Annotated in this window: 51 protein-coding genes and 1 tRNA gene (1 of these 52 cut by a window edge); 23 read left to right on the forward strand and 29 right to left on the reverse strand. The window is 64.7% G+C overall.

The window, feature by feature from the left end; all coding sequences use genetic code 11:
* The 3 genes from cysE to HNS03_RS18230 all read left to right on the forward strand — a co-directional run.
* A protein-coding gene (cysE, locus tag HNS03_RS18220) for a serine O-acetyltransferase (RefSeq protein ID WP_367197381.1) crosses the window boundary here: on the forward strand, positions 1 to 551 show its 3' portion. It extends 283 nt beyond the left edge of the window; the window shows 551 of its 834 coding nt (coding positions 284–834); its start codon lies off the left edge, out of view; it ends in the stop codon at positions 549 to 551.
* An 82-nt stretch (positions 552 to 633) separates the two neighbouring features.
* Positions 634 to 846 (forward strand): DUF3126 family protein, encoded by a 213-nt coding sequence (locus HNS03_RS18225; RefSeq protein WP_367197383.1) that lies wholly within the window; start codon positions 634 to 636, stop codon positions 844 to 846.
* 6 nt (positions 847 to 852) lie between these two features.
* A complete protein-coding gene (locus tag HNS03_RS18230) occupies positions 853 to 1,389 on the forward strand; it encodes a gamma carbonic anhydrase family protein (protein WP_367197385.1) in 537 nt (178 codons plus the stop codon).
* A gap of 116 nt (positions 1,390 to 1,505) precedes the next feature.
* On the opposite strand, the gene HNS03_RS18235 is transcribed toward HNS03_RS18230, so the two are convergent.
* Positions 1,506 to 2,171, reverse strand: a complete 666-nt coding sequence (locus tag HNS03_RS18235) for a transglutaminase-like cysteine peptidase (RefSeq protein WP_367197386.1) — start codon at positions 2,169 to 2,171, stop codon at positions 1,506 to 1,508.
* Positions 2,172 to 2,537: 366 nt separating this feature from the next.
* Between HNS03_RS18235 and HNS03_RS18240 the strand changes: the two genes are divergently transcribed.
* The gene (locus HNS03_RS18240) at positions 2,538 to 3,344 is read left to right on the forward strand and encodes a rhomboid family intramembrane serine protease (protein ID WP_367197388.1); all 807 of its coding nucleotides are present in this window, start codon (positions 2,538 to 2,540) and stop codon (positions 3,342 to 3,344) included.
* Positions 3,345 to 3,636: 292 nt separating this feature from the next.
* A complete protein-coding gene (locus tag HNS03_RS18245; RefSeq protein ID WP_367197389.1) occupies positions 3,637 to 4,068 on the forward strand; it encodes a CBS domain-containing protein in 432 nt (143 codons plus the stop codon).
* A 26-nt stretch (positions 4,069 to 4,094) separates the two neighbouring features.
* Here the strand turns inward: HNS03_RS18245 and hisI are convergent, their stop codons facing one another.
* Positions 4,095 to 4,532: a phosphoribosyl-AMP cyclohydrolase gene (hisI, locus tag HNS03_RS18250; protein ID WP_367197390.1), complete on the reverse strand. Its 438-nt coding sequence runs from the start codon at positions 4,530 to 4,532 to the stop codon at positions 4,095 to 4,097.
* A gap of 1 nt (position 4,533) precedes the next feature.
* Positions 4,534 to 5,142 carry a GTP cyclohydrolase I FolE gene (gene folE, locus HNS03_RS18255; protein ID WP_367197462.1) on the reverse strand — a complete coding sequence of 203 codons (609 nt, stop codon included), beginning with the start codon at positions 5,140 to 5,142 and terminating at the stop codon, positions 4,534 to 4,536.
* Between the two features lie 243 nt (positions 5,143 to 5,385).
* Between folE and HNS03_RS18260 the strand changes: the two genes are divergently transcribed.
* From HNS03_RS18260 to HNS03_RS18275, 4 genes are all read left to right on the forward strand, one after another.
* The gene (locus HNS03_RS18260; protein ID WP_367197391.1) at positions 5,386 to 5,838 is read left to right on the forward strand and encodes an iron-sulfur cluster assembly scaffold protein; all 453 of its coding nucleotides are present in this window, start codon (positions 5,386 to 5,388) and stop codon (positions 5,836 to 5,838) included.
* A 5-nt stretch (positions 5,839 to 5,843) separates the two neighbouring features.
* The gene (gene yidD, locus HNS03_RS18265) at positions 5,844 to 6,245 is read left to right on the forward strand and encodes a membrane protein insertion efficiency factor YidD (RefSeq protein WP_367197393.1); all 402 of its coding nucleotides are present in this window, start codon (positions 5,844 to 5,846) and stop codon (positions 6,243 to 6,245) included.
* 141 nt (positions 6,246 to 6,386) lie between these two features.
* Positions 6,387 to 8,381, forward strand: coding sequence for a threonine--tRNA ligase (gene thrS / locus HNS03_RS18270; protein ID WP_367197395.1), 1,995 nt, complete (start codon positions 6,387 to 6,389; stop codon positions 8,379 to 8,381).
* A gap of 97 nt (positions 8,382 to 8,478) precedes the next feature.
* Positions 8,479 to 9,300: a GNAT family N-acetyltransferase gene (locus HNS03_RS18275; protein WP_367197397.1), complete on the forward strand. Its 822-nt coding sequence runs from the start codon at positions 8,479 to 8,481 to the stop codon at positions 9,298 to 9,300.
* 10 nt (positions 9,301 to 9,310) lie between these two features.
* Here the strand turns inward: HNS03_RS18275 and HNS03_RS18280 are convergent, their stop codons facing one another.
* The gene (locus HNS03_RS18280) at positions 9,311 to 10,399 is read right to left on the reverse strand and encodes a hypothetical protein (RefSeq protein ID WP_367197398.1); all 1,089 of its coding nucleotides are present in this window, start codon (positions 10,397 to 10,399) and stop codon (positions 9,311 to 9,313) included.
* A gap of 177 nt (positions 10,400 to 10,576) precedes the next feature.
* On the opposite strand from HNS03_RS18280, the gene HNS03_RS18285 reads away from it, so the two are divergent.
* Positions 10,577 to 11,152, forward strand: a complete 576-nt coding sequence (locus HNS03_RS18285) for a nitroreductase (protein WP_367197399.1) — start codon at positions 10,577 to 10,579, stop codon at positions 11,150 to 11,152.
* A gap of 31 nt (positions 11,153 to 11,183) precedes the next feature.
* On the opposite strand, the gene HNS03_RS18290 is transcribed toward HNS03_RS18285, so the two are convergent.
* The 3 genes from HNS03_RS18290 to HNS03_RS18300 form a co-directional block, all read right to left on the reverse strand.
* Positions 11,184 to 12,062: a CoA ester lyase gene (locus tag HNS03_RS18290; protein WP_367197400.1), complete on the reverse strand. Its 879-nt coding sequence runs from the start codon at positions 12,060 to 12,062 to the stop codon at positions 11,184 to 11,186.
* A 13-nt stretch (positions 12,063 to 12,075) separates the two neighbouring features.
* Complete coding sequence (locus HNS03_RS18295; protein ID WP_367197402.1) at positions 12,076 to 12,543, reverse strand: MaoC family dehydratase; 468 nt, start codon at positions 12,541 to 12,543, stop codon at positions 12,076 to 12,078.
* Between the two features lie 103 nt (positions 12,544 to 12,646).
* The gene (locus HNS03_RS18300) at positions 12,647 to 13,426 is read right to left on the reverse strand and encodes an NAD kinase (protein WP_367197404.1); all 780 of its coding nucleotides are present in this window, start codon (positions 13,424 to 13,426) and stop codon (positions 12,647 to 12,649) included.
* A gap of 96 nt (positions 13,427 to 13,522) precedes the next feature.
* Here HNS03_RS18300 and cutA point away from each other — a divergent pair, with 96 nt between their 5' ends.
* Positions 13,523 to 13,852, forward strand: a complete 330-nt coding sequence (cutA, locus tag HNS03_RS18305; RefSeq protein ID WP_367197406.1) for a divalent-cation tolerance protein CutA — start codon at positions 13,523 to 13,525, stop codon at positions 13,850 to 13,852.
* Positions 13,853 to 13,861: 9 nt separating this feature from the next.
* On the opposite strand, the gene mobA is transcribed toward cutA, so the two are convergent.
* Entirely contained in the window at positions 13,862 to 14,494 is a 633-nt protein-coding gene (gene mobA / locus HNS03_RS18310) for a molybdenum cofactor guanylyltransferase MobA (RefSeq protein WP_367197408.1), read from the reverse strand.
* 123 nt (positions 14,495 to 14,617) lie between these two features.
* On the opposite strand from mobA, the gene apbC reads away from it, so the two are divergent.
* The gene (apbC, locus tag HNS03_RS18315; protein ID WP_367197410.1) at positions 14,618 to 15,781 is read left to right on the forward strand and encodes an iron-sulfur cluster carrier protein ApbC; all 1,164 of its coding nucleotides are present in this window, start codon (positions 14,618 to 14,620) and stop codon (positions 15,779 to 15,781) included.
* A gap of 47 nt (positions 15,782 to 15,828) precedes the next feature.
* Here apbC and HNS03_RS18320 read toward each other — a convergent pair whose 3' ends face one another.
* Positions 15,829 to 17,046, reverse strand: a complete 1,218-nt coding sequence (locus HNS03_RS18320) for a multidrug effflux MFS transporter (RefSeq protein WP_367197412.1) — start codon at positions 17,044 to 17,046, stop codon at positions 15,829 to 15,831.
* Between the two features lie 179 nt (positions 17,047 to 17,225).
* Between HNS03_RS18320 and HNS03_RS18325 the strand changes: the two genes are divergently transcribed.
* Positions 17,226 to 18,566, forward strand: coding sequence for an aspartate aminotransferase family protein (locus HNS03_RS18325; RefSeq protein WP_367197414.1), 1,341 nt, complete (start codon positions 17,226 to 17,228; stop codon positions 18,564 to 18,566).
* A 164-nt stretch (positions 18,567 to 18,730) separates the two neighbouring features.
* Here HNS03_RS18325 and moaA read toward each other — a convergent pair whose 3' ends face one another.
* Positions 18,731 to 19,762, reverse strand: a complete 1,032-nt coding sequence (gene moaA, locus HNS03_RS18330; RefSeq protein WP_367197416.1) for a GTP 3',8-cyclase MoaA — start codon at positions 19,760 to 19,762, stop codon at positions 18,731 to 18,733.
* A 167-nt stretch (positions 19,763 to 19,929) separates the two neighbouring features.
* Between moaA and HNS03_RS18335 the strand changes: the two genes are divergently transcribed.
* The 3 genes from HNS03_RS18335 to HNS03_RS18345 all read left to right on the forward strand — a co-directional run bounded on the left by HNS03_RS18335 (position 19,930) and on the right by HNS03_RS18345 (position 21,808).
* Complete coding sequence (locus HNS03_RS18335; protein WP_367197417.1) at positions 19,930 to 20,310, forward strand: gamma-butyrobetaine hydroxylase-like domain-containing protein; 381 nt, start codon at positions 19,930 to 19,932, stop codon at positions 20,308 to 20,310.
* A gap of 214 nt (positions 20,311 to 20,524) precedes the next feature.
* Positions 20,525 to 20,598 (forward strand) — tRNA-Gln (locus HNS03_RS18340).
* Positions 20,599 to 20,944: 346 nt separating this feature from the next.
* Complete coding sequence (locus HNS03_RS18345; protein ID WP_367197419.1) at positions 20,945 to 21,808, forward strand: aldo/keto reductase; 864 nt, start codon at positions 20,945 to 20,947, stop codon at positions 21,806 to 21,808.
* Positions 21,809 to 21,926: 118 nt separating this feature from the next.
* On the opposite strand, the gene HNS03_RS18350 is transcribed toward HNS03_RS18345, so the two are convergent.
* The 8 genes from HNS03_RS18350 to HNS03_RS18385 form a co-directional block, all read right to left on the reverse strand.
* Entirely contained in the window at positions 21,927 to 23,465 is a 1,539-nt protein-coding gene (locus HNS03_RS18350) for a putative bifunctional diguanylate cyclase/phosphodiesterase (protein ID WP_367197421.1), read from the reverse strand.
* Positions 23,466 to 23,712: 247 nt separating this feature from the next.
* The gene (locus HNS03_RS18355) at positions 23,713 to 24,528 is read right to left on the reverse strand and encodes a hypothetical protein (RefSeq protein WP_367197422.1); all 816 of its coding nucleotides are present in this window, start codon (positions 24,526 to 24,528) and stop codon (positions 23,713 to 23,715) included.
* A complete protein-coding gene (locus tag HNS03_RS18360; RefSeq protein ID WP_367197424.1) occupies positions 24,525 to 25,187 on the reverse strand; it encodes a CatB-related O-acetyltransferase in 663 nt (220 codons plus the stop codon). The genes HNS03_RS18355 and HNS03_RS18360 overlap by 4 nt, the downstream gene beginning before the upstream one ends.
* Complete coding sequence (locus HNS03_RS18365; protein ID WP_367197426.1) at positions 25,184 to 25,957, reverse strand: phytanoyl-CoA dioxygenase family protein; 774 nt, start codon at positions 25,955 to 25,957, stop codon at positions 25,184 to 25,186. The genes HNS03_RS18360 and HNS03_RS18365 overlap by 4 nt, the downstream gene beginning before the upstream one ends.
* Positions 25,954 to 26,622 (reverse strand): hypothetical protein, encoded by a 669-nt coding sequence (locus HNS03_RS18370; RefSeq protein ID WP_367197427.1) that lies wholly within the window; start codon positions 26,620 to 26,622, stop codon positions 25,954 to 25,956. The genes HNS03_RS18365 and HNS03_RS18370 overlap by 4 nt, the downstream gene beginning before the upstream one ends.
* The gene (lanM, locus tag HNS03_RS18375) at positions 26,609 to 29,608 is read right to left on the reverse strand and encodes a type 2 lanthipeptide synthetase LanM (protein WP_367197428.1); all 3,000 of its coding nucleotides are present in this window, start codon (positions 29,606 to 29,608) and stop codon (positions 26,609 to 26,611) included. The genes HNS03_RS18370 and lanM overlap by 14 nt, the downstream gene beginning before the upstream one ends.
* Positions 29,595 to 31,322, reverse strand: coding sequence for an ATP-binding cassette domain-containing protein (locus HNS03_RS18380; protein ID WP_367197429.1), 1,728 nt, complete (start codon positions 31,320 to 31,322; stop codon positions 29,595 to 29,597). The genes lanM and HNS03_RS18380 overlap by 14 nt, the downstream gene beginning before the upstream one ends.
* A 52-nt stretch (positions 31,323 to 31,374) precedes the next feature.
* A complete protein-coding gene (locus HNS03_RS18385) occupies positions 31,375 to 31,542 on the reverse strand; it encodes a hypothetical protein (protein ID WP_367197431.1) in 168 nt (55 codons plus the stop codon).
* Between the two features lie 559 nt (positions 31,543 to 32,101).
* Here HNS03_RS18385 and HNS03_RS18390 point away from each other — a divergent pair.
* A complete protein-coding gene (locus HNS03_RS18390) occupies positions 32,102 to 32,860 on the forward strand; it encodes a putative bifunctional diguanylate cyclase/phosphodiesterase (RefSeq protein WP_367197432.1) in 759 nt (252 codons plus the stop codon).
* 91 nt (positions 32,861 to 32,951) lie between these two features.
* Here the strand turns inward: HNS03_RS18390 and HNS03_RS18395 are convergent, their stop codons facing one another.
* Positions 32,952 to 33,782 (reverse strand): ATP-binding protein, encoded by an 831-nt coding sequence (locus tag HNS03_RS18395; RefSeq protein ID WP_367197463.1) that lies wholly within the window; start codon positions 33,780 to 33,782, stop codon positions 32,952 to 32,954.
* Positions 33,783 to 34,163: 381 nt separating this feature from the next.
* Here HNS03_RS18395 and yajC point away from each other — a divergent pair, with 381 nt between their 5' ends.
* The 4 genes from yajC (at position 34,164) to HNS03_RS18415 (ending at position 37,586) form a co-directional block, all read left to right on the forward strand.
* Positions 34,164 to 34,499, forward strand: a complete 336-nt coding sequence (gene yajC, locus HNS03_RS18400) for a preprotein translocase subunit YajC (RefSeq protein WP_367197434.1) — start codon at positions 34,164 to 34,166, stop codon at positions 34,497 to 34,499.
* Between the two features lie 98 nt (positions 34,500 to 34,597).
* Positions 34,598 to 36,208: a protein translocase subunit SecD gene (secD, locus tag HNS03_RS18405; protein ID WP_367197436.1), complete on the forward strand. Its 1,611-nt coding sequence runs from the start codon at positions 34,598 to 34,600 to the stop codon at positions 36,206 to 36,208.
* A 24-nt stretch (positions 36,209 to 36,232) separates the two neighbouring features.
* A complete protein-coding gene (secF, locus tag HNS03_RS18410) occupies positions 36,233 to 37,168 on the forward strand; it encodes a protein translocase subunit SecF (protein WP_367197437.1) in 936 nt (311 codons plus the stop codon).
* A 1-nt stretch (position 37,169) separates the two neighbouring features.
* Positions 37,170 to 37,586: an Mth938-like domain-containing protein gene (locus HNS03_RS18415; protein WP_367197439.1), complete on the forward strand. Its 417-nt coding sequence runs from the start codon at positions 37,170 to 37,172 to the stop codon at positions 37,584 to 37,586.
* Positions 37,587 to 37,603: 17 nt separating this feature from the next.
* Here HNS03_RS18415 and HNS03_RS18420 read toward each other — a convergent pair whose 3' ends face one another.
* From HNS03_RS18420 to HNS03_RS18435, 4 genes are all read right to left on the reverse strand, one after another.
* The gene (locus HNS03_RS18420; RefSeq protein ID WP_367197440.1) at positions 37,604 to 38,200 is read right to left on the reverse strand and encodes a hypothetical protein; all 597 of its coding nucleotides are present in this window, start codon (positions 38,198 to 38,200) and stop codon (positions 37,604 to 37,606) included.
* Positions 38,201 to 38,271: 71 nt separating this feature from the next.
* Positions 38,272 to 39,138, reverse strand: a complete 867-nt coding sequence (gene sseA, locus HNS03_RS18425) for a 3-mercaptopyruvate sulfurtransferase (RefSeq protein ID WP_367197441.1) — start codon at positions 39,136 to 39,138, stop codon at positions 38,272 to 38,274.
* 306 nt (positions 39,139 to 39,444) lie between these two features.
* On the reverse strand, positions 39,445 to 40,170 hold the full coding sequence (locus tag HNS03_RS18430) for an alanyl-tRNA editing protein (RefSeq protein WP_367197443.1): 726 nt from the start codon (positions 40,168 to 40,170) through the stop codon (positions 39,445 to 39,447).
* A gap of 18 nt (positions 40,171 to 40,188) precedes the next feature.
* A complete protein-coding gene (locus tag HNS03_RS18435; RefSeq protein ID WP_367197445.1) occupies positions 40,189 to 41,229 on the reverse strand; it encodes a cysteine synthase A in 1,041 nt (346 codons plus the stop codon).
* A 194-nt stretch (positions 41,230 to 41,423) separates the two neighbouring features.
* On the opposite strand from HNS03_RS18435, the gene HNS03_RS18440 reads away from it, so the two are divergent.
* Both HNS03_RS18440 and HNS03_RS18445 read left to right on the forward strand, forming a co-directional pair.
* Entirely contained in the window at positions 41,424 to 42,104 is a 681-nt protein-coding gene (locus HNS03_RS18440; RefSeq protein ID WP_367197446.1) for a ChrR family anti-sigma-E factor, read from the forward strand.
* Positions 42,105 to 42,163: 59 nt separating this feature from the next.
* Positions 42,164 to 42,976, forward strand: coding sequence for an SDR family NAD(P)-dependent oxidoreductase (locus tag HNS03_RS18445; protein ID WP_367197448.1), 813 nt, complete (start codon positions 42,164 to 42,166; stop codon positions 42,974 to 42,976).
* 3 nt (positions 42,977 to 42,979) lie between these two features.
* On the opposite strand, the gene HNS03_RS18450 is transcribed toward HNS03_RS18445, so the two are convergent.
* From HNS03_RS18450 to HNS03_RS18475, 6 genes are all read right to left on the reverse strand, one after another.
* Entirely contained in the window at positions 42,980 to 44,308 is a 1,329-nt protein-coding gene (locus HNS03_RS18450; RefSeq protein ID WP_367197450.1) for an MFS transporter, read from the reverse strand.
* Positions 44,309 to 44,311: 3 nt separating this feature from the next.
* Complete coding sequence (locus tag HNS03_RS18455; RefSeq protein WP_367197452.1) at positions 44,312 to 45,550, reverse strand: class I SAM-dependent methyltransferase; 1,239 nt, start codon at positions 45,548 to 45,550, stop codon at positions 44,312 to 44,314.
* 74 nt (positions 45,551 to 45,624) lie between these two features.
* A complete protein-coding gene (locus tag HNS03_RS18460) occupies positions 45,625 to 46,494 on the reverse strand; it encodes a DUF1365 domain-containing protein (RefSeq protein ID WP_367197453.1) in 870 nt (289 codons plus the stop codon).
* Positions 46,491 to 47,825, reverse strand: a complete 1,335-nt coding sequence (locus tag HNS03_RS18465; RefSeq protein ID WP_367197455.1) for an NAD(P)/FAD-dependent oxidoreductase — start codon at positions 47,823 to 47,825, stop codon at positions 46,491 to 46,493. The genes HNS03_RS18460 and HNS03_RS18465 overlap by 4 nt, the downstream gene beginning before the upstream one ends.
* On the reverse strand, positions 47,822 to 49,261 hold the full coding sequence (locus tag HNS03_RS18470; RefSeq protein ID WP_367197456.1) for a deoxyribodipyrimidine photo-lyase: 1,440 nt from the start codon (positions 49,259 to 49,261) through the stop codon (positions 47,822 to 47,824). The genes HNS03_RS18465 and HNS03_RS18470 overlap by 4 nt, the downstream gene beginning before the upstream one ends.
* A 298-nt stretch (positions 49,262 to 49,559) precedes the next feature.
* Positions 49,560 to 50,087: a hypothetical protein gene (locus tag HNS03_RS18475; protein ID WP_367197458.1), complete on the reverse strand. Its 528-nt coding sequence runs from the start codon at positions 50,085 to 50,087 to the stop codon at positions 49,560 to 49,562.
* Between the last annotated feature and the right edge of the window lie 490 nt (positions 50,088 to 50,577).

The following is a 50,577-nucleotide window of genomic DNA, read 5'->3' on the forward strand; positions in this document are numbered from 1 at the left end:
TCGTCACCGTCTACGATCGCGATCCCGCCTGCCATCGGCTCATCGACCCCGTGCTCTACTTCAAGGGCTTTCACGCCATTCAGACGCACCGGCTGGCCAATTTCCTGTGGCATCAGGGCCGACGGGATTTCGCCTACTTTCTGCAGAGCCGGGCGTCCGCGGAATTCCAGGTCGATATCCATCCGGCCGTCCCCATGGGGCGCGGCATCTTCATCGACCACGCGACCGGTGTGGTCGTCGGCGAAACCGCGGTCATCGAGGACAACGTATCCATCCTGCAGGGCGTGACCCTCGGGGGGACCGGCAAGGAGGATGGCGATCGGCATCCGAAGATTCGGCACGGCGTGCTGATCGGGGCCAATTCGTCGATCCTGGGCAATATCGAGGTCGGCCATTGCGCTCGCGTGGCGGCCGGCTCGGTGGTCTTGAAGCCAGTGCCGGAAAACTCCACGGTGGCCGGCGTTCCCGCCCGCGTCGTTGGAACGGCCGGCTGCGCGGAGCCTGCGCGCTCGATGGACCAGATCCTCGCGGATTTCGACGAGCGGGTCTGACACCACCGGCTCATTGCGACCCTTTGGACGGCGTCCGCGCGGGCGCCCGGCCCATTTCCTTTTGCTTGCTATGGAGGACATTTTGGACAAGGCCGAAATCGCGAAGCTGCAAAACTATCTGCGGCGGACCTTTGGCAACACGACGCTGTCGGTCCGGGCGCGGCCGCGCAAGGACGATTCGGCCGAGGTGTACCTGGGCGACGAGTTCATCGGCGTCCTGTTCCGCGACGACGAGGACGAGGACCTGTCCTGGACGTTCACGATGTCGATTCTGGAAATCGACGTGGAGGAATAGGCCACGATGCCGCTCTATGAAATCGACGGGGCGCGGCCGGAGCTTCCGGCCGCCGACGCCCACTGGATCGCTCCGACAGCGGTTCTGATCGGGCGGATCCGGCTCCTGGCCGAGGCAAGCGTCTGGTGGGGGGCCGTGCTGCGCGGCGACAACGAGTGGATCGAGATCGGTGAGCGCTCGAACGTTCAGGACGGTTCGGTCTTCCACACCGACATGGATGCGCCGCTGACCGTCGGTGCGGATTGCACCATCGGCCACAAGGTCATCCTTCATGGCTGCACGGTCGCCGACAATTCGCTGATCGGCATGGGCGCCACGGTGCTGAACCACGCCAAGATCGGCCGCAACTGCATCATCGGCGCCAATGCCCTGATTCCCGAGGGCAAGGAAATTCCCGACAATTCGCTGGTGGTCGGCATGCCCGGCAAGGTGGTGCGCACCTTGAGCGACGACGAGGTCAAAGGCCTCACCCGGAGTGCCGCGCACTACGTGGAGAACTGGAAACGCTACGCGGCTGGCCTGAAGGTTCTCGGATCAAATTGAACGGGACATGTTCTAAAGCCGTTCCGTTTTTAACGTCCGGTTTTGGCGCATTTCCGGATGGGGAACCGGTTTTCGATGCGCACGGAAACGCTTTCTCGACAGAGCAGCAAATCGCCTCAGCGCCCGGTGCGGGCGGGGGGCGACTGCTGGGGCCGGATCGATCCGACGGCGCTGGTGCCGCGCTGATCGATGATCCGGACCCAGGTGCTCGGGTCCTCGACCTCTTGGCGCTTGACGTAATGGTAGAGCGTTAGCGCCCAAGGCAGCACGGTGTCTGTGCGATTGTCCAAAATGAGATCGCCACGGTCGGTCCCAACTGTCAGAACCGCATGGCCTTCGCCGTTTTCGTCGCGCACGACGGTGATGAGAAGCACGCTTGCCGGCCAGCCTTTTTCCATCAGCAGCCGGCGTTTCAGCAAGACGTAGTCTTCGCAGTCGCCGGCCTCGATCGGATAGGTCCAGAATTCCGAGCGCCCATAGTAGGCGCGATCGGTCACCGGGCGAACCGCGGCGTTTACCGAACGGTTGGTCTCGACCAATTCCACCCAACGTTCGTCGGTGAGAACGACGGCCCGCGACGGCTTTTTTGCCGGCCGGCAGTCGACGGGAAAGCGCGTGCAGAATTCCACATAGCCCTCGGGGGCTTCCGTCGGATCGGAAAGCGGCATGAAGCTGCTGGTGGCCTCTGCAGCCGATGGTGCACCGACTGCCGCAAGAATCGCGAGAAGCCAGGTGGCCAAGCGAAGCCGGGCAGGGCAGGCGGGCGCAGCAGAAACCATCATCCTCGCGAAGCCTTTTCACCGATGTCGGGACGTGGGCATCAAAGCGGGGTGAGCGGATCGATCAGCCTTCGAAGGGAGGTCGGCTTCGTTGGCCGGCCGATCCGCTCTGGTCGTTAGATTGCACAGCACGACTTGCGGCGGGATGAAGCGGACGGCTTGCAATTAAATCGATCCGTTACGAGCGCGGCTACCTTTAAGTAACGATGCCGTCGGCTGCGCGAGGCGGGCTTGCCTTGTCTCAAGCCGGTGGGCGGCCTAGAAACCAGAAAGATACGAGCGACTGCAGGTCCCGTGCGGCAGCGCCGGTAAAGCGTGGTCGCGCCACCGCCCTTTCTTCCCGGTTCCGCAAGGACGACCGATCACCTCATGACTTTTTCGCGCTCCGACCGTGGCGAGCCGATGTTCACGATCCCGTCGACGGTGGTCTGGCTGACGGCCGTGCTGGTGGTCATCCACATCGTCCGCACGACGCTTCTGACCTATGAGCAGGACATCGGCGTCCTGATCCTGTTCGCCTTCATCCCGGCGCGCTATGCCGGCGATGTCTTTTCCTTCTACCTCTCCGGCAATGGAGGCGGTGCCGGGCTCTGGTCGATGCTGAACACGGGCGCGGCGGTCTGGACCTTCCTGACCTATGCCTTTCTGCACGGCAGCGTCACCCATCTGCTGGTGAACGCGCTGTGGCTCGTCGCTTTTGGCAGCGCGCTCGCGCGCCGGTTCGGCACGGTGCGCTTTTTGGCCTTTTCCGCCGTCTGTGCGATCGTCGGCGCGGCCGTGCATCTGGCGGTCCATTTCGGAGATATGGTGCCGGTGGTCGGTGCCTCGGCGGCGATCTCGGGCCAGATGGCGGCAGCGGCGCGGTTCGTGTTCCAGCTCGGCGGCCCGCTTGGCGTTCTCAGAATCGGCGACGAGCGCGCCTACCAGATTCCTGCCGACAGCCTCGCTGAGACGATCCGCAATCCCCGCGCGATGATCTTCGTTGCGGTCTGGTTCGGGATCAACCTTCTGGTCGGGCTGGGTTCGAGCTCGCTGATCGGTGTCGATGGCACGGTCGCCTGGGAGGCCCATATCGGCGGCTTCCTGGCGGGCTTGTTCCTGTTCCGCATGTTCGATCCGGTCGGCCCCTCGGGAAATGCGACCGCGGCTCATCGCTGGACCTCTCGCCCAGGCTGAGCCGGTCCTGTCGCGCCGGTATCGCGGAAAACGGGTCCTGCTCTTCGCCCGACGCGTCCCGACGCGAACCTTCGCCTTCGTTCAATTCCAGCTTGTGTGCGCCAACAGGGATGGCATCATTGTCCGTCCGGTCCATGCGCACGCTCGTGGACTGGGCGCCTTGCGGCTCTGACACTGCTCGCGCCACGCCGAAACTTGTCCGGGATCGATTTTCCGCCTTGTTTCGGCGTCAGGATAAAATGTCGCAGGGGGCTTGGGGACGACAACAGATGGCGTGCGAAGGGAGGCATCCATGACCGTTGCCGCGATTCTGGCCGACAAGGGTCACGATACCGTCACCGCGAGCGAGAGCGATACGATCGCTGCGGTGTGTAGGCGGCTGGCCGAGTACAAGATCGGTGCCGTCGTCATTGCCGGTGCCGACGGTGCGCTTTCCGGCATCCTATCGGAGCGCGATATCGTGCGGGCTTGCGCCGCCCATGGTGCGGAGGCATTGCACTCGACGGCCGGGCAACTGATGACCCGTGCCGTCGTGACGGTCACCCCCGACGATACCATCGCGACCGTCATGGAGCGCATGACGGCCGGGCGCTTCCGCCATCTGCCCGTCATCAAGGACGGCAAGCTCGCGGGCGTGATTTCCATCGGCGACGTGGTGAAGCACCGCATCGCCCAGGCCGAGCAGGAAGCGGCCGAAATGCGCACCTATATCGCCAGCGCCTGACGACCGGGGCCTGCGATCGAGCTGGCCTATTCCGGAGCGGCCTCCAGGAAGGCGAGGGGCGTCGTCCCCTCGCCGGACGTGCCGAGCGGCACCTGTCGGTAGAAACACGACGTGCGGCCGGTGTGGCAGCTCGCACCGGAGCCGCCGACACGCACCTTGATCCAGACCGCGTCTTGATCGCAGTCGACCCGCATCTCCGTCACGCTCTGAACCGAGCCGGAGGTGTCGCCCTTGCGCCAGAGCGCCTGGCGCGAGCGGCTCCAATAGTGGGCGATCTTGGTCGCGATCGTCTTGGCGAGCGCCTCGGCGTTCATGTGGGCGACCATCAGCACGTCGCCGGTGTCGGCGTCGGTGACGACGCAGGTGACGAGCCCCGCCTCGTCGAAGCGCGGGCGCAACTCCGCCGCCTCGTCCTGGGCCGACTTGGACAAGGGGGGCGCAAACGCGCTGTCATCCGCCATCATCTCAGCCGCGCACCATCGTCAGAAAGCGCGCCTGTTCGGCCGGATTGTCCAGAAACATCCCGGAAAAGCGCGAGGTCACGGTCCGGCTGCCGGCCTTTGCGATGCCGCGCATGGACATGCACATATGCTCCGCCTCGATCATCACGGCGACGCCGCGCGGATCGAGCGCGTCCTGCATGGCGGTGACGATCTGCGAGGTCATGGTCTCCTGGGTCTGCAACCGACGGGCATAGACATCCACCAGCCGCGCGATCTTGGAGAGCCCGACCACGCCGTTGCGCGGATAGTAGGCCACGTGTGCATTGCCGAAGAACGGCAGCATGTGGTGCTCGCAATGGGAGTGGAACGGAATGTCCTTGACCAGGACCATGTCCTCGTAGCCCGCGACCTCCTCGAACACGCGGTCGAGCACATCGCGACCATCGGACTCATAGCCTGCGAACAATTCGCCATAAGCCCGCACCACGCGCGACGGCGTATCGGCAAGTCCTTCGCGGGTCGGGTCGTCGCCGGCCCAGGCGATCAGCGTGCGAACGGCGGCCTCCGCTTGCTCCCGGGAGGGCCGAACCCGTTCGTCGTCCGCCGAGATCTTGTCGGCCATCGCATCCATGATCGGGCTTTCCTGCATCGTCATTTGTCGCGCAACATACGCGCTTGAACCGGGATTGGACCAGATCCGCTGATCCCAAAACAAGGCCACCACCCGGCTTTGGTGTTTTCGTCGCAAACCCATATATGTTGGCAGAGGTCCGGTGCCCACCCGCCATTTCGGCGAGAAAACGCAGACGAAGGGCCGGACGCGACCGGCCGACCGTGTGCGGTTCGGGTTCTCCGGCTCGGGCGAGGCTTGAACATGATCGACGAGCTCTACAACGAGAAAATTCTCGAATTCGCGGGCAATATTCCGAAGCTCGGACGGCTCGAGCATCCGGATGCGACCGCGACGGCGCACTCGCGCCTGTGCGGATCGACCGTGACGGTCGACCTCGTCTTGAAGGACGGGGTTGTCAGCGATTTCGCGCACGATGTGAAGGCATGCGCGCTCGGCCAGGCCTCATCTTCGATCATGGCACGCACGATCATCGGCTCCACGCCCGATGAGCTGCGTCAGGTGCGTGCGCAGATGCGGTCGATGCTGAAGGAAAATGGCCCGCCACCGGGCGGACGCTGGTCGGATCTCGCCTACCTGGCGCCGGTCCGCGACCATAAGGCGCGCCATGCCTCCACGCTTTTGACCTTCGATGCCGTGGTGGATGCGGTCGACCAGATCGAAGCGCGTCAGAAGGACGAGGCGGCGACTGCCTGACCTCCATGTGTGCGGCGAGCGAAGGCGATAGGGCGGGCGAGGGCGAACGCGGCTCCGGACATCGCTCGGGCAAGTCCGCGCCGGCGCGGCACAACGGTCCCGGCGTGTGGATCGCGCGCGGCCTGATCCGAACCTACCAGCTCACGCTCTCGCCGTTCATTGGGCGCCATTGCCGTTATTTGCCGACGTGCTCGCACTACGCCGAGGAGGCCATCGTTCGCCACGGTTTCTGGGCTGGCGGATGGATGGCTCTGGCACGGTTGTGTCGCTGTCACCCGTTCGGTGCGTCCGGTTTCGATCCGGTGCCGGAGCGCGCCGACCATTCCGGCGGCCGCTGGTGGCGGCCATGGGCGTTCGGTCGTTGGACAGGCGGGCACATCGACCCGAAGACGCGGTTGGATCGCTGACAAGGTCCGGGCAAGCCAGATCTTGACCCTGTGCATCGTCGGCGCCAAAAGCTGGAAAACCAACACAGCCGATGTCATATCCGGCATGACAAACAACACGCTTACCTGCGCTCGTGGGCAGTGAGTGAGCAAGGAGACAAGATGATCAATCTGACCTTTCCCGATGGATCCGTGCGTGAATTCGATGCCGGCGTGACCGGTGCGGATATCGCCGCGTCGATCTCCAAATCCCTGTCCAAGAAGGCGGTTGCGGTCGCGCTCGATGGCGCGCTTGCCGATCTGTCCGAGCCGATCCGCTCCAATGCGGCGATCGAGATCGTGACCCGCGACGACGGCCGCGCGCTGGAGCTGATCCGCCATGACGCGGCCCACGTGATGGCCGAGGCGGTGCAGGAGCTTTATCCCGGTACCCAGGTGACCATCGGTCCGGTGATCGAGAACGGCTTCTACTACGACTTTGCCCGTAACGAGCCGTTCACCCCCGACGACCTGCCGGCGATCGAGGCGAAGATGCGCGAAATCATTGCGCGCGATGCCCCGTTCACCAAGGAAGTCTGGTCGCGCGACGAGGCCAAGCGGGTGTTTGCCGACAAGGGCGAGGCCTACAAGGTCGAGCTCGTCGACGCAATCCCTGACGATCAGGACGTGAAGATCTACAAGCAGGGCGAGTGGTTCGACCTCTGCCGCGGCCCGCATATGCCCTCGACCGGCAAGGTCGGCGAGGCGTTCAAGCTGATGAAGGTGGCGGGCGCCTATTGGCGTGGCGATTCCAACAACGCCATGCTGACGCGTATCTACGGCACGGCTTGGGCTTCCAAGCAGCAGCTCGACGGCTATCTCCATATGCTGGAGGAGGCGGAGAAGCGCGATCATCGCCGTCTCGGACGCGAGATGGACCTCTTTCACTTCCAGGAGGAGGGGCCGGGTGTCGTGTTCTGGCACGCCAAGGGCTGGCGCATGTTCCAGACCCTGGTCTCCTACATGCGCCGCCGGCTGGAAGGCACGTACGACGAGGTCAACGCGCCCCAGATCCTCGACAAGGCCCTCTGGGAGACCTCCGGCCACTGGGGCTGGTACCAGGAAAATATGTTTGCGGTGAAGTCGGCCTACGGCTTCACGCATCCGGACGATGAGCAGGCCGACCATCGGGTCTTCGCCATCAAGCCGATGAACTGTCCGGGTCACGTTCAGATCTTCAAGCATGGCCTGAAGAGTTACCGCGATCTACCTATCCGATATGCGGAATTCGGAACGGTGCACCGCTACGAGCCCTCTGGCGCGTTGCACGGATTGATGCGCGTGCGGGGCTTCACCCAGGACGATGCGCATGTCTTCTGCACCGAGGACCAGCTCGCGGCCGAATGCCTGCGCATCAATGACCTGATCCTGTCGACCTACTCCGATTTCGGCTTCGACGAGATCACGGTGAAGCTTTCCACCCGGCCGGAGAAGCGCGTCGGGTCGGATGCGAACTGGGATCATGCCGAAGAGATCATGGCGGAGGTGCTGGAGCAGATCGCGGCGCAGTCGAGCGGCCGCATCAAGACCGGCATTTTGGAAGGCGAGGGCGCGTTCTACGGGCCGAAGTTCGAATACACGCTGCGCGACGCCATCGGCCGCGAGTGGCAGTGCGGGACGACCCAGGTCGACTTCAACCTACCGGAGCGGTTCGGGGCCTTCTATATCGACAAGGACTCGGAGAAGAAGCAGCCGGTGATGATCCACCGGGCCATCTGTGGCTCCATGGAGCGCTTTCTCGGCATCCTGATCGAAGACTCCGCCGGCCATCTGCCGCTGTGGTTTGCGCCGCTTCAGGTGGTGGTCGCGACTATCACTTCGGACGCGGACGGCTATGCGAACGAGGTCGCGGAGAAGCTGAAGGCGGTCGGGCTGCAGGTGCACGCCGATCTCCGCAACGAGAAGATCAACTACAAGATTCGCGAGCACAGCCATGCCAAGGTGCCCGTGATCCTGGTCGTCGGTCAGCGCGAGGCGGAAGAGGGCTCGGTCAACGTGCGCCGGCTCGGTTCGCGCGATCAGGTCTCCATGTCGCTGGGCGAGGCGATCGGAGCGCTCCGCGAAGAGGCGATGGCGCCGGATCTCAAGCGGGCTCTGGCAACCGTCCAGGCGGCGTAAACCGCGCCGCCACATCGCTTACGATAGGCCGCACCTGCCACGGGTGCGGCCTTTCCGATTCGACGTCACGGTCCCAAGCAGATGGTTGGTCGCCACTATGGTCGATGCCAGCGCAATTCAGGCGTTTGAGGAGCGCGGCTTCAATGCCTGGCCGACCCGCCGCAGCGTTCTGTCCGGCGGCTGGCTTTTCCGGCTCGGGGACGGCTATACCAATCGCGCGAACTCGGTGAACGCCTATCTTCCGAACGCGCCGTTCGATGGTGTCCGCGAACTCGCCGAGGAGCTGTTTTCCCAAAACGGGCTTGCTCCTCTCTTTCGCATGACGCCGCTGGCATCGACCGAAGCGGACAACGCACTTGCGGATGCCGGCTACACAGTCTTCAGCCCAACGCTCTTGCTCACAGCTCCGATCGTGTCGAAGCCTGTCCGCCGTCCGGAACTGCGCCAGAACCAACACTTGGAGCCGTTTGGCGATTCCGTGAAGAGCGGAACGGATCTCCGCGATGTCGTCCTGATAGCGCGCCCGACGCCGGAGTGGATTGGCGGCATTGCCGGAATGCTCGGGCTGACGGAACGAGATGCGGCGGCCCATGAGGCCATCGTTCGCGCAATCGTCATGCCGGCCGCGTTTGCAACCATGCGGAGGGCCGGCAGTGCGGTGGGGTACGGCTTAGCCGTTTATGAGCGCGGGGCCGTGGGGTTGTTCGATCTGGTCGTTGCGGAACGGTACCGGGGCCAGGGGCTTGGCCGGTCGCTGATCGATGCGCTGATGGCCTGGGGGCAAGCGATTGGCGCTCGCCAAGCCTATCTTCAAGTCGCAGAGGCAAATGTCGGGGCGTTAAGGCTCTACGACCGGCTCGGCTTCGGCCGCTTGTATCGCTACCATTATCGCCTTCCACCAAATCGCGTTGCGCCTTGAGGGGGCTTGGCTACTGGGTTGTCGTGGTTGCGGCTGCAGTGGCCGCCGTCGCGGCATTGGCAAGAACTTCCACATCGCGATCGCTGCCGGGCGAGACGGTGAAGTTGCGGCTGTAAATCTGGTCGCGGTTCTTGGCCACGACCGAATAGTCGCCGGCGGCCAGGACGAAACTCGGGAACGCGCCGACGCTTTCCACCACGATGTCGCCGCCGGGGGTGTAGACCGTCCAGGCCGTGTCGGCGAGCGCTTCGCCGCCTTCCTGATCCACCAGCTTGAGCGTCACCGAGGCGGCGCGGTGGCGCATGGTCGCCTCGACCACCTTGCCGGGCTTCACTTCCAGATCCGCCCGGCGAACGGCATTCACGCCGCCATAGTGGCTGACGACGTGATAGGTGCCGGCGGCGAGGGGAACCACCTCGTTCGGGCTGGCCTCCGCGATCAGGCGGCGTCCGTCCGGAAAGCCTTCGTTCGGCTCGTAGATCGAAAAGGTGAGCGGCTCTCTCGGTGCCGTCCCGTCCGGATCCATGACGGCGCTGAGCTGCAGGCCGCCGGCATTCAGCGAGAAGGTTTCCGTCTGGACGTCGCGGAAGAGGTCCACGCGCTTGGCGGCGGTCGCGCGGCCGAAAGCGGCGTGCACGATATAGCGGCCCGGCTTTAGGCGGAAATCAGCGTCGCCGCCGACACGTTCGGCGATCAGCGGCAGCCGGCCATCGGCATCGGGAATCACGCCGAACACGCGCCAATGCACGCCATTGTCGAGCGGCCGCCCCGTCTCCGTCAGCTTGGCGATGAGATAAAGCGCGGTTTCCTGGTCGGAGGGGGTGCCGGTGTCGATGCCGGCCGGCGGGGCATATTGGGAGATTGCGGCGCTGAACTCCGGGCTGTTCAGCATCGGGAAATTCGAGACGGTGGAAAAGTCCGGCAGGGGACGCTCGGGCGCGTTCGGATCGGGCTTCGCTTTTGGCACGGGGACATCTGCGGCCAGTGCCGGTGCGGCCAGCGCCAGGAGGAGCGCGGCGACCGCTGCCAATCGTCCGGTCGCTTTCAGCTTCATCTCCGCCAAATCCTCGTTCGCATTGCGTCGACGGATCGCAGCCATCCAGCCGCCTCCGTCCTTTTCGTCTCGTACGATCCCATTTAGATCCTGAATACGATGTCGATATCGTGGCCACAAGCCTTGAGCCCATTGCCACGCCCGAAACCTGATCCCCATTTGCCTTCCTCCGGCCCGTTTCCGAGCCCGGGAATCAGAGACTTCATAGGACACATCCCGTAAATGACCGACCTGTTGACCCATCTGCGGACCCGTCGCTCGGTTCCCGCTGCCAATCTGTCCGCGCCGGGACCCGATGCGGAGACCCTACAGGACATGCTGACGATCGCCGCCCGCGTTCCCGACCACGGTAAGCTCGCGCCCTGGCGGTTCATCCTGTTCGAGGGCGACAATCGGCTGGCCTTCGGCGAAGCGCTGGCAGAGATCGTCAAATCGCGGGACTCCAACGCCGGCGACGATCTGCTGACGCGCGAGCGCAACCGATTCGCGCACGCGCCCCTGGTGGTCGGGGTGGTGAGCTGCGCCGGCCCGCATCCGAAGATCCCGGAATGGGAGCAGATCCTGTCGGCGGGCGCGGTCTGTCTGAACCTGGTTCATGCCGCCTATGGGCACGGCTTTGCGGCCCAGTGGATCACGGAGTGGTTCGCCTTCGATCCGGAGGTGCTGAAGATGCTCGATCTGGAGCCGAGCGAGCAGATTGCCGGCTTTGTCCATATTGGGACCGCAGCGGGGGCCCCGATGGATCGTGCGCGTCCGGATGTCGAAGGCCTGACGACCCGCTGGGCGCCGAAGGGCTAGTTCGCCCCGGTCTTTGCGATAGGTCGGCTTTCTACGTCTCCGCCAGCCGGGCGCGTTCCAGGATGCGCTCGGCGCGTCGCAAATGCGGCCGGTCGACCATCTCCCCATCGATCCCGACCACGCCGGCATCGGGGTTGGCGGCAAAGGCGGCAACGATGCGCCGCGCGGCTTCGATCGCCTCGGAGCTGGGCGTGAAGGCGGCGTTGATTGCCGGCACCTGGGCGGGGTGGATCGCCATCTTGGCCGTGAATCCGTCGCGAGCGGCGTCGCGCGCTTCCGCCACCAACCCATCGAGATCGCGGAAATTGGTATAGACCGCGTCGATCGGGGCGGCGCCGGCATGGACCGCACCGGCCAGGCAAAGCGATCTTGCCATCCGGATCGGGTCGGTGAAGCTGCCGTCGTCCGCCCGCGTGCTCGTGGCGCCGAGGTCTGCCGACAGATCTTCTCCGCCCCAGGCAAGTCCGCGCAGCCGCGAACTGGCGTCTCGGTAGCTGTCGAGCTGAAACAGTGCGCCGGCGGTTTCCGTCGCCACAACCAGGATTTCCGTGGCGCCGTCGGCGAGATCGTGCTCCGCCTCCCGCACGGCGAGCTTGGCGTCGAGCCGGGTTACATCGGGCCCGCCGCCGGCCTTGGGCAGCATCACGCCGTCGGGTCTGGCGGCCATCACGGCATCGAGATCGGCGTCGGTCAGACCTGTGTCGTACGCGTTCACCCGAACCACGAGGCGTGGGCGGGCGCGTTCGGCGACGATGGCGGACAGAAAGTCCGCAACGCTGCGCCGTGCCGCGTCTTTGGCGCTGGCGGCGACGGAGTCCTCCAGGTCGAGGATCAGGACGTCAGCGCCGCTGATGAGCGCCTTGTCCATCTTCCGGTGGCTGTCGCCAGGCACGAAAAGGAGCGAACGCATGGCAGCGCTCGTCTCACGTCTGCGGCTTGCGGCGGACCATCACGGTTCGTTTGGAAATGGCGACGGCGACATCGTTCTGATTGTAGGCGGTGTGCTCGAGTTCCAGGATCCCGGCGTTCGGCCGTGATTTCGATTCGCGCTTGCCGAGCACCACCGTCTCCGCGCGGATCGTATCGCCGTGGAAGACGGGTGCGGGGAAGCGGACTTCGCTCATGGCGAGGTTGGCAATCGTGGTGCCGACGGTGAGATCGCTCACGGAAATGCCGACCAGAAGCCCTAGCGTGAAGAGGCTGTTGACCAGCGGCTGGCCCCAATCCGTCTCCGTCTCGCAATAGTGGCGATCGATGTGCAGTGGCTGCGGGTTCAGCGTCATGTTGGAGAACAACATGTTGTCGGCTTCGGTGACGGTGCGGCGCAGCGTGTGCCGATAGACCGTGCCGACGACGAAATCCTCCAGATAGAGCCCACCGCGATCCGACATATTCCCTCGCCTGACAGTCGTTCCGGTCCCGCGGACGTCCTCCCTCCGCGTGGTTTAAGCCGGAGTGTGATCAATCGCCTGGATGACGGCAACTGCAACTGTCTCAGTATCGAAACTGCTCGGCCAGAATGCGCTCGTCCCAGCTATGATCGGGATCGAACATCACGAGGCTCTTCGATTTCACGTCTTCCGCCACCTCGACTTCCACGACCGAGCGGATCTCCACGTGATCGGCGGCTGCCGCCACCGGCCGCTTTGCCGCCTCGCAGATTTCCATCCGCACGGTCACGTGGTTCGGCAACAGGGCGCCGCGCCAGCGCCGCGGCCGGAACGCGCTGATCGGGGTCAGCGCAAGCAGCGGGGCGTAGATCGGCAGGATCGGGCCGTGGGCGGAGAGGTTATAGGCAGTGGATCCGGCCGGTGTGGAGACCAGCACGCCATCGCAGATCAATTCCTCGAGCCGCACGCGCTTGTCGATGGAAATGCGCAGCTTCGCGGCCTGATGGGTCTGGCGCAGAAGCGAGACTTCATTGATTGCCCGGGCGGTGTGTTCCGCGCCGTAGACATCGCGGGCAGTCATTAGAAGCGGGCGGATCGCCGTGGTTACGGCGGCATCGATGCGCTCGTGCAGACCGTCGACCCGATACTCGTTCATCAGGAAGCCGACCGAGCCGCGGTTGAGACCGTAGATCGGCTTGCCGGTGTTCATGAAGCGGTGCAGCGTGGTCAGCATCAGGCCGTCGCCGCCAAGCGCGACGATCACGTCCGCTTCGTCCGCCGGGATGTCGCCGTAGCGGGCGACGAGTTCCGCCCGCGCGGCCTCGGCCTCGTCGGTGGGGCTTGCGACGAACGCGATTTTTGCGGTGGAACGAGGCTCGGTCATGGCGGAGGTGTCCGGCGGCGAGTTTGGCGTGCCTAGCATGCGCTTAGCCGCCTGCCAACGTCGTGGGAAGTCATTGAGGGCAAGCAAGGAGCGGCCATGCCGGAGAGCGAGACGACTCTGATCTACACCACCTGTCCCGATCTTGAGAGCGCAAAGGCGATCGGCGGCCATCTGGTGCGAAATAATCTGGCGGCCTGCACGAACATTCTGCCCGGAATGGTCTCCGTATTCCGTTGGGAGGGCGAGATTGCCGACGAGGCCGAAGTGGCGATGATCGTGAAGACCCGCCGCGCGCTGATCGACAAGGTCACCGCGGCGATCGTGGAACACCATCCCTACGACACGCCGGCCGTGGTGGCGCTTCCGGTGGTCGGCGGGTCCGTGCCGTTCCTGGCGTGGATCGCGGCGGAGACGGCGGACGGCTGACGGGAGCGCTCAGCGCTTGCTGAGGAGCCTCTCCGCTCTTTCCAGATCGGTCGTCGTGTTGACGTTGAAGAACGGGTCGACCATTTCCCCGCCGACGACCACCGGATCGAAATCGACTATCGTCGCACCGACGCGATCGAGCCAGCCCATCATGGCGCGGCGTCTGTCCTGCTTCAGAAATGTCTCCAGGCCATCCAGAAGCGCGACATCGAACAGGGCGGCGACCGGATGCGGCTGGCCGGCCGACCGCGCGATCCGGGCAGGGCCGGAGGATGCGAGCAAACGGGCGACGAAATCCGGCGGGAGCAACGGGGCGTCGACCGGCACGGTCACCACACGCTCGGCCTCTAGCGCGTCGCGGGCCCAGCGGAGCGCGGTGGCGATGCCGGCCAGCGGGCCCGGCCGGCTGTCGTCCGGGTCGCGAATCAGGGGCAGTCCGAACTGCGCGATCATCGGATCGGTCTCCGCAACGTTGATCGCGAGAGCGCCGCATTGGGGGGCGAGCCGGTCGATCATATGGGCCAGCAGCGGCTCTCCGCGAAGCTCGGCAAACGGCTTGTTGCCGCCGATCCGGCTGCCGAGGCCGCCGGCGATGATGACTCCAGGCGGTGCGGCCGGATCCTGGTTCTGGTCTCGCAGCATTGATCGTGTTTCAAAGATCTCTAAGTCAGTCGGATGAGGCGAGGCCGCAAACGTGCGGCGTCTCGCCCGCGATGTCAGGACGAAATCCACATGAAGTGGCCACTGAAAGGCAGGAAAGCCAAGATGGCAACGCCGACAAAGGAGGCAGTGCGCGAGCGCCTTGCCACGATCGAGGGGCCGGACGGATCGGGCGACCTCATCTCGCTCGGTCTCGTCTCGGATATCTACGTGTCGGACGGACGCGTGGCCTTTTCCATCACGGTGCCGGCCGACCGCGCCCATACGCTGGAGCCGCTGCGCAAGCGCGCGGAGGAAACGGTGAAAGCCATGTCGGGCGTCGAGCGGGTGATGGTGGCGCTGACAGCGGAACGCGCGCCGGGGCAAGGGCAGCCTGCACAGCCGCAGCGCCCCGCGCAGCCCCCAAATCGAGGTCCGGCCCAGGCGCCGGGCGGTGGCGGTCAATCGTCCGGGCGGTCGGGACCGGTACCGGGGATCGGCGCGGTGATTGCGGTCGCCTCTGGCAAGGGCGGCGTCGGCAAATCCACCACGGCGGTGAATCTCGCCTGCGCGCTTGCCCGCAAGGGGCTCTCCGTCGGCGTGCTCGATGCCGATATCTACGGCCCCTCGATGCCACGGCTTCTAGGCATCACGTCGAAACCGCAGACCCTGGAAGACAAGCGCATCAAGCCGCTGGAGGCGCACGGGATCGAGGTGATGTCGATCGGCTTCCTGGTGGATCCCGAAGCCCCGATGATCTGGCGCGGCCCGATGGTCGTGTCCGCGCTGACCCAGATGCTGAGGGATGTGGCCTGGGGCAATCTGGACGTGCTGGTGGTCGACATGCCGCCGGGCACCGGCGACACCCAGCTCACGCTCGCCCAGAACGTGCCGCTCGCCGGTGCGGTGATCGTCTCGACGCCGCAGGATCTTGCGCTGATCGATGCCCGCAAGGGCCTTGCCATGTTCGAAAAGGTCGATGTGCCGATCCTGGGCATCATCGAGAATATGAGCCATTTCATCTGCCCACACTGCGGCGAGCGCTCGGACGTGTTCGGCACCGGCGGCGCGCGCACCGAGGCGGAGCGGCTGCACGCGCGCTTCCTCGGCGAAATTCCGTTGCACATGTCGATTCGCGAGCGGTCCGATGCGGGCACGCCGATCGTGATCGCGGAACCGGACAGCCCTCAGGCGCAGGCCTTCATGGCCGTGGCGGACGGCGTGTTGGAAGGCCTGGACCAGGCCCAGGCGGCGGCACGTCCGCAACCGCGCATCGTGGTGGAGGACTAGGGTCATTCCAGGCGGAGTGGGAACCGGTTCGCCTGGAAACCTGCTCGCTACTGCAGCATCCGATCGCGAGCAAAGAGACCGAGGACGAGGGCGGCAAGGACGCCGACGATCATGGGGATGAACATCGGCCACGGTGTGCCGGCGAACATCTCCATGTCGAACATGCGCCCGACCAGCACGGTCGCGACCGCGCCGCCGCCGACCTGAAGCGCGCCGGCGGTGCCCGAGGCCGCGCCCGCCAGATCCGGATGGACGCTGACGGCGCCGGCAATGGCGTTCGGCAGCGAAAACCCGTTGCCGAGCCCGGTGATGCTGAGCGGGGCGAACAGAGCGAGCGGATGGTGCACGCCGGCCAAATGCAGGGCGACGGCGATCAGGATCCCGACGATCGACAACAGGTTGCCGATGGTGATCATGCGGGAGATCCCGATCCGCGCACCGAACCGGCCGGTGACGAAGTTGCCGAACACGTAACCGACCACCAGCGGCATGAAATAGAAGCCGAACGCGCCAGGGCTGATCCCCATCACCCGAATCGCGACGTACGGCCCGCCCGACACCAGCGCGAAGAAGGTGCAAGACAGCAGCATCAGCGTGCCGGCGAACACCCAGAAGGCGCGCATGCGCAAGAGCTGGCCGCTGCCCTTCAGCCACGCCTTGAACGAGGAGGTTTCCGCGCTGGCGGTGCGCGTTTCAGGCAACGAGAAGAAGGCCACGAGCAGAATGAGGCCGCCGAACACGGTCATTACCTCGAACGCCGCGCGCCAGCCGAAGGCCTGGTCGAGCTGCCCGCCGATGGCGGGCGCCAGAACCGGGGCGATGGCCATGCCCATGTTGAGATAGCCGATTCGCCCGGCCGCGCTGGCCCGATCGGAGGTGTCGCGCACGATTGCCCGGGCGAGCGAAAGCCCCGCGCTGCCGCCAATCGCCTGGATCATCCGGGCAATCAGCAGCGTGCCGATGCTTTCCGCCATCGCGCAGGCAAGGCTGCCGATAACGTAGAGCACCATGCCGACGAGCAACACCGGCCGGCGCCCGAATCGGTCGGAAAGCGGCCCCATGATGAGCTGACCGATCGCGGTCGCTGCGAGATAGGCGGTGATGGTGAGCTGGACCATCGTCGCGTCGGTCTGAAGCGCAAGCTCCATGCCCGGCAGCGACGGCACGTACATGTTCACGGCCACCGGCTGCATGGTCGAAACCAGGATCAGGACGATGAGCGCGGGTGGTTTCGGATGCTGGGGGGCCTGAAAAGAAGAGCTCATGAGTTGGCTTTGGCAGCCCGCCGCGGGCTTGGCAAGCCGTATTCGCCTCGTGTGCCAACAACAGTAAGGGCGTCCGGCGACACGATGCTGTCATGAAACCATTGGCTCGGTTCGCTATCGGGACATTCGATGGTTCCCGCCGTGCAGGGACCAAGAAAGCTGTCCGGAGTGTCGCCACCATGGCCGTCCCACCCAAGCCGAACGGCACGGCAAACGCGGAAGGGGATCTCAACACCTCGCCGCGTCGGGCCGATTGGCAGGCTCGCAATGTCGGGCCCGAGGCGGCGAATCTCGTCGCCCGCGACGCGGTCGTGTTTCTGCATCAAAGCTTGTCGACGCCCTGCCTGACGGCGCTTGAGGCGGCCGAGGGCCCGTGGCTCGTCGATCTCACCGGCCGCCGCATTCTCGATTTTCACGGCAATTCGGTGCACCAGCTCGGCCATGGCCATCCCGCTGTGGTCGCCGCGATCCGCGAGACGCTGGAGCGGCTGCCGTTCGCGCCCCGTCGTTACACCAATCGCCCGGCGGTCGAGTTCGCCGAGGCGCTGGTGCAGAAGGCGCCGGGCGCACTCAAGAAGGTGCTGTTCGCGCCGAGCGGGGCGGCGGCGGTCTCCATGGCGTTGAAGCTCGCGCGCACCGCGACCGGGCGCCACAAGACGCTGTCGATGTGGGACGCCTTCCATGGTGCCAATCTCGATACGATCTCCGTCGGCGGCGAGGCGATCTTCCGGCAGGAGGCGGGGCCCCTGCTGCCGGGAGCCGAACACGTGCCGCCGCCGGCCTTGGCAAGGCGCTTCTTCGGCGACGATGCGCGGGCGCCCGAGCGGCTCGCCGACTATATCGACTATGTTTTGGAGGTTCAGGGAGATGTGGCGGCCGTCGTTGCCGAGCCCATGCGCTGGACCACGCTGGAGCCGCCACCGCCTGGCTTTTGGGCCCGCGTTCGCGCGTCTTGCGATCGACATGGCGCGCTACTGATCTTTGACGAGATCCCAAGCGCGCTTGGGCGCACCGGCACTTTCTTTTTCACCGAGCAAGCCGGCGCGGTGCCGGACATGCTCGTCCTGGGGAAGGGGCTCGGCGGCGGCACCATGCCGCTTGCCGCACTGCTTGCCCGTGGCGATCTGGATGTCGCCGGCGACCAGGCCATCGGCCACTACACCCACGAAAAGAGCCCGGTTGCCTGCGCCGCCGGGCTCGCCGCACTTCACGTCGTCGACGGAGAAGGGCTGTGCTCCCGCGCCATGCGGCTCGGGGCAGAGGCCCTTGGGCGGCTACGCGACGGACTGATGGATCTGGAACAGGCGAGGGCGGTGCGCGGTGTCGGGCTGGCGCTTGCGGTCGAACTCGACAGCCCGGACCGGGCCGATCGGGTACTCTACGCCGCACTCGACGCCGGTGTCAGCTTCAAGGTGGGCGGAGGAACGGTGGTCACGCTCTGCCCGCCGCTTACGATTGCGGAATCGGATCTGGCATGGGGGCTGGATGCGGTCGTGTCCGCCATCCGTGCGTGCGGATAAATCGTTTCCGGCACAAGTGGGAACCGGTTTTCCGTCCGAAAACGCGTCGGAATATGTTTATCGCTCCCGCCGGCTCGCCTTGCTCGCGGCTGCGCGGGCGCAGCCTCCGGCCGGGGCGAGGTCGCGCGCTGGCGGGACGCATATTCAGGCGAACTGGATTCCCCTCAGCCGCCTGTCATCGACATATGGCGGGAAACGGCTGGTGCCTGACCGCGATCAATCACGAAATCGTGGCCTTCCGGCTTGCGGGCGATGGCCGCGTCGATCGCCGCGTGCAGGAGTTCGTCGCCTTCCGACGCTCGCAATGGGGCACGTAGGTCCGCAGCGTCCTCGTGGCCGAGGCACATGAACAGCGTGCCGGTGCAGGTCAGCCGCACCCGGTTGCACGACTCGCAGAAATTGTGGGTCATCGGCGTGATGAAGCCGAGCCGTCCGCCGGTTTCCTCCACGCGGACATAACGCGCCGGCCCGCCGGTGCGGTCTGGCAGGTCGGTCAGCGTGTAGCGCTGCTCCAGGGAGCGGCGGACCTCCGAGAGCGGCAGGAACTGGTCGGTGCGGTCGCCTTCGATGTCGCCCAGCGGCATCGTCTCGATCATCGTCAAATCGTAGCCGCGCTCGTGGCAGAAGCGCAGCATGGTCTCGATCTCATCGGCGTTGACGTCGCGCAACGCCACCATGTTGATCTTAACCTGCAGCCCGGCTTCCTCCGCGGCGCGCAGGCCATCCATCACCTTGCCGAACTGGCCCCAACGCGTAATGGACTTGAAGCGGTCCGGATCGAGCGTGTCGAGCGAGACATTGAGACGGCGGACACCGGCCGCGCGCAAATCGTCGGCGAAGCGGGAAAGCTGCGAGCCATTGGTGGTGAGCGTCAGCTCCGAAAGCGCGCCGGATTTCAGGTGCCGCGAGAGCGAGTTGATGAGATCGAGCAGGTTGCGCCGCACTAGCGGCTCGCCGCCGGTCAGCCGCAGCTTGCGCACGCCGCGCGCGACAAAGGCGGAGCACAGCCGATCGAGCTCCTCCAGGGTCAGGAGGTCGCGCTTTGGCAGGAACGTCATGTTCTCCGCCATACAATAGACACAGCGGAAATCGCACCGGTCGGTCACCGACACGCGCAGATACGTGATCGCCCGTGCGAACGGGTCGATCAGCGCCGGGCGCGCGGTGTCGGAATGTCGAAAGCCGATCTCACCCATTTGACGCGGCAGTCCCTTGCTCCAGATGCGGTCATGTCGGCGAGGGACTGGCCCTGCCAACGCGAAAGCGCAATATACACGCGAATATGACGGCGATCCCCGGATGGGACAAGGGGAGGGGCCGTATTCAAATCGGTCGAATTCGAAACCGGATGGAGCAAGCGCCGATGACCGCAACACTTTCCGCCTGGCCGTCCGAGCTGCGCTTGAAGAAGGGCCGGCAGACCCTTGCGATCACCTGGGACGACGGTTCAACTTCCGAGCTTGCGGCGGAATATCTGCGGGTGCAGTCGCCATCGGCGGAGGTCAAAGGCCACACGCCGAGCGAGCGCAAGACCGTCGGCGGCAAACGCGACGTGACGATCTCGGCGATCGAGCCGGTGGGGAACTATGCCGTCCGCCTGGTGTTCGCCGACGGCCATTCGACCGGCATCTACACGTTTCGCTATCTGGCGGAACTTGCGCGCGACCACGATCGGATCTGGCAGGACTATCTGACCGAACTGGAGGCGAAGGGGCTGGCGCGGGATCGGCCGGGAGCGCTGTGATCAAAGCCTGAAAAAGACGGGAGTGCGGTGTTTTGGGGATCACCCACAATTTTTCTCCGCCAAGCGGTTCCCTTCCGAACGATCTTGTTTTAGGAACGCCCTCTCGTTACATCCGGATCGGTCGACGCCGGTCCTGAGCCGCCGGTTCAGGTCTTTCCCGACGAGAGCAAAACGCTCTCCGGCAAAAGGCTCTGGACGGTCACCGCGCCAGCGGTGGGGGATAGTTTAACGGTAGAACAGCGGACTCTGACTCCGTTAGTCCAGGTTCGAATCCTGGTCCCCCAGCCACTCGCCCGCCTGATAGCGCCGCCGCTTTCCAGCTCACATTTGCGAATCTGCCATCGCATCGGTTGTGAGGGGGCTTTCCTTCGGCTCCGCCTGGGCTTTTGCAATATGTGGCGGGTCCATGCGCTGAACTCTGCACACCGACTAGCTCATTGATGCGCAGCACTCATGATTCAAATCAATTTCATGCCGCTTATCACACGGGGCCGGCGGCAATAGGTTGACGTGAGCGGATCTGGCACCATCGGCAGGGAGCACGAGATGAGCTGCCGCCGCGAACAATTCGAGCGCATCCCGCCGATCGAGACGACGGGTCTGACGTTAGAAAACCTGCAGGAAAGATGCTCAGATGATCCTGGAAGAGACCTATACCCTGTCCAACGGCGTCGCGATCCCGAAGCTCGGGCTCGGAACGTGGATGATCGACGACGACAAAGTCGCCGAGGCCGTGAAGGCGGCGGTGAAACTCGGCTACCGCCACATCGATACGGCCCAGGCCTACGGCAACGAACGCGGCGTAGGGGAAGCGGTTCGCACCTGCGGCCTCGCGCGTGACGAGATCTTCGTGACGACCAAGTTGGATGCGTCGCACAAGAATTACACGGACGCGAAACAGGCGATCGACGGATCGCTGCAAACGCTCGGGCTCGACCAGATCGACCTCATGATCATCCACAGCCCGCAGCCTTGGCAGAATTTCGGCGACGAAGATCGCTTCTTCGAAGGCAACGTGGAAGCCTGGCGTGCGCTGGAAGAGGCCTATAACGCCGGCAAGCTCCGCGCGATCGGGGTGTCCAACTTCCAGAAGGCGGATTTGGACAACCTGCTGGACAAGGTCGCCGTCAAGCCGATGCTGAACCAGATCCTGGCGCATATCAGCAACACGCCGTTCGATCTGATCGACTATGCCAAGAGCAAGGGCCTGCTGGTGGAAGCCTACTCGCCCGTCGGCCACGGCAAGATCCTGGACAACAGGGAAATTGCCGACATCGCCGCGAAATACGGTGTCAGCGTGCCGCAGCTCAGCATCCGCTACTGCCTGCAGCTCGGTCTGCTCCCGCTGCCGAAGACGGCGAACCCGGACCACATGCGCACCAACGCAGCGGTGGATTTCGAGATCTCCGACGCGGACATGGAAACGCTGAAAGCCGTCGAGCGCATCAAGGACTACGGCGACGCCAGCGTCTTTCCCGTCTATGGCGGCAAGATGTGAGCTGACGAACGGCCCGTCCGCATGGGAAGGCGGGAGCAGCTACCCGATAACGGTGCGCGGCGGAAATGGACAAAGAAATCTTCTCGTCCATTTCCGCCGCGCTTCCACGCGTTCGCGCCTATTCGAACCTCTTCCAAGGCGACGATGCCAGATAGCCGGCGACCTCGCTCGCAGGCATCGGCTTGCCGAACAGATAGCCTTGCCCGAAGTCGCATCCGAGGCGCTTCAGATTCTCCGATTGGCTGAGCTCTTCGATGCCCTCGGCGGTGGTGACGACGCCCAGCCCGTGGCTGAGGCCGACGATCGCCTTGATGACGTTCATCTGCCGCTCGTCGGTCTCGAACGACGAGACGAAGCTGCGGTCGATCTTGATCTCGTCAAACGGGATGTTTGAGAGTTGCGAAAGGCTCGAATAGCCCGTGCCGAAATCGTCGAGGACGATTTGAACGGAGGCGTTTCGGAGTTCATCGATGACCTCGCCCGCCACCGCGAGTTCCTGGACCAGCGCGCTTTCGGTGATTTCCACTTCGAAACGATCCGGCGGGAAGCCCGTCTCGTGCAGGATTTGCAGGATACGCGCGCCCAGCGTCCGGTCCGTGAGCTGCAAGGGCGAAATATTGAAGGCCAATCGCGCCTCCTTCGGCCAGGCGAGCGCATCGATGCAGGCTCGGCGGAGGAGGTTGTCGGAGAGGTCGGCAATCAAACCGGCCTCTTCGGCGATTCCGATAAACACGGTTGGCGGGATAGGGGCGCCGCTCTCGTCGGTCCAACGCGCGAGCGTCTCAAAGCCATGCAAGACGCCGGTCCCGAGCGTGATTAGCGGCTGGTAGTAAGGCACGATGGAATCGGTGCGGATGGCCTCGCGCAGTGCGTGTTCCAGGGCGATCCGTTTGCTGACCTCTTCCTGGAGCGCGGGATCGAAGACGCGGATGCTGTTCCTTCCGTGCTGTTTCGCATCATTCAAGGCGAGTTCGGCGCACTGGATGGCATCGCCCATGTTGGTCGCGTGTTCGCGCGGGTTGCAGATGCCGACCGAGGCCCCGATTGCCACCTGGACACTGCCGATCAGCATCGGCTCGCCGAGCCTTCGGATCGTATCCGTCACGGTCTCTTCCAGGGCGCCATCGAAGGGAATTTGCGAGAGAACGAGGAATTCGTCGCCGCCGAGGCGGATGATTTCGTCACCGGGAAAGAGGTTTCTCAACCGGTCCGCCACAATCTGCAGAAGCTTATCGCCGCCATTCTGGCCGATTAAGTCATTGATGCCTCTGAAATCATCCAGATCGAGGGCGAAGATGGTGTTGGGCATCTCGCCGACGGTGCGGCCGAGTTCGCCGACCACGTTCTCATCGGCGTAGTGCCGATTGAACAACTGGGTCAGAGGATCGTGGAACGCGTACCAGACGGCCGTTTGCTCGGCCCGGTCGCGCCGACGCATCTCCGCTCTTAAGTCTTGGTGGCGGCGCCATCCGTAGATGAAGCCGACCACGCCGACCACCAGGAGTGCCGTGATGAGTTCGTCGAGTTCCCAGTCCTCGTGCTGAAGCATAAACTCGTGAAAGGAATCGTAGATATCGATGTAGAGAAACAGACCATAGAGCGCGCCTCCAACGAGTATGGCGATGAGGCCGTCGCGGCCAGCTCGTGTCTGAAGCATTTTCATCTGCCAAAAAAATTTGTTGGGCTCGGCGCAAATCCCGAATCTAAAACTATACGTCGACACGTAATTTTTAGCTTTGATGCCCGTGCTGGCAAGAGGCGGAAAAATCGATCCGGTCCGGACGCATCGATCCGGTTGCCGGAAACACCTTGCCGTGGGCACGCACAATCACCCGAAAAGCAAATCAAGGCCAAGCGTGTGTCGGACCGATTGCCAAGTCTCGCTTTTCTTGAAATGGCGTTGATTATCTGAGTTCAGGCGGCAGGCCGAAGATGGCCTCGGTGGCGCCCAAGGTGAGATTAAGCCCTTTCACCAAGCACCAGCGACGAGCGTGCGAGCCGGCGGTGGGTTCGATCGCGGCGCCATGATGCGACCAGGCTGTGTTCATGAAGGCGGTGACGCGGCCGGGGCGAAAGTCGATCGTTCGGTATTGCTCGGTATCGACGGAAATCAGCTCCTGCGGCTTGGTCCGGGCCATCAGACCGAGCGCGTCGGCGGGAGAAAGGTCGCGGCGAACCTCGTAGAGCCGGGTGCCCCAGTCCTCGCGCCAGCCGTCTTCCGGCGCCAGATAGACGACGATGCTGATCAGCCGGTTGGGCCAGTCCAAATGGATTGGCAACTCGCTGGATTGGTCGCGGATGTTCAGCGCACCGGCCATCGACCAGTCGGCGAGCTCTATTTCCGTCAATCGGGTTGCGGCCGTCTCGCCGAAGAGGTGGTCGAACAGCCGTTCTCGGCTCGGGCGGAATTTCTGATAGAAGGCGTTCGCCACTTGCGGCGTGAAGAGCTCCTGTTCCAGACGCTGGAAATAGGCGCTCTGACGGGCATCGAGCTTGTCGAGATCGTCGGCCTCCCGCCAGGTCTGGAAGGTATGGAGGCCGCTGCCGACATCCTGAAACAAAGTCTCGTCCGGCAGGTGGTCGTAGAGCGCCTGGAGCTCATTGTCGCTGAAGAGCCCGTCCAGGAACAGGTGCGGACAGGGATCTTCCACGACCTCGGCGGCGGACACCAGATCCAGAAAACGGCGCTCGGAGGGAAGCGGTGCGGATGGAACGTTCATGCGTGACTTTCCCAAAAGCCCTCGGCGATGCGCAGCGAGGCGGCGATGTCATGGGACGGCAACGTGCTGACGATCGACTGCGGCAGTTCCCACCAGCGGCTGGTTAGCAGGCGCTCGCGGGTTTCCTGGTCGAAGCGGTAGCGGATCAGGCGGGCAGGGACGCCGCCCACGATCGCGTAGGGCGGGACGACATGGGTCACCACCGCGCCCGCCGCCACGCACGCGCCATGGCCGATATGGCAGCCGTCCAGCACGATCGCATTCGCGCCGATCCAGACATCGCAGCCGATCACCGTCGGGCTCAGGCTCTCGATCATCTGGGCTTCGGTGAGGTCGTCGAGCGCTTCGGCGTCGATGTCCAGAAGCCCGGTGGTGAGGCGATCGACCGGGTGCGACACCGCGCCGACGAGGGCAAGCGCATTGATGGAGCAGTGCCGCCCGATGACCACGTTGTTCGGCATTTGGGTGCGGCAATGAAAGTAGGAATTCCGTCCCATCAGGAAGTTATGGGCGGAAAACTCTGCGCCGACGCGGCAGCTCTTCTCCAGGAATTGGAAGCGGCGGAAATCGCCGGCGAAATCGGCAATGTCGACCGCCTCGGGGCCGAGCCAGTCGGTGAAGCTCGCAAGTGCGTGGAGCTGGTTTTCCGCAAGACTCATGGAGCGGCCTCGTGTGGAGCATGTGGCCACAGCATGGCCGGTTCGATGGCGGAGAAAGCGACGCCGGTGAGCTGCTTTTCGGCAAGCGGCGAATGAATGTGGCCGAATGCGACGCGGCGTGTGCGGTCTTCGCTCAGGAGCCCGCGCCGGTGGGTGATGGAGGTGTCGAAGACGAGCACTGTCCCGGCCGGTGCTTCGATGTCCTCGAAGGGCATGTCCGCGCCTGCGCAGACAGGACGTTCCCGGTAGTCGAGACCGTCGCGCCACTCCTGCAGGCGGATGCGGTGGTTGGCGTAATGGGTGCCGCGCTTCACCGCAAGCGCACCGCTATCCACGTCGACATCGCTCACATAGAGCATCAGCCGAAGCGTCAGGGTTGGATCCCAGTGGGGATGGTGGTTTCCGGGCCCGTCGACGTCCCGCTTGGGGCTGTCGACGGCAAGCGAGATGAACTCGACTTGAGGCGCAGAGGCCAAGCCGAAATAGGCTCCGGCCAGGGCGCAGAACCAGGCGGGGGCGAGGGCGCCGTGCAGTCGGTCGAAGCCAGCAGCGGCGAGATCTTGGCTGGTGGCGGCGAAGATCCGCTCGCCATCCATTTCGTAGGGTGGCTTGATGCGCGAAAGCGCGCCGGAGGTGGCCCGTTCGTGCTCTTCCAGAAGGGCGTGCCGATCCTCAGCGAGAAGTCCCGGCAGGATCACGACGCCGTCGCGGCGAAGATCGCGGAGCAGGGTGGAGCCATCGGGAACGGTGGGCGGTGGTTCGCTGGTCATGACTCTCCAGCCATTTGGGCTGCCTCCTGCTCGGCCGTCGTCACGGCGAAGTCGTAAAGCCGATGTTCGGCAGGAAAACGGTCCCGCATGCGCTCGCGCCAGCGCTCCGGATCGGCGAGGCGTTCCGAGCGGAGGGCAGCGTTGGAGCGCGGCAGCGGCGGACACGCGACGCCGAGACGGCGGGCAAGCACAGGAAGCCCGCTGCCGAGCCGCTCCACCGTCCCGATCCACACAAGGTCCTCGGCGAGGCGGTCGACCAGATCGGGATCGCGGAGATCGACTGGCAGGCCGAGATAGGGAAACAGGCACGGCCAGGTCAGGACATCTTCGAGCCAGGCCGTCAGCGTATCGGCGGGCCGGTCGCCCATTGCCACCTGAAAGAAGTAGCTCGACACCATCATCTCCAGAGGATCGCGCAGGACGGTGATGAACTGGCGCGCTTCGGGGTAGACATCGCGCACGCCGATCGGCCAGGCATGGTGGTAGAAATGGCCATGCACGCACCAGCCGGCGCCGCCGGGCGTGCGTTCGGGCGGTTCTGCGTCGGGATAGTGCAGATGCAGCCGCCCGTGGAAGGCGGTGCGCAGCCATGCGGCCAACGAGGTGCCGGCGCATTTGGGAATGTGCACGGAGACCAGCAGCCGGTCGGGCTCATAAGGCCGCATCGAAATCCTCAAGCAATAGAACGGAGGGAACGAGTTCGGCGTGGTCGAGGCGCAAGAGGGTGTAGCCGATGCCGGCGAGCCCGTCGAAGAGGCCGGGCAGGGGCACGCCGCCACCGGGCACCCGAAACCGGCCTTCGCGGACCGCGCGCATGCAAAGAGCCGCGGCCGCTTCGCGCGCCCGCTCGGGATCGCCCACCGTCCGCCACATCTCGATGCGCGCTGCTGTTCCCGCGGATAGCGTGTCGAAATCGCACTCGGGGGCGGCGGCGAGGCGGTCGAGGGCGGTCGCGATGTCGTCGGGTGCCAAACCGGTCTCGTGGAGCATCAAAACGATGCCTTCGGTTCCGTTGCTCCAGCCGGTGGCGGCAGGCTCGTGGCTCCAATCCCTCGTATCCGCACTCCAATGGCAGCCCAGGCGCGTGTTCATGTCGGCCGGCGGCGTCCCTGAGAAACGGTGGAACGCATGGAGGATTCCGGCCAAGCCATGCCCCGCGCCGGCCTTTGGTGGCGCGGCCGTGGCGAGCCGGTCGAGAACCGCCTGGGTCCAACCATTCGGCAGACGCGTCCGAAAGGGCAGGAGCGCAACGGCCTCGCCGGCTCGACCGTCGATCCAGTCCGGATCGGGAGTCACGTGCGCCAAGGCGGCGATCGCGGCCCAGTCGCACGCGGCGTCTTGAAGCTCTTGGTCGCCCAGAAGATGACCGGCTTGGCGCAGCGCATAGGCCAGCGAGGCCGGTCCGACGCAACCGCCGCGCCGGCCGTCCCCCATTCCATGATGGTTGATCCTCTGCACCGGCTGCAGGGCGGCGCGCGCCGCGTTGGCGTAGCGATCTTTGCCGGAGACACGCGAAAGGGCGGCCAGAAACAGGCCGATCCCCGCTTGCCCGTCGTAGAGATCGATCGGCAGGGTCTTGATCCGCGCCTGCCCGTCCGCGGACGAAAGGCGCGGGGCGAACCAGGAAAGGGTCTCGCGGCCGTCGTCGCTTTGGTGGCGACTTGCCATCTTCAGCAGGAGGTCGCCGATCCGACCGGCCTCCGAGATGGCTACATCTCTCGTCAGCCTCATCGGTTTGACGCCGGGCTCTGGCGGCCCGGTGTCGCGTATCCGGTGAAAGACGGTTCGGATCAACGCGTCCTGGATGGCGATCGTGTCCTCGTCGAGCGCGGCGATGGTCTCGTCGATCAGGTCGAGCCCGGAACGCGAAAAAAGCGCGACCTCGCTGCCGTCGCGGGCGCGCCAGCGTGTTGCTCCGACATCGACGGAGAAGGTGGGAACGTCTCCGCGACCAAGCTGCTCCCGTTCGTGAAGATAGAGCGGCCAGAGCGTCGTTGCGTCCTCCGTCGCGACAAAGGATGCCGCCAGGCTTTCAATCTCGATGTCCGTGTCGAGCGTCGTCAGCGCGAATTGCGGTTGGCGAAGCCGTTCAAGAAGCCCGGCATAGGCGTGGGTGTCGCGCACGAGGACGCGGGTGGTTCGGCCCGCCAGCGCTTCCCGCACGCGCCTTCGCCCGTCTTGGACGGAGCTCCAGCGGAAACCGCCGCAGGCGGCCCGGAAGCCTGCAAGAACAGCGTCCGCGTACGCAGCGGGATCATGGTCGGGAAGGACGTTGTCGCTGGCACGGGTGATGACGATCTCTCGCGCTTCGACCGTCATGGCGTCGGTGTTGATGTCTATGAACCGGTTGGCCGTGACACCGCTCGCCCGATCGCCCCCCGGAGCGAGACCGCTGATCTGAACCGGATGGCCGTCCGCATAGGAGGTCCAGCGCGGCAGCAGGCCGGGCCGCAGAACGGTGTCATATTCGGCCATGGCCAGCGCCTGCACGGGCGACGGCGCAAACGCGCGCGGCAGCGGTGTTGCGAAGGTCTCCGCATCGACCACCTTTGGGCCGGCTGCGGTCGCGATCACATTCTCGTCGTGGAGGTCGCTCGCCCCGAACACCCAGGCGAGCGCCAGCGTGCGGCCGGCGGCTTGGTAGTAGGTTGAGAGGTCCGGCGCTTCGGCCGCAATCCCGTTGGACCAGCCGTGGGTCGCCCGATCGAGCATGGTGGGCAGAATGGCGCTGCCGGTTGGGCCAAGCTCTTCGGTCAGCGTTCCGATCGCCGCCTCCAGGCCGAGCGGCCGGGGCTTGTAGTAAAGGGTTCGGCCGCCGGAAAAATGGAGCCTGTGGACCTGGGCGCCGCCGTGATGCCGGTCGGAAAGGCCAAAATCGAGCGCTTCGACGATCAGGCTTTCTGTCGCCCAGCCGAACGTTTCTGCGATAGCCGAGCGATCTTCGGCGAACCGCTGGACCAGCGCCCGCGCCTGTTGCCGCCATTGCGCCCGCCCGAGGGACGTCCGGCGAGTGGCTTCGGCATATTTCACCAGCAGCGGAGCCGTCTGTCCTTCTCTTAAAATGTCGAGAAAGGCGTCATAGTGGGCGCGCGAATCCGGGCGTCGGTCCGCCCCTTGATGTTGGCGGAAAAGCGCGAACTCGTATTCCAGACAGCTTGCGAGCGCGTTGGAAAGTGCGGCGATCAGCCCACGGGCGAGCGCGTTCCGTGCGGGTGCGGAAAAGAGAGCGGTCTCCGGCGCATCGGACCAGAGCTGTGCGCACTCCTCGGCGGCAAGTCCGGAGAACAGATCCTCGAACGGGATTGGATCGTCCGTGTGAAGCCGTGTGGCTGGCGGACAGGCCATGGCGTCCGCAAGGCGCCAGGCATCGATCATCCAATCGAGCGGGGGCGTTTGATCTTCATTCGGTCGCCAGGGGGCAAGCCGGTCGCGGAGTTCGGTGTCTGAGAAATCGATCCCGGACAGTCTGAGCCGTCGAGCGAAGCCCTCCGGATCAAAACGATTGAGATGGCGGCGCCAGCGATCGAGCCGCCGGTCTGCAATGGAAACGGCCTCTGCCGTTTGCACGGGATCGGGCCGTGCGGCGGTCAGCCGATCCGGAAGCGTGGCGCTTCGCGCACCGAGCCGGCCGAGAAAATCATCCCTCCGCATCGGATGCCATTTCCCGCCGCCGGGCGGCCCAGAGCGCCGCATAGCCGCCACCGAGGCGAAGAAGCATCTCGTGCGATCCCGTTTCCCGGATCGACCCGGCCTCCATATAGAGGATTTGGTCGGCTTCGGTGATCGTCTCCAGCCGGTGGGTGATGACGACGAAGGTGGCGTCGGTCACCGCGGCATGAAGGTTGGCAATCACCGCGCGTTCCGTCACCGAATCGAGCTGGGACGTCGCTTCATCCAGGATCATCAGCGGACGTGGAGCCAGAAGCGCGCGGGCAATGCAGACCCGTTGGCGCTCGCCGCCGGACAGATTCACTCCGGCCTCGCCGGCCGGGCTCTCGATTCCGTCCGGCCGCGTCTGAAAGGATTCGCCGAGCCGCGCTTCGAGAGCTGCTCGCATGGCATCGCCGTCGCTGGCGTCGAGCTTGCCGTAGCGGATGTTGTAGAGGAGCGTGTCGTTGAAGAGAGCGGGCGTTTGCGAGACGTACAGGCTGTTCGCCCTGAGCGCGTTCGGCGCGATCGGGACGCCGTCCCAAAGGATTTCCCCAGCCGCGGGCTCCGAAAGCCCGGCGATGAGCCGAACGAGCGTCGATTTGCCCGCGCCCGACGGCCCGACCACGGCCGTGATCGTGCCGGTTGGAAGCGTCAGGTCGACGTGGTCGACGAGCCGCGCGCCGGCGCGGGTCGTCGCCGTCAGCCCTTTGCCTTCCAGGTGCGTTCGCAGGACAAGTGGCGCGCGCGCCGCGCTTGGCGGGGCGGTCGTTTCTTGGGCGAGGACATGGTCCAGCGCGCGCAAATCGGTAAAGGACTGCATGAAGGCGGTGTAGAGCAGGCCGACCGATTGTAGCGGCGCAAACGCGTTCATCACCAGCATGTTGACCATCACCAGCTCGCCTGCGGTCACCGGCTCGTCGCCGGAGAGCATCGTGGCGAGCAGGATCAGCACGATGCCGGACTGAACGATCAGCGTCGGCCAGATCCGCATGGTCGCCTGCTGGCGCTTCTGAAGCGTCCAGGCCCGCTCTAGCGCGTCCTGGCCGACACTGAGACGGCGGGCTTCTTCATTCGCGTTGCCGTAAGCGGCGACCAGATCGCGGTTGAACAGGCTGTCTCCGACGATCGCGTTGATGTGGCTGTCGGCATCCAGCCGGCGGCGATAAAGCCCTTGCTGCTTGTTGACCGCGCGTAGGGTGACGGCGGCATAGCCGGCCGCCATGAGGAGCAGGACCGCCGAGGTCTGCCAATCGACGGCAACCGCCAGGATACCCATGGCGATCAGCACCTGGAGGATTGCGGGGACGATGTCGAACAGGCCGACCGAGAAGACCGATTCCAGGCTCCAGGCGGCGCGGCTGATCAGGCGGGTGAGTGCCGGCGAGGCGTGGCCGGCATGGAATTCCGGGCTCTTGGCGTGGAGTTCGACCAGGGCGGAGGAGACCAGCCGGCGCTGGGCGCGCTGGATCACAGGCAGGAACGCCAGCTCGCGCACCTGTTCGGCCGCCACGACAAGGAAGCCCGCGATCCCGTACCCGACGAGCAAGAGCAGAACGCCCGGCGAAAGCTGATCGGCGACGAACAGGTTGATCAGCGCGCCGAACACCAGCGGCAGTGCCGAATAGATCGCTTTTTCGAGGAGAAGGAGCGACAGCGCTGAGGCGACGCGTCCGCAGGCGGGCTTGAGCGCGGCGAGAATCCAGGGCGGTAGCATTCAAATCCGATGGGGGGCCGGCTTGCAGGATGCAAGCCGGAGAAGGGACAACTCAGCTCTTGGTGATCGACCGCGACTGATGAATGCAGGTCCCTTGGCCGGAGCGGGCAGTCGACAGGAACACGGTGTCGACCAGGGTCTCGCTCTCCGGCTGGCGCGCGGAGGCGTCGGCAACGTCATTCTGAACCTGGTCTTTGATGTCGACGGAGAAAGTGCGCATTTCTATTTCCTCTGCTAAGGGCAAAAAAATGCAGGCCGCTCCGCCGGCCACCGCGACCGGCAGGAAATCCAAGTCCCGCGAGAAAAGCTTATGCGGGGTTTTTCACGCCGCACAAGCTCTTGAATGAAAAGGTTGCGGAAGCGGACCGGTCACGAAGGCCGGATCTTGCGCATTTGTGAAACATATGGTGCCGCTAGACCTGCGCTGAGGGTGCAGCAATTGCGCAGTCTTTTGCCTATTGTCGGCGCGACAGATTCGAATTGGCTTTATAAGTAAAACCGAATATGAAAAGGTTACGCTTTGGTGAATGCGTGGATCGGGTTCGCTCTGGGGGAGAGTGTGGCCCGTCATGCAAGGCCAGGACGCAAGCCGCAGTCTCGGCCCGTCCGGGTCGAGCGCACGTCTTGACCGCGTGAGGTGAGTGGCCGCCACTGCGAGTTCGGCTGCAAAAGACATGCTGCGTAGTGCTGCTTGGGACAACAAGAACGTGCCTTCCGTAGAAACTGGCAACGACAGTATCTTTCCGCGAGATTGGGAGCGTCGGCAGGCGTTCCACCGGATGTCGCCGGCCTCGCAAGCGGCGCTGAGCGGTGCCGTCCGCGAAGCGGTGCGTGGCGATCAGGTCTATCCGCACTATCAGCCGATCGTTGAGCTCGTGTCTCGCGACGTGGTTGCCGTGGAGGCGCTGGCGCGTTGGGCGCATCCCTGCGATGGCCTGATCGCGCCGGAGCGGTTCATTCCCGCGGCCGAATCCGGTGGCTTCATCGGAGATCTGTTCTTCCAAATGTTGCGGCGGGTGTGCGTGGATGGGCTGAAGTGGCGGTCACCCGTTCAGATCGCCGTCAACGTCTCGCCGCACCAGTTTCACGACGCCGGGCTTGCCGATAAGATCTTGTCGGTTTTGGATCGTACCGGCTTTCCGCCGCATCGGCTCGAGATCGAGGTTACCGAAGGCAATCCGATGCTCGATTGGAGCCGGGCGGCCAAGATCTTCCAGACCTTGAAGGCTCACGGCATTCGGCTCGCCCTCGACGATTTCGGCACCGGCTACGCCAATCTCGGCCACCTGCACATGCTGCCGTTCGACCGGGTGAAGATCGATCGCTCCTTCCTCCAGGCGATTCTTGAGCGGGCGGAAAACAGGACCATCGTCCGCTCGATCATTGCGCTTAGCCGGGAACTGGGCCTGTCGACCATTGGCGAAGGCGTGGAGACGGTTGGCCAGATGGATTGGCTCAAGGAGGCGGGATGCGAGCTCGCCCAAGGTCACTATTTCGGCTTTCCGCTGTCGGCCGAGGCGATCGAAGACCTGCTGTAGGGTCTCGCGGGACGGACCCGGGAACCGGAGCGCCGTCCGGATAGCGAGTCCCCGCATTTCGCTTGCATCTCGCCTCGGGCGTGCTCGGCTGTCAGTCGCTGAGCGGGCGCTCCAGGCGTCCCGCCAGATCCTGAATGAACTGCCAGGCCACGCGACCGGATCGCGAGCCGCGCGTGGTTGCCCATTCCAGCGCTTCCGCGCGCAGTCGATCGGAATCGACGGAGAGCCCGTAGTGATCCGCATAGCCGGTCACCATAGCAAGATATTCGTCCTGATTGCACTTGTGGAAGCCGAGCCACAGCCCGAACCGGTCCGACAGGGAGACCTTCTCTTCAACCGCCTCGCCGGGATTGATCGCGGTGGAACGCTCGTTCTCGACCATGTCGCGGGGCAGGAGGTGGCGCCGATTCGAGGTCGCGTAGAACAGCACGTTCTCCGGACGCCCTTCGATCCCGCCTTCCAGGACAGCCTTCAAGGATTTGTAGGAGGCATCGCCGCCATCGAACGACAGATCGTCGCAGAAGACGAGGAAGCGGTGCTCGCTGGCGCGCAGCATGGTCATCAGCGCGGGAAGGGTTTCTATGTCCTCGCGGTGGATCTCGATCAGCTTCAACGGCGTCCGCGTGCCGGTGTTCCGATTCACGTGCGCATGGGCCGCTTTGACCAGAGACGATTTGCCCATGCCGCGCGCGCCCCAGAGAAGCACGTTGTTGGCCGGCAGCCCGCGCGCGAATCGCTCGGTGTTGTCGACGAGCTGATCGCGCATCCGGTCGACGCCTTTGAGCAGGCCGATCGCCACCCGGTTGACCCGTCCGACCGGTTCGAGGCGGCCCGGCCGCGGCTGCCAAACGAAGGCGTCGGCCGCGTCGAAATCGGCAGCCTCCGGCATGGCGGGCACCGCCCGTTCGATCAGCGAGATCAACGCGTCCAGACGGGTGGTGAGAGCGGCGATATCGGCGTTGTCCAAGGTCTGTCGTCTCCTGAATGGGCGATGGCGTTCCGGCGGATTACGGGAGCGTCGGCCGGCATTGGCGCTGGAAAACGGGTTTCGTTTGCAAAGGCCACCATGGCCGCTATAGTCCGCGCCGTTTTTCGAGATCAAGGCGGAGACCGCAAATTCAGGCCCGCCGCGAGATCCGGGGAGCAATCCTCCGCAAGAGGGGATGGGGAAACACGGGTGCCGATTTTTCGTCCGCATCCCGCTCTAACTTATTGAGATCGATCACGGTCCTGATGTCCGGTCGCTGAGACCTGAGATCAGGATCGTGAGCCAAAGGCCAAACAGACGAGGTGAGTACGGTTCATGTGGGTGACCCCAGCCTATGCCCAGGGATTCGGCGGTGGTGGCGGCAGCGAGATGATCGTCTCCATTCTGCCATTCATCCTGATCTTCGCGATCATGTACTTCCTGGTGCTGCGGCCGCAGCGTCAGCGCATGAAGGCGCATCAGGAGATGGTGTCCGCGCTGCGTCGCGGCGACACCGTTGTGACGGCCGGCGGACTGATCGGCAAGATCACCAAGGTCGTGGACGAGAACGAAGTCCAGGTGGAGCTGTCCGAAGGCGTTCGCGTCCGGCTGGTCCGCAGCACCATCACCGAGGTTCGCGCCAAGAGCGAGCCGGTCAACGACAACGGCTGAGGCCGGCCCCAATTCAGCCGGCTCCACCTGCGATGGTGGCGTGCCGCCCGGCTTGGGGTGGGGCATGACTCGTCGCGGTCCTCATCGATAGGCATTCGATGCTTTATTTCGCGCGCTGGAAGATCGTTCTCATTGTCGGTGCCGTGATCCTCGGCATCCTGGCGGTGCTTCCGAATCTGTTTCCGAAGTCGTCGGTTGAAAACTGGCCGTCCTGGCTGCCGCATCGGCAGATCGTTCTCGGCCTCGATCTTCAAGGTGGCGCCTATCTGCTCTACCAGGTCGACCGTCAGGACTACGAGCAGAAGCGGCTGACCGCGCTCGTCGGCGATATCCGGACAGCGCTGCGGGAGGATCCGCGCATCGGCTATACCGGCCTCGGGGTGGCCGACAACGGCGCCCAGGTTCGCATCCGCGACACCGCCCAGTTCGAAGACGCACAGGAGCGGCTTGCCGATCTCGTCAATCCGCTACAGTCGACGCTGTTCGGACAGGGGACCGTCAACGAGTTCGAGATGACCACGGGCGAGGGGGGGCTGATCCGCTTCACCTTCACCGAGGACGGGCTGGCGCAGCGCATCCGCTCGATCGTTCAGCAGTCGATCGAAGTGATCCGTCGGCGTATCGACGAACTGGGCACCACTGAGCCCAGCATTCAGCGGGAAGGCGAAGACCGCATCCTGGTCGAGGCGCCGGGTCTCGATGATCCTCAGCGTCTCAAAGCCCTGGTCGGACAGACCGCGCAGCTCACCTTCCACCTGGTCGACAACAGCGTTGATCCCCGCCAGGCGATCGAGCAGCGACCACCGCCAGGCACCACGGTTCTCTACTCGCTGGACGACCCGCCTCAGCCCTACGTGGTGGAGGAAGCGCCGCTCCTCAACGGTGAGGATCTCACCGACGCCCAGGCGACGTTCAACCAGCAGACCAACGAGCCTGTCGTGACCTTCCGGCTCTCTACCGGCGGCGCGCGCAAGTTCGGCAATGTCACCTCCAACAATGTCGGCCGACCGTTCGCGATCGTGCTCGACAACGAGGTGATCTCCGCGCCGGTGATCCGAGAGCCGATTCTCGGCGGATCGGGGCAGATCTCCGGCAACTTCACGGTCCAGACCGCCAACGACCTCGCGATCCTTCTGAGGGCGGGTGCGTTGCCGGCCAAGCTGGAGATCGTGGAGGAGCGCACGGTTGGGCCGGGTCTCGGTCAGGATTCCATCGAGGCGGGCAAGATCGCGGCGGTTGCCGCTGTGATCGGCGTCACCCTCTCCATGATCCTGGTTTACGGTCTGTTCGGCGTGTTCGCCAACATCGCGCTGGTGGCGAACGTGATCCTGATCCTGGCGTTGTTGTCGTTGCTGCAAGCAACGCTGACGTTGCCCGGTATCGCAGGCATCGTGCTGACCATGGGCATGGCGGTGGACGCCAACGTGCTGATATACGAACGCATACGCGAGGAAGCGAAATCCGGCAGGTCGGCCATTACAGCGATCGACACCGGCTTCTCGCGCGCGCTCGGAACCATCCTCGACGCCAATATCACGACCCTGATCGCCGCCGTGATCCTGTTCCAACTCGGGTCCGGGCCGGTTCGCGGGTTCGCCGTGACGCTGGCGATCGGTATCGTGACGACCGTATTCTCGGCCTTCCTGTTCACCCGTCTGCTCGTTGCGCAATGGGTGCGGATGAAACGGCCGTCGGCCATCCCTCTGTGATCGGCTGAAACGGCGGAGCCAAGCATGCCTCTTCTGTCCCTGCCTACAGGCACCAAGTTCAGCTTCATGAAATATTGGAGGCTGGGCTTCGCCCTGTCGACGCTGCTGTCCGTCCTGTCGATCGTTCTGTTTTTCGCGGTCGGCCTGAACTACGGCATCGACTTCAAGGGCGGTACGCTGGTCGAGATCCAGACCAAGGACGGTCCGGCGAACATAGCCGAGTTGCGCCGTGAGATCGGCGAGCTCAATCTGGGTGATGTCCAGATCCAGGAGTTCGGTGCTCCCGACGATGTCCTAATCCGCGTCGAGCGTCAGCCCGGCGGCGACGATGCCCAGCAGCGGGCCATCCAGCTCCTGCGCGACATGTTCGGCGATCGGGTGAATTTCCGCCGTGTCGAAATCGTCGGGCCGCGGGTGTCATCGGAATTGGCCCGGGCCGGCGTGATCGCGGTGGTCGCGGCTCTGCTCGCGATCATGATCTACATTTGGTTCCGGTTCGAGTGGCACTTCGCGCTCGGCGCGGTTATCACCACGGCCCACGACGTGCTGATAACCATCGGGATGTTTGCGGTGGTCGGGTTGGAGTTCAACTTGACCAGTATCGCGGCTGTCTTGACCATCGTTGGCTACTCGTTGAACGACACCGTCGTCGTGTACGACCGGCTGCGCGAAAATCTTCGCCGCTACAAAAAGATGCCGCTGGCGCAACTGATCGACCAGTCGATCAACGAGATGCTGTCGCGCACGTTGATGACCTCGATCACCACGCTGATTGCGCTAATCGCGCTGTTCGTCTTCGGCGGCGAGGTGATCCGGTCCTTCACCTTCGCGATGATCTGGGGCGTGCTGATCGGCACCTACTCTTCGATCTTCGTGGCAGCGCCGCTCCTCATCATGTTCAAGCTTCGCCCCGATGCCGGCTCGGCCGCGGGCGAGGCAAGCACGGCAGGAGCGTCCTGAGATGGCACCAGGCGGGGAGGGGCGCGAGGTCCCGCCGGGTATCGTCCTGAAAGAGGCGCACTATCCGGGGCGGGCTCCGGTCGATGCCTACGGCGCCGGCGGATTCCGCTTCGCGGATATGTCCCACCGCGGCTCCATCCTCTGCGTCCCGTCCGGCATCTACGCCTGGACGCCGGAACGGCCGAAGGATCTCGATACAGATGCCTTCGCCCGCGTCGTGGCCGAAGCGGAGGAGATAGAACTGCTTCTGGTGGGGATGGGCGCGTTGCCGTTTCCGCTGCCGCAGCCGGTGTCGGAAACGTTGCGCGAGGCGGCCGTCCGCTTCGAGGTGATGCCGACCGGGTCGGCGGTGCGCACTTTCAACGTGCTGCTTGCCGAAGAGCGCCGGGTGGCCGCCGCGCTGCTGGCTGTTGAATAGGCCCGTTCCCGACCGTCTTACGTACCGAGAAGCCAGGCACCGTAGTTGCGGTTCGGCACATTTGAAATCCTGAGCCCATCGACGGCTGCCGTCAGCGCGTCGAGGTCGGCGGTTTCGAAGGCGAGCGTGGTTGCGCGGATGCCGGTTTCTTCCACGGTGACGGAGGTCCATTCGCCCATCACGTCGCCCGCCTGGAAGCGATGGCGGACCTTGGTTACAGACCGGGTTTCGAAGGCGGCCTGAGCCGTCGTCAGAGCGGTCAGCAGGTTCGTCACGGTCTGGCCGTCGGTGTCGGAAAGAGCGGTGTGCTGCGGCATCAAGAGAGATCCCACGGCCGCACAGATTTCCGGGCCCAACGGGAAGGCGGCCGATACCGCAACGCTCCAGCGTTCGAACGGTGGCTTCCGGTCGACGCGCCGCTTGATCTCGAAACGTTCTCCGCCGCGCAATTTGGTCAAGAGGTCGGGACGCTCGGGCAGCAGCAGGTAGCGATCCGTACGATTGTCCTCGCCGGTCTCCTGCCAACCGGCAAGCGGATTGTCCACGACGTCAGGCGGCAGCCAGACGCGGAATTCCCAGCGGTCGCTCGACGCCGATTGGGGAGATGTCGCCACGGTGCTGTCGTCCCCTCTGCGTTCGCTCCGACAGTGCCGGCGCCCAACCGGCCCTTCAACATTGAGCGAGGCTATGAGTTTCCCTCGCCGTTGCCGGCGACCGGAAGATTGGGGTCGCGGCCCCATTCCGCCCATGCGCCGTCATAGATGGCAATCGAGGTGTGGCCAAGAGAGCGGAGCGCGAGATTGAGTACGGCGGCCGAAACGCCGGATCCGCATGTCGTGATCACCGGCTTGTCGAGATCCACACCGGCATCCGCAAAGGCGGTATAGAGCGCGTCGACCGAGCGCAGCGATCCGTCCGGGCCGATCAGATTGGTGTAGGGCAGGTTGTAGGCGCCGGGCATGTGGCCGGAGCGAATGCCCTTGCGGGGCTCCGGCGCCGTGCCGGCGAACCGGCCGGAAGAGCGGGCATCGACCACGACCGCTTCGCCGGATTTCAGTGCGGCCAGGACGTCGTCCTTGGTCGCCACCATGGCGTGGTCGAGGCGGGCGGTGAAATGACGGGCCGGGCGGCGCACGATGCCGTCTTCCACCGGGCGTCCCTCGGCCAGCCAGCGGGGCAGGCCGCCATCGAGCACGAACACGCGCGGCGCACCCATGGCGCGGAACATCCACCATACCCGCGGAGCGGAGTAGAAGCCGACGGAATCGTAGACCACGATGGTCTGTCCATCGCCAATTCCGAGCCGGCGCACGGCGCTTGCGAACGCAGCCGGGGCTGGGAGCATATGGGGAAGGTCGGAGGTGTGGTCGGCCACTTCGTCGATATCGAGGAAGACGGCGCCCGGAATGTGGGCCTCGCGATATTCGGTCGCCGCCCTGCGTTCGGTCGTCGGCAGATGCCAGGAGCCGTCGACGACGACCACGTCGGGTGCGTCGATGTGGTCCGCAAGCCAGGCGGTTGAGACCAGATAGTCGTAACGGTGGTCTTGCACGTGGGCGTGTCCTCGGGTGTCAGGCTTTTCGATGGCGGCTTTCGGTCCCGGGCGCGCTGCGCCATGGGACTGGAAACCGCAGGACGGTCGCACAAGCCGGCTCCGTGGCGGAATTAGCCTGGGAGTACGGCGTGCGACCGGCTTCGAAGGTCAAATGCGTCGGTTCGATGCGATCGGGGTGTTCACCCCCGCTCTGTCGGCCCGAACCGATCGATCGCGAACGAGACGTCCTTTCCGGCCGTGCCATTTCGGTGTGCCGAAGCCACCGTACAGACCGGCAAGCGAAGGGGATGTCCCGCATCAGCATCAAAGTTCGTCGAGCTTGAGCCGGACGCGCCGGTTCTGCTTTCCCTTCTTCTCGATCTTTGAGATCAGGATCGGACCGATTTCCCCCGTGCTGCGCACATGCGTGCCGCCGCAAGGTTGCAGGTCGACGTCGCCTCCGATGCGAACCAGCCTCACTTGTCCCGACCCGCGGGGCGGCTTGACGCTCATGGTCTTCACCAGGCTCGGATTGGCGTCCAACTCCGCGTCGGTGATCCACTCCTGGGTGATCGCATGATCGGCCTCGATCAGGCGATTCACGGCGTCGGTGATCTCCGCCTTGTCGAGGCCGGCGTCCGGAATATCGAAATCCAGCCGGCTTTCCTCAGCGCCGATCTGCCCGCCGGTCACCGGATAGGGAAGGGCTGCGGTCAAAAGATGCAGCGCGGAGTGCATCCGCATGTGACGCAGGCGCCGGTCCCAGTCCAATGCCATCGAAACGGTCGATCCGATCGCCGGTAGGCTCGTCCCTTCGGCCAGCACATGGACGATTGTCGTCCGATCCTCGCCATAGATCGTATCTGACACCGATATGGGGCCGGAGGTCTCCGTCTCAAACCGTCCGATATCGCCGGGCTGACCGCCGCCGGCTGCATAGAAGATGGTTCGGTCGAGGATGGCACCGTTTCCGGCATGACCCACCACGGTCGCCTCGCACGTCGCGAGATAGGGGTCGTCGCGGAACAAGGGGATCGTCGGTTCGGCCATGGTTTCCGGTGTTGGGTCTCAGTCGACCGGCTCGAACGGGATGTCGATCGACGGTTTTCGCTCCAGCCAGGCCGGCACCGGAAGGTCCTTGGAGCGGAGGAACTCCGGATTGAACAGCCGCGAGGCGTAGCGATTGCCGTAGTCGCAAAGGATGGTCACGATGGTGTGGCCGGGTCCCAGGTGACGGGCGAGACGGATCGCGCCGGCGACGTTGATGCCCGAGGACCCTCCCAGGCAAAGGCCTTCGTGCTCCAGGAGGTCGAACACGATCTGCACCGCCTCGGCGTCCGGGATCTGGAAGGCGACGTCCACCGGCGCGCCCTCGAGATTCTTCGTGATGCGCCCTTGGCCGATTCCCTCGGTGATGGAGGAACCTTCGGACTTCAACTCGCCTTCGGTGTAGTAGCTGTAAAGCGCGGCGCCTAACGGATCGGCAAGCCCGACAACGACTTCCGGGTTGCGCTCCTTCAGCGCCATGCCGCAGCCGGCAAGCGTGCCGCCACTGCCGACGGCGCAGATGAAGGCGTCGACGTTGCCGTCCGTCTGTTCCCAGATTTCCGGACCGGTGGTGCGGATATGGGCTTCGCGGTTGGAGACGTTGTCGAACTGGTTGGCCCAGATCGCGCCTTCGGGAGTCCTCTTGGCGAGCTGCTCGGCGAGCCGGCCGGAGAGCTTCACGTAGTTGTTCGGATTCCGGTAGGGAACCGCCGGCACTTCGATCAGTTCGGCCCCGGAGAGGCGAAGCATCAGCTTCTTCTCTTCCGATTGGGTCTCGGGAATCACGATCACGGTGCGGAAGCCGAGGGCATTTCCGACCATGGCGAGGCCAATGCCGGTGTTGCCGGCCGTACCTTCCACGATGATGCCGCCCGGCTTGAGGTCGCCGCGCTCCATCGCGTCGCGAACGATGAAGTAGGCCGCGCGGTCCTTGACCGACTGGCCGGGGTTCAAAAACTCCGCCTTGCCGAGAATCTCGCACCCGGTCTCTTCCGAAGCCCGGTTGAGGCGGATCAGCGGCGTGTTTCCGATAGCTTCGAGAACGGATCCGAGGACGGCCATGACCCTGCTTTCGTTCTGGTTCGCCGCCAAGCTAGCGACACCGTCGTGTCACATCAACCGCGATCCGCGTACGAGATGGACCGTCGTCGGGCAGGAGATATGCGATTTCGGCATAATCGGTTGATCCGGCGGGGCTGCCTCTGCGTAGATAGCGCGTCACGTACACCAACGGACTTCGGACGGCGCATACTTCCGTGATTGATGAAAACGCTGCGTCCCACGGGGCGCTCGATACGCTTCTTGCCGAATACGTCGCCGGCGGCCTGCCGCAACCGGTCGAGGTGATGGTAGCCGCGCATATCGAACTGAACGAGGTGAGCCGACGGTTCGCGTCCGATCTGGAACGCGCTGCCGGCGTGGTGCTCGATCGTCTGGAGCCGGTTGCGGTGGCGGACCGGGACCATAATCTCGACTCGATTTTCGCGCTGGATGCGGATCTTAAGCCCGATGTGGGCTTTCGGTCCTTGGTTGAAGGTGCGGCGCTCCCATCTGCTTCGGGCCTGCCGCGCGCGATCGAGCGCTATGCCGGCCGGCCGCTGAGCGACGTCCCCTGGCGCAGGCGGCTGCCGGGTATCCAGCAGTGGCGGATCGGAACGGAAGAGGGCTACGAGGCGAGCCTTGTCCGGCTGCGGCCGGGATGTGGATTGCCGCCGCACACCCATAACGGCACGGAGATGACACTGGTGCTCCAAGGCGGCTTTTCCGATTCGCTCGGGCACTACGGGGTCGGCGATATATCGATCGCCGACGATGAGATTGACCACCAGCCGATCGCCGACGACGATGGCGATTGTATCGGCTTCGTGGTCAGCAACGCTTCGCTGCATTTGACCGGCTGGATCGGCCGACTGCTTGCGCCGTTTCGCCCGCGCTGAGCGGAATGGCCGGGCTCATGCCCGCCGACGTCGCTGCTACCCAACGAAAGCGAGACATCATGTCGTCGCATCGATTTGTCGCCACGCCGTCCGACGGGATCGTATGGATCACCGGCGCGAGCTCGGGGATCGGGGCGGCGGTGGCCAGCCGGCTTGCCGCCGCCGGCTTCACGGTGGTGGTGACGGCGCGCCGGGAGGAGAAGCTTCAGTCCCTGGCGGAGCAGTCGTCCGGACCTGGCCGCATTGTTCCGTGTGCCGGTGACGTTACGGACGGCGAACAAATGGAAGCGCTCGTCGATCGCATCGAGCGGGAGGTCGGACCGATTGCGCTCGCCGTCTTGAATGCCGGTGTCTATTTGCCGGTAGTCGATGGCGGGATCGACCGGGGGATCTTCGACAAAACCTTCGCCGTGAACGTAACCGGCACGATGAATGCGCTCGCCCCGGTCTCGAAACGGATGCAGGCGCGCGGCCACGGTCAGATCGCGATCGTTGCCTCGGTCGCCGGCTATTTCGGGTTGCCGACGGCGGCCGCCTATGGCGCCAGCAAGGCGGCGCTGATCAATCTCGCCGAGGCGCTGAAATTCGATTTCGACAATCAGGGCCTGACCATCCAGATCGTGGCGCCGGGCTTTGTCGATACGCCGGCGACGGCGGACAACCCGTTTCCGATGCCGTTCCTGATGAAGGTCGACCAAGCCGCCGACCGCATCGTGGCAGGGCTCAAGACCGGCCGATTCGAGATCACCTTTCCGCGCCGCTTCACCTATGGGCTGAAGATCATCCGGATACTGCCCTACGGTCTGTTCTTTCCGTTGATCGCCCGCTTCACCGGCTGGAGCCGGCACAATCGGACCGATCAATCCACTTGATGGTCATGGCGCGGTCGGCGCTTCGTCGATTCGACGGACGAGACGGGCCTGAGCGGTCTCGTCGAGCGAGTAACCCCACATCAACGCGATTGCCCCCGCCTTGAGTGCGATCGGCACCCAGGCATAAAGCACGGCGAGCGCGAACAGGCCGTCGCCGGCTTCCGGATCGTCGGGACGAAAGCCAAACAGCGCGAGCAGGGGAAAGGCGATCCCGACCGCTGCCGCCAGCGCCAGCTTGGTGGCAAGCCCCCAAAGCGCGAAATAAAGACCCGTCCGTTGGCTGCCGGAGGAGGCGGTGTCGATGTCGACCGCATCGGCCTGCATGGCTGCCGGCAGCACCAGATCCGCCCCGACGGCGAGCCCGGTGAGGACGCAGATCGCGCCAAACGGAACGACGTCGCCCGGGCCAAGTGCCGGCACGACGGCAAACACGAAGCACGCCGCGATCATCGCGATTGCCCAGGTACGGTGCTTGCCGATCCGCTTGCTCAGTGTCAGCCAGAGCGGGATGCCAAGGATGCCGCAGAGAAAGTAGAGAAACAAAAGCGGTCCCTGTAGGGTCGGTTCGCCGAGCACCCGGCCGACGAACAGGAGGAACAGCGTGGCCGGTAGCCCGTTTGCGAGCGAGTTGATCGCAAAGGCGGCGATCAGCCGGAGGAAGGGGCGGTTGGCCGTGATATGGCGCAAGCCCTCGGCTAGGCCGACGCGCCGCCGCGACCGGTCCGCCGGTTCCGGCACGGAGAGGACGGCCGCCAATGCGGTGGTGGGCAGCAGGACCAGAAGCCCGATCGCGATCCAGGTAAGCGCGCGCCCGAGATCGTCGGCGGCAAGAATCGCCGGAACGCCGGCTGCTAGCAGCGAGCCCGCGACCACGAGGCCTTCCCGCGCGCCGGCGATGTCGGATCGGCCGTGATAGTCGGTGGAGAGCTCCGCCCCCCAGGCATTGAAGGGGACGAGGGCGGCGGTGCTCGCAATCGAGGTTAGGGTGCCCCAGAGCAGAAGATAAGAGATCCCGGCGTCGCTTGGCGGCATGAAGAGCATGGCGCTCGTTACGGCCGTCAACGGAGCGGCGGCAATCAGCCAGCTTTTCCGCCGACCGAAGCGGGGTTGCCACCGGTCGGCGAGCAAACCGACGACCGGGTCGGATATCGCATCCACCACTCGGATGGCGACGAAGGCGGTGCCCACGGCGGCGAGCGGAAGACCGAGCCCCTCCGCGTAGTACGTCGGCAGCAGGATGAAGAGCGGAAACTGAAGGATCGCCAGCGGCAGTGCCGGCAGGGCGTAGACGAGGACCGAGGTCCTCCACTGCGGTTTGGCCGCCGACGCCAAGATTTAGGGCCGGGCGAACACGAAGTGGCGCACATCGATCGAGCCGGCCCGGAAGCCGGCCTCGCAATAATGTAGATAGAACTCCCACATGCGCCGGAAGCGTTCGTCGAAGCCGAGCGGAGAAAGTCTCGGCCAGGCGGTGCGGAAGCGCTCGCGCCATTCCGACAGCGTGCGGGCGTAGTCGGTCCCGAACCCGGATTCGTGCATTAGGCTCAGCCCCACCGTTCGGCCGAGCTTGGCGACGCCTTCCGCGGGCGGCAGCATGCCGCCGGGAAAGATGTAGCGCTGGATGAAGTCCGGCGACCGGCGGTAACGTGCGAAGTGGCGGTCGTCGATGGTGATGATTTGCAGGCCCGCCTGGCCGCCCGGCCGCAACCGATCGCGCAGCATCTCGAAATAGCCCGGCCAGTAGCGCTCGCCAACGGCCTCGAACATTTCGATTGAGACGATCCGGTCGAAGCGGCCGGGGAGGTCGCGATAGTCGGTAAGGGCCACGGTCACCCGATCGGAGAGGCCGACCTCGGCGATCCGGCGGGTGGCGTAGGCGTGCTGGGCGCGGCTGATGGTGATGGCCGTCACCCGGCAATCGAGCTCGCGTGCGGCATATTCGGCAAATCCGCCCCAGCCGCAGCCGACTTCCAGCACATGCTCGCCCGGCTTTATGCCCGTGCGTTGCGCCAACGCACGATATTTGTCGCGCTGAGCGGTTTCCAGGTCGTTCGCACCGGCGCCAAAGAAGGCCGACGAGTAGGTCATCGACGGGTCGAGCCAGGCCTCGTAGAAGTCGTTGCCGAGATCGTAGTGGGCCGCGATGTTGCGCTTGGAGCCCCGGCGCGTGTTGCTGTTCAGCCAGTGGCGCAGCGACAAAAGCGCGCGTACCATGGGGCGGGCGGCGAGCGCGTTGGCCACGGCGTCGCGATTGGCTGCGAAGAGCTGGAGAAAAACGGTGGGGTCGGGGCTCGACCATTCGCCGGCCATGAACGATTCCGCCACGCCGATATCGCCGCTCTGCAGAAGCCGGCGCACGAACCGCCAGTCATGAATTCGAAGCACGGCGTTCGGTCCGGGTTCGGCGGCCTCCACATAGAAGGTGCGTCCGTCGGGAACAGTTACGTCCAGCCGGCCGAGCCGCAGGTTGAGCGCAATGGAAAAGCCTTTCCGGACGATCGGCGGCAGACCTTTCAACACGGACTTGGCGTTGGTCGGCGCGAGACGGATCGGCAAAGTGGTGTCGGTCGACATGGAAGCGGTCCTGCTGGTTCGGGCCTGTCACCTGGAGGCTGTGGCGGATTGAGGTAGCGGACGCGGGGCGTCGCTCAAGCAGAATGCCATGACCTCTCGTCTTCGGTGGAGGCCGACGAGCGGGTTGCGACAATGCTGACAGGGCTCGCCCGCTTGGGCGCCGACGCCCTGGAGACGAGCGGCACGCGCTTCAGCCAGAGCCTCAACGCCTCGAAGTGGATGCCTGCGATCACCTTGAAGCTCATCAGCGGGATCGCGAAGAAGCAGCGCGCAAGCGCGCCACGGGAGGCGGGAACATGGCGTCCGGCGAAAGTCGCTGCGAAGGTTGGCCCGTCGGCATCGCTCTCCAGGATGCGGATGCGCACCGCCTCGCCGGGCGGCAGAATGCGGAAGCGATAGGTCTCCTCCATCGGCATGAAGGGGGAGACGTAGAAGGCCTTCTGCGCGCTCTGGGATATGCCGGCGGCGCTCGCATCCCCCGCCTCGACCGGAACCACATAGGTGTGCCGTTCGCCGAAGGTGTTGCGCACCTCGTAGAGCAGCGCCGTGAGAGTGTCGTCCTGGTAGGCGAAATAGACCGTCAGCGGATCGAACACGTAACCGAGCACGCGCGGATAGCACAGCATCAGCACCCGGTCGGGACGGGGCAGGCCCGCCTCCGTCAGGAGCCGGTCGACATGCGGTCTCAGCGGCGAGCCATCGCCGGCGCCGTGATCGGCTTCGTGCAGGGACAGCGGTGCGAAGCGATTGACCGCGAACCACGGCGCAAGCCGCTTGGCATCCCCGAGCCGGTCGAGATCGGCGAGCAGCGAGAACACCCGGTAGCGGAAGCGATGGCCCACCGGCTTCAGCCGGGCGTGCATGACGTCGCCGGGATAGAGCGCGAAGGCCGTCTCGGGAGCGGGGCCGTTTGCTGCAACGGTGGTGGGAAAGGTCCGGGTCATTCGGCGGCCTCCAGCATCGCCGGAGCGGGCGCGGGGCGGCGCCACGGCACGCTGCCGCCCAGAGCCTCGGCGACGGCGATTCCGGAAACAAGCCCGTCCTCGTGGAAGCCGTAGCCGGTCCAGGCACCGGCAAAGCGGGTGTGATTGGTGCCCTGGATCGCCGGTAGGGCCTCCTGGGCGGCAATGGCGGCGCGATCGAACTGCGGATGGCCGTAGCTGAATTTGGCGAAGGTGAGTTCGGGTGCGGGCGCAAATGGCGGATTTAGCGTCACGAACAGCGGGCAGGCCGGATCGATCGGCTGCAGCCGGTTCATCCAGTAGCTGACGGCCACGCCTTCGGCAGGGTGATCCGCTGGCCAGCTCAAATAGTTCCAGGACGCCCAGACCGACCGCCGCTTTGGCATCAGGCGCGGATCGCGATGAAGATAGACGTCGTTCGGCCGATAGCCGATCGCGCCCAGGATCTCGCGCTCCTGGTGGGTCGGGCGGTTAAGCAGCGCCAGAGCCTGGTCGGAATGGGTGGCGATCACGACCTGATCGAACCGGTCGTGGTGACCGGTCTCGTCGATCACGGTCACCCCGAACGTATCGCGCTCGATGCGGCGCACCGGCGTGCCAAGCCGCACGGTGCCCGCCCGCCGCACCTTATCCAGAAGCCGGTGGACATAGACCCGGCTGCCACCTTTGACCGTGCGCCACTGCGGCCGCTCAGTATCGATCAGTCGATGATTGTCGAAGAAGGAGAGGAGGGCTCTGGCGGGAAAGTCGAGCATCCGCTCTGCTGGCATCGACCAGATCGCCGCCCCCATCGGCACCAGATAGTCCGCGGCGAAGGAGCGGGAGAAGCCACGCATGACGAGATAGTCGGCGAGCGTCACTGCGGCGTCGATCCCGTGCGCGAGATCGCTGCGCGCCGTTGCGTTAAAACGCGCAATGTCGCGCAGCATGCGCAGGAAACGCGGCGAGACCAGGTTGCGCTTGCAGGCGAAGACGGAGCCGAGCGATTGCCCGGACCATTCCAGCTTCCGGTCCCGCGCCGAGACCGCAAAGCTCATGTCGCTTGTTGCCGTCGGTATGTCGAGGACCTCGAACAGGCTGACGAGGTTGGGGTAGTTCAGCTCGTTATAGACGATGAAACCGGTGTCGACGGCAATGGCGCGGCCGTCATAGTCGACGTCTACTGTCGCGGAATGGCCGCCCGCACGCGCCTCGGCTTCGTAGAGCACCACGTCGTGACGATCGCACAGCGCCCAGGCCGCGGCGTTGCCGGAAATGCCGGAGCCGATGACGGCGATGCGCTGGGCAGGCGGTTTGGCGAAGACGACGTTCACGCGGCTTTCCCCTTGATGTTCTCATAGGCGGCAAGTGCGCGCTTGCGGGCGCGGCCGTGATCGACGATCGGCTTCGGATAGGTCTCGCCCAGCACGACGCCCGCTTTCTTCAGCGCGTTTTCCGGGGCACGCCAGGGTTCGTGGATGTAGGCGTCCGGAAGATTGGCGATCTCGGGCACGAAGGTGCGCACATAGGTGCCGTCCGGATCGAACTTCTTGCCCTGCAGCACGGGATTGAAAATGCGGAAATAGGGGGCGGCATCTGCCCCGGATCCCGCGACCCACTGCCAACTCGCCGGATTGTTGGCCGGGTCGGCATCCACCAGCGTGTCCCAGAACCAGGCCTCGCCCACCCGCCAATCGACGAGCAGGTCCTTGGTCAGGAACGAGGCCACCACCATGCGGACGCGGTTGTGAAGCCAGCCAGTCTGCCAGAGCTGGCGCATGCCAGCATCGACGATCGGATAGCCGGTTTGACCGGCCTGCCAGGCTTGGATGGCCGCGTTGTCGTTGGCCCAGGGAAAATCATCGAACGAAGACTGCACGTTCTCCCGCTCGATCGGGGGCAGGTGATAGAGCAGGTTGTAGGCGAATTCCCGCCACAGAACCTCGCTCTGGAACTTCTCCGCCGATGCCCGCGCCGCGTCATTTCCGGCTGTTGCGACGGCGGCATCGGTCCGTGCCCAGACGGTGCGCGGCGAGATCTCGCCGAAGCGCAGATAGGGCGAGAGCCGGGAGGTCACGTCGTTGGCGGCGAAATCGCGCTCGGGCTTGTAGCGGGTGAGATTTTTGTCGAGGAAGCGGTCGAGCACCGCGTCTGCTTCCGCTTCGCCCGGCGTCCAGGTCTCGCGGAGGCCTCCGGCCCAGTCCGGTTTGGTCGGCCTCAGCTTCAGATCGTCGAGCGCGAGACTGTCCGGCCACGCCACGGGCGCTGCGAGCCGCTTCGGCACCTTGAGCGGGGAGATCTCGGGGAACTTGGCGTGTAGCGCCCGCGCGAACGGCGTATAGACCTTGTAGAAACCGCCGTCATTGGTGGTGACGGTTCCAGGTTCGGCGATCAGTGCGCCGTTGAAGTCTGTTGCCTGGACTCCGTCTCGCTCCAGAGCGGATTTCAAATCCGCGTCCTGCTCGCGCGCGGAGGGATGATATCGCCGGTTCCAGAATACCGCCTGCGCGCCGACTTCCCGGGCGAGCGCAACAACGCTGTCGGACGAGCCGCGCCGCAGGATCAGGCGTCCGCCGAGACGGTGCAGATCGTCCGCCAGGCTTTTCAGCGCGCCATGCAGCCACCATCGGGCGGCACCGCCCATCGGGCGACGGGTGTCGGAGCCGATTTCGTCCATGTAGAGCGGGATCACCGGCGCCCCGGTCTCCGCCGCCGCGGTCAGTGCCGGATTGTCGGCCAGTCGCAAATCGTCGCGAAACCAGACGATCACCGGAGGACGATCATCGGCGGGCGTCTTTTGCTTTTCCGTTTTTTTGTCGGCGGACTTTGCGGGCATTCAGACCTGAACCACTCGGTTGTCGTTTCCATCGGCGGGTTTGTCGACAGCTACGCAACCGCTGCGGGCCCGGATCACGTCCGGTGCGGGAAAAGGTGGGGCAGACGGAAGACGGGGGGTGTTGGCGTCGCGACGGACGCCCTCAACGAAAAAGACCGGTGCGGCTGTCGCACCGGTCTCCTCAATTTGTCGCTCAACGGCGGCAGGCCGCGGCCCACTCTTCCTGAATTGCTTAGATCCAGTTCAGCGCCGTATCCAGCGCGGTCCGCGCCTTTTGATGCACGGCCTCACCGAAGCGCGCCATACGCAAAAGGTTGTCCTGTACCTTGCGTTCGGCGCGGGGCTGATAGGCTTCGATCGTCAGATCCGCGCCTGTCACTTCCTTGGAGGCGACGTCGCGGTTGCCATCGATCGTCAACCGATCCGTCTTCTTGGTCACCGTGCTGGTTCTGGCCTCGTCGCCGGCGCGAGCCGAAATGGCAGGTCCGTTCTGCATCAGGACGGTCTCGTTGGCGCCGATTTCCGTTTGGGCCAAGGCCTGTCCCTTCGGGTTGACCACCGTGACTTCATAGCGACCGTCGTCGAGCGGACGCACGGACCCCACCTTGACCGATGTGTTCGCTACGGCGACGCGTTCCATCGGCGCCGCCTCGCCCAGACGATCGGACCGGAAGCTTTCTGCGATGGCCAACGGCGCAGTAAACAGAACTGCGCCGGCGAGCACGGTCGCGACAATAGGAGTCTCGTTGCTGCGTTTCATCTTTTCGCACTCCGAGATCAGGACGCCATCTGGCTCCGTCGATGCTTTCCCTTGGCCAGATCAACGCGTCTGTTACCGAAACGTTCCTTCGAAATGGGCAAGGAGGATCGCGCGTACCAGGGCCGCTCCCGAAAAAGTGAGAGCGCGCGACGGCCGTCGGCGCAGCGAAAACAACTCGGAGGGATGTGAAAAAAGCGCGGTACCGGCAGTGAGACTGCACCCAAGGTGCGCGCCACTCATCTCTGGCCAGACAACGTCAAATCGCTCAAGGGCGCACCCGGTTACGACCGTATGTGCGTCGGCGATTGACTAGGGATTTTCTCCGAAGACGGCGAAGTGATCGGAATGGTCAAAGTCGCGTCGCGCGGCGGAGCTTACGACCTAAGTGTTTGATCCCGGGTTTTGATGGTGCGCTCTTTTCGCCGGGATGGAGGGATGCGCTATGGGACAGGTTTTACACGGCAGCGCCACGACGACGGAGGCGATCCGT

The sequence above is a fragment of the Amorphus sp. 3PC139-8 genome (assembly GCF_040750475.1).
GTDB lineage: Bacteria > Pseudomonadota > Alphaproteobacteria > Rhizobiales > Amorphaceae > Amorphus.

Excerpts from the sequence above, each read along its gene's own strand:
- HNS03_RS18230 (WP_367197385.1), top strand. The coding sequence starts at position 853 with ATGCCGCTCTATGAAATCGACGGGGCGCGGCCGGAGCTTCCGGCCGCC.
- HNS03_RS18235 (WP_367197386.1), bottom strand. The coding sequence starts at position 2,171 with ATGATGGTTTCTGCTGCGCCCGCCTGCCCTGCCCGGCTTCGCTTGGCC.
- HNS03_RS18240 (WP_367197388.1), top strand. The coding sequence starts at position 2,538 with ATGACTTTTTCGCGCTCCGACCGTGGCGAGCCGATGTTCACGATCCCG.
- HNS03_RS18245 (WP_367197389.1), top strand. The coding sequence starts at position 3,637 with ATGACCGTTGCCGCGATTCTGGCCGACAAGGGTCACGATACCGTCACC.
- hisI (WP_367197390.1), bottom strand. The coding sequence starts at position 4,532 with ATGATGGCGGATGACAGCGCGTTTGCGCCCCCCTTGTCCAAGTCGGCC.
- folE (WP_367197462.1), bottom strand. The coding sequence starts at position 5,142 with ATGGATGCGATGGCCGACAAGATCTCGGCGGACGACGAACGGGTTCGG.
- HNS03_RS18260 (WP_367197391.1), top strand. The coding sequence starts at position 5,386 with ATGATCGACGAGCTCTACAACGAGAAAATTCTCGAATTCGCGGGCAAT.
- yidD (WP_367197393.1), top strand. The coding sequence starts at position 5,844 with ATGTGTGCGGCGAGCGAAGGCGATAGGGCGGGCGAGGGCGAACGCGGC.
- thrS (WP_367197395.1), top strand. The coding sequence starts at position 6,387 with ATGATCAATCTGACCTTTCCCGATGGATCCGTGCGTGAATTCGATGCC.
- HNS03_RS18275 (WP_367197397.1), top strand. The coding sequence starts at position 8,479 with ATGGTCGATGCCAGCGCAATTCAGGCGTTTGAGGAGCGCGGCTTCAAT.
- HNS03_RS18280 (WP_367197398.1), bottom strand. The coding sequence starts at position 10,399 with ATGGCTGCGATCCGTCGACGCAATGCGAACGAGGATTTGGCGGAGATG.
- HNS03_RS18285 (WP_367197399.1), top strand. The coding sequence starts at position 10,577 with ATGACCGACCTGTTGACCCATCTGCGGACCCGTCGCTCGGTTCCCGCT.
- HNS03_RS18290 (WP_367197400.1), bottom strand. The coding sequence starts at position 12,062 with ATGCGTTCGCTCCTTTTCGTGCCTGGCGACAGCCACCGGAAGATGGAC.
- HNS03_RS18295 (WP_367197402.1), bottom strand. The coding sequence starts at position 12,543 with ATGTCGGATCGCGGTGGGCTCTATCTGGAGGATTTCGTCGTCGGCACG.
- HNS03_RS18300 (WP_367197404.1), bottom strand. The coding sequence starts at position 13,426 with ATGACCGAGCCTCGTTCCACCGCAAAAATCGCGTTCGTCGCAAGCCCC.
- cutA (WP_367197406.1), top strand. The coding sequence starts at position 13,523 with ATGCCGGAGAGCGAGACGACTCTGATCTACACCACCTGTCCCGATCTT.
- mobA (WP_367197408.1), bottom strand. The coding sequence starts at position 14,494 with ATGCTGCGAGACCAGAACCAGGATCCGGCCGCACCGCCTGGAGTCATC.
- apbC (WP_367197410.1), top strand. The coding sequence starts at position 14,618 with ATGGCAACGCCGACAAAGGAGGCAGTGCGCGAGCGCCTTGCCACGATC.
- HNS03_RS18320 (WP_367197412.1), bottom strand. The coding sequence starts at position 17,046 with ATGAGCTCTTCTTTTCAGGCCCCCCAGCATCCGAAACCACCCGCGCTC.
- HNS03_RS18325 (WP_367197414.1), top strand. The coding sequence starts at position 17,226 with ATGGCCGTCCCACCCAAGCCGAACGGCACGGCAAACGCGGAAGGGGAT.
- moaA (WP_367197416.1), bottom strand. The coding sequence starts at position 19,762 with ATGGGTGAGATCGGCTTTCGACATTCCGACACCGCGCGCCCGGCGCTG.
- HNS03_RS18335 (WP_367197417.1), top strand. The coding sequence starts at position 19,930 with ATGACCGCAACACTTTCCGCCTGGCCGTCCGAGCTGCGCTTGAAGAAG.
- HNS03_RS18345 (WP_367197419.1), top strand. The coding sequence starts at position 20,945 with ATGATCCTGGAAGAGACCTATACCCTGTCCAACGGCGTCGCGATCCCG.
- HNS03_RS18350 (WP_367197421.1), bottom strand. The coding sequence starts at position 23,465 with ATGCTTCAGACACGAGCTGGCCGCGACGGCCTCATCGCCATACTCGTT.
- HNS03_RS18355 (WP_367197422.1), bottom strand. The coding sequence starts at position 24,528 with ATGAACGTTCCATCCGCACCGCTTCCCTCCGAGCGCCGTTTTCTGGAT.
- HNS03_RS18360 (WP_367197424.1), bottom strand. The coding sequence starts at position 25,187 with ATGAGTCTTGCGGAAAACCAGCTCCACGCACTTGCGAGCTTCACCGAC.
- HNS03_RS18365 (WP_367197426.1), bottom strand. The coding sequence starts at position 25,957 with ATGACCAGCGAACCACCGCCCACCGTTCCCGATGGCTCCACCCTGCTC.
- HNS03_RS18370 (WP_367197427.1), bottom strand. The coding sequence starts at position 26,622 with ATGCGGCCTTATGAGCCCGACCGGCTGCTGGTCTCCGTGCACATTCCC.
- lanM (WP_367197428.1), bottom strand. The coding sequence starts at position 29,608 with ATGCGGAGGGATGATTTTCTCGGCCGGCTCGGTGCGCGAAGCGCCACG.
- HNS03_RS18380 (WP_367197429.1), bottom strand. The coding sequence starts at position 31,322 with ATGCTACCGCCCTGGATTCTCGCCGCGCTCAAGCCCGCCTGCGGACGC.
- HNS03_RS18385 (WP_367197431.1), bottom strand. The coding sequence starts at position 31,542 with ATGCGCACTTTCTCCGTCGACATCAAAGACCAGGTTCAGAATGACGTT.
- HNS03_RS18390 (WP_367197432.1), top strand. The coding sequence starts at position 32,102 with ATGTCGCCGGCCTCGCAAGCGGCGCTGAGCGGTGCCGTCCGCGAAGCG.
- yajC (WP_367197434.1), top strand. The coding sequence starts at position 34,164 with ATGTGGGTGACCCCAGCCTATGCCCAGGGATTCGGCGGTGGTGGCGGC.
- secD (WP_367197436.1), top strand. The coding sequence starts at position 34,598 with ATGCTTTATTTCGCGCGCTGGAAGATCGTTCTCATTGTCGGTGCCGTG.
- secF (WP_367197437.1), top strand. The coding sequence starts at position 36,233 with ATGCCTCTTCTGTCCCTGCCTACAGGCACCAAGTTCAGCTTCATGAAA.
- HNS03_RS18415 (WP_367197439.1), top strand. The coding sequence starts at position 37,170 with ATGGCACCAGGCGGGGAGGGGCGCGAGGTCCCGCCGGGTATCGTCCTG.
- HNS03_RS18430 (WP_367197443.1), bottom strand. The coding sequence starts at position 40,170 with ATGGCCGAACCGACGATCCCCTTGTTCCGCGACGACCCCTATCTCGCG.
- HNS03_RS18435 (WP_367197445.1), bottom strand. The coding sequence starts at position 41,229 with ATGGCCGTCCTCGGATCCGTTCTCGAAGCTATCGGAAACACGCCGCTG.
- HNS03_RS18445 (WP_367197448.1), top strand. The coding sequence starts at position 42,164 with ATGTCGTCGCATCGATTTGTCGCCACGCCGTCCGACGGGATCGTATGG.
- HNS03_RS18455 (WP_367197452.1), bottom strand. The coding sequence starts at position 45,550 with ATGTCGACCGACACCACTTTGCCGATCCGTCTCGCGCCGACCAACGCC.
- HNS03_RS18460 (WP_367197453.1), bottom strand. The coding sequence starts at position 46,494 with ATGACCCGGACCTTTCCCACCACCGTTGCAGCAAACGGCCCCGCTCCC.
- HNS03_RS18475 (WP_367197458.1), bottom strand. The coding sequence starts at position 50,087 with ATGAAACGCAGCAACGAGACTCCTATTGTCGCGACCGTGCTCGCCGGC.